The sequence below is a fragment of the Chitinophaga varians genome, assembly GCF_012641275.1.
Taxonomy (GTDB): Bacteria; Bacteroidota; Bacteroidia; order Chitinophagales; family Chitinophagaceae; genus Chitinophaga; species Chitinophaga varians_A.
This window is the reverse complement of the sequence record NZ_JABAIA010000001.1, coordinates 115,343-173,013: the sequence shown is the minus strand read 5'-3', so window position 1 is coordinate 173,013 and position 57,671 is coordinate 115,343. Positions and strand designations below refer to the sequence as shown.

Here is a 57,671-nt window from a genome sequence, read left to right as displayed (position 1 = left end):
CATTATAGATAAGGCGGGACGGATCGTGTTCCGGGAAACCGGCGCGGCAGACTATAGCAGTCACCGCATGGAAGAATATATTCAACAGTTACTGGCTGAAAAGCAATAGTTTTTTGTAAATTTTGGGTATGGTTACCGCTGAAACGGTATAGCTATCCTAAAATTGTTTACTTTTGAATAAATATTTCGTTTACAATATTTACTATGAAAACAGATTCATTAGCCAATAAAGTGTATGTAGAACTGCGTCGTAAGATCCTTTCCAATCAGCTGGTGCCGGGCATGCGCCTGAAAGAAGACGTGTGGGCCAAGAAGACGGAAGTGAGCCGCATGGCCGTGCGGGAGGCGTTGACAAGGCTGCTGGGCGAGAATCTGGTGGTATTCGGAGAGAAAGGCGGTTACTTTGTTAAGTCCATGACCGCTGAAGATATCCGGCAGATCCGGGAGCTACGCGAACTGCTGGAGCTGGGCGCCATCCGTGTGGCCATCCACAAGATCGGCAAGGCCGATATCACCGCACTGGAGAAAATCTGTGACGACTTTACCAGCATGGTGAAAAGCGGTTACATGGGCGGCGCCTGTGAAGCAGATATGAAGTTCCACGAAACCCTGATAGCTCTCGCCGGCAATGCCAAACTGATGGAGATATACCAGTCCAGCAATATCCCCCTGTTCCACATGAAGCTGGGCAAGATGCTGGTGCAAATGGACGATTATGAACAGACCGATGAAGAACACCGCGCTATCCTTCATGCGCTGAAAAATAAAGACCTCAAAAAGGCGGAAGACGCGCTGGTAAAGCATTTGCTGCGTGGAGAAGTAACCACCCTGGAAGTAGAATAACCCCTTCCTTTTTATTGGACGTCCCCGGATTTACCCCTTCCTACATTTTTTCTCAAATATTTTTTTGTTTACAAAATTTGAATATATTTGTAAACAGAGTGGCGAACAACTGACCGTTCCCGGCCGGTACTAAAGCTAACGTTATGTGAACTCGCGGGCAGTGCCAACGCATCGTGTAACCGTGCCCGTATTTATCAACCTGTAATGCCGACATGTGTTCTGTTATTTAGGACAGTGAACGGTTAATAAAATAAAACGCGAAAAACTCATCCTGCACTAAAATCTGTATCTGCGGATGACATGTCAACAGCAACCGGCGCATGGCTATCATACGCACGGGATTATCTAACCATTTTATCTAACCAGAATTATGAAAGGAACACACCTTTACCTATTTGCAACCCTGCTGTTACTCGCTGCAGGTCTTTGCAAGCCACAAAAGCTGATAGCACAGGAGGTCAGGGAGATTAAGGGGACGGTGCTGGACAGCGTTACCCAGGTCGCACTTCCGGGTGTTACGGTATTTATCAAAGGCACACAGACCGGCGCATCCACCAATGCGGAAGGACACTTTACCATCCGTGCTGCCAGTGGCGACGTGCTCTCCTTCTCCTACATTGGTTACGATAAAAAAGAAACTGCCATCGGCAACCGCAATAATATTTTTATTTCCCTGGCACAAAGTAAAACCACATTGAATGAGACAGTTGTCATCGGTTATGGTGCGGTAAAGAAAAGTTCTGTGACCGCCTCCGTGGCTAAAGTGGAAAACAAAATACTCGACCAGGTGCCTGCCGGTCGTCCGGAAGCTGCACTGGTAGGCCGTATGGCAGGGGTGAACATCTCCCAGTCACGCGGCCAGGCCGGATCTGCGCCCACCATCCGCATCCGCGGCATCGGTTCCATCAGCGCAGGCAATGACCCGCTGATAGTGATCGACGGTATCCCCGGCGGCAATCTCGGTATGATCAATATGAACGATGTACAGTCGGTGGAAGTGCTGAAAGACGCATCGTCCGCAGCGATCTACGGTTCACGTGCAGCCGGTGGCGTTATCCTCGTCACCATGAAAAAAGGCGTGGCCGGTAAACCGAAATTTAACTTCAACGGCTATGCAGGCCTGGGCAAAGCGATCGTACACAACGACTGGATCACCGGCGATGAATACTACAACTATGCAGTCAAATACCAGAACCGGGAATATGCCTGGGTAGGCGGTGACGTTAGCCTGCCGGTATGGGGCGATGCCAGAAGGCCCGCTGCCTACCAGGTAAGCGACGTGCTCAAAACCGGTCATACTGTATGGCAGGACGCTGTTATGCGCACGGCACCCATTCAGAGCTATAATATTTCCGCCAGCGGCGGCACAGATAAGGCCACCTACTACGTGGCTGCTACCTACAAAGACGAACAAGGCGCTATGGTCAACACCTGGTTTAAAACCTATGGCCTCAGGGCCAATGTGGACGTGCAGGCCAGCAAAGTGGTGAGCGTTGGCTTCATGCTCAACCCTACCTATTCCAAACGCCGTTATAACCCATCCGAGATACCTAACTATTCCAAATATCCTTCTTTTGTAGATGTGCAGCGCCCTAACGGTACCTACCCTACGGCGCGCGAATACTGGGGCGCTGTGGTGACCGGGCAGGTCAACCCGATGGCCACGCTGCAGGGCTCTGAATACTACGGCAGCAGCATCAGCAATATCGGTGAAGCCTATCTGAAACTGAACCTCGCCAAAGGACTGAGCTTCCGCTCTTCTGTAGGTACCACCATGGATTTCAGTAACCGCGACGAGTTCCAGGCCTCCTGGGCTACCAGCGCCGCCAAAAACTCAGGCACGGACATCACCAGCACCAATATCAATGTGCTCAATGAAAACGTACTGAGCTACAACACCACGTTTAAAGGCGGCCACGATCTCTCTGCCATCGCAGGCGCGTCCTACCAGCGTAACGACAGTAAGTCGGTGAACCTCTACGCGGTGGCCGGCAGTTATAATAACGATATTATACACACGATGGGCAACGCCACACTGGCGCCCAACAGCAATACGCTCAAAAGCAAATGGGGGCTTATTTCCTACTTCACGCGTGTGAACTATGGTTATAAAGATAAATACCTGCTGTCAGCCTCCATCCGTACAGATGCCAGCTCCCGTTTCGGCCCGGATAACCGTTGGGGTTATTTCCCCTCCGTGTCTGCCGCCTGGCGCGTGAAACAGGAAAGCTTCCTGAAAGACTTCAAACCTGTCAGCGACCTGAAAGTGAGGGCCAGCTGGGGCGTGACGGGCAACTTCAACATCGGCGACTTCCAATACCTCGGCCTGATGGGCAATACCTTCTATTCGCCCGGTAACGTGGTGACCAAAGGCCAGGCAGCCGTTAGCTACGGCAACAGCCAACTGGGCTGGGAAAAAACCAAAGGCATCGACCTGGGCGCTGAACTGTCTGTGCTGGATAACCGCATCAGCATCGGGTTTGATTACTACGACAAACGGACCACCGACCTGCTGTACAGCATGCCGGTGCCGGCCACGACAGGCTTCGGTACTACCATGACCAACATCGGAGAGATACGTAACCGCGGGATAGAATTTGAAGTGAACACCCGTAATATCGTCGGTAAATTCAACTGGCAGACATCTTTCAACTATTCCCGCAACCGCAACACTGTGGAGGACCTGGGTGGTGTCAACAACGTGATCATTGCTGATCCTTCTTCCAATATGAACTGGATACTCCGTGTGGGCGAACCGATGTTCTCCTACTATGGTTATAAAATCAACGGTATTTACAAAGATGCCGCTGATGTGGCGGCCAATCCGGGTATCGCGGGCTCCCGCCCCGGTAACCCAAAGTTTGAAGATACCGATGGCAATAAAAAGATTGATGCCAACGACAAACAGATACTGGGCAATTTCCAGCCCAAAGCCATCCTGGGAATGGTGAACAATTTCTCCTACAATAATTTTGACCTGAGCATTGCCATGCAGGCATCGCTCGGCGCTAAAATGTACAACTACGAAAATCAGTTCTACCAGGGCGCCCTGCTGGGCGCGATGCGCCGCTCCCTGGTGGAAAACCAGTGGTGGTCGCCCACTGACCCGGGCAACGGTAAAGTGCCGGCCAGCGCACTCAACACATTGGGATTCCAGACTATGTCTGACGCTTATATAGAAGACGCCTCCTTCCTCGCCATTCGTAACGTAAACCTCGGCTATACCCTGCCTGAAACACTGGTCCGCAAACTACGGGTGACCAACTTCCGGGTATACCTCTCTGCCAGCAACCTGTTCATCTTCACCAAAAAAGAATTCCATGGATATAACCCTGAAGGATACACGAAAGGAGAGGTGAACGGTGTTGCCAGCATGCCGGGCGCTAACTACGGGGCAGAACCAATCAGCCGCATTTACGCGCTGGGATTCAATTTTAACTTCTAACCGACAAAAGCGTATTCCATGAGAAAAAACAAACTTTATATACCAGTCCTGCTACTGGCGCTTGCCGGCAGCAGCTGTACCAACAGCCTGCTGAATATGACGCCCGATTCTTCCCTGACCACCAACAATTTTTATAAGACGTCCAATGATATGGACCAGGCAGTCATCGGTATCTACAGCGGTATGCAGGACCGTAAACCGAAGGACTATCTGCTGATGGAGATGCCCGGAGACAACCTGTATATGGGCACCGCCATGCCTGGCGTGAATGACCTGGATTATCTGACCGTTAACCCGGAAAACACTGCAGTGGCGGATTTCTGGGAGAAAAGTTTTTATGGTATCGGTCGTGCCAATGCCGTACTGGAAAATATAGACCGCCCTGTGGACTATGCCTCCGGCAAAAAGGAGCAGTTCACCGGCGAAGCCAGATTCATGCGTGCGCTCTTTTATTTTGACCTGGTGAGATTGTTTGGCGGTGTGCCGATGGTGACCAAAACACCCGGCATCAGCGAAGCGAAGAATATGCCGCGCGAATCGGCCGACAAGATATATGAGCTGATCATCTCCGACCTGAAAGCAGCCATTGACCTGTTGCCCGCACCCGGCGCCGCTGTCAGGGGACGTGCCAGCAAAGGCGCAGCCACCGGCCTACTTGGTAAGGTATATGTATACCGGAAAGACTGGGCCAATGCTAAGATTTACCTGGAAAAAGCCATCCGTGATTTTGGCTACCAGTTGGAGCCCGGCTTTGCTACATTGTGGAGCCTCGCTTCGGAAGACAACAAAGAGATCATCTTCACCATCAAATATACCGATGGTTCCAACGGCCACTCGCTGGGCATTGATTTTGCCCCTATCGGCGGCATTGCCGGTGTAGTAGGCTCCGGCAACCAGTACGCCTTCCCTTCCTGGAGCCTGAACAAAAAATATATCACCGGCGACAGCCGGAAAGCATCCACTATTTCGGATTACGTGGTGAAGGCCACCTCCCCGAATGATCCGCCGGCATGGGGCCCGTACGTAAAAAAGTACGCCACCAAATTCACCGGGGCCACTTCCGGTCAGGACCTGCCGGTGCTGCGATTGGCAGATGTTATCCTGCTGTACGCTGAAACCCTTTACAACAGCGGCGATAAAGGCAGTGCGCTGACACAGCTGAATACCATCAGGGAAAGGGCTTTCGGCGATGCGACCCATGATTACACTGCTGCCGATATTGCCACTCCCGATAGTTTCCTGGATATCCTGTTGCTCGAAAGACAACTGGAACTGGCCTACGAAAATGAACGCTGGCCTGACCTGGTGCGTACCGGCCGTTTCCTGACCGTCATGACCAGCGAAGAAAGAGACTATAATCCGGCTACCGGCGCGGCCACCAAAGTGGTGCTGTCGCCCAAAGCCACCATGGCGGTATTCCCGGTGCCACAACGCCAGATCGATCAGTACGCTCCTGGTGTGCTGAAACAAAATGAAGGATATTAATATCATCAACAACCAATCATAGTTCAACTGTACGGGATGTTATACCAACAAAGAATCGTAAGACGGATAATACTCATCAGCATGGTGATGCTCTGTGGTATAATGTCCCGTGCCCAGCATGTGACCGACGTGCGCGCTCATGGTGCCCTGGCGGATGGTAAAACAGACGACAGCAGAGCTTTTCAACGAGCAATTGTACAGGCCCAAAAGAACGGTACCCGAAAAATATTCGTTCCGAAAGGGCACTATCTGATCGCGCGGCCCATTAAACTGCCCTCTTACTTTACGCTGGAAGCCAGCCCGGACGCTTACATCGAGCTGAAGCCTTCCTGTAATCAGTACCTGCTGCAGAACGAAGACCTGGTTAACGGTAACGCACATATTAAAGTGACCGGCGGCAAATGGAACGGCAACGGCTGGACACAGACACGTACCATGCGCAGCACGGTAGACAGCTCCGATTTTTGTTTCGGTATGCTGTTCTATAAAGTGCGCCGGCTGGAAGTAGGAAATTTGCAAATAGACAGTACCCGCAGCTGGGGTATCGCCTATATGGAATGTGATACCGTGCATATACACGACATACGGTTTCAGCAAAATCCGTTCAGGGATACGCGGCAGAACAGCGCGTTGATGCAGAACGGCGACGGTGTCACCGGTGGCGGCAATCATGTGCTCATTGAAAACATCTCCGGTTTCACCAACGACGACCTGGTGGCCTTTGCGGCCGGCGGCGCGTCTTTCCAGGGGAAGATGTCGCCTTTCCCCGCAGTGGATTATCACGATGTGACTGTCAGGAACATCAACCCCGAAAATATTTACGATTCCATTCCTGCGCTAAAGGCAGTTGCTTTTTACACGTTTGAGAACAGGAAAGTAAGCAACATCATGATTGAGAAAGTACATGGTAATACGGCCATGGCGTCAGTGCTGTTTTACAGCCTTTTCGGCAAGACCGGTTATTTCTCCGGTGTAACGATCAGGGACGTGTCGGGCGCTAATGTGTACGGACGTTCCACACAACCGCAATTGCCCGTGGTATACGGCATTATCAGCGTAAAACAATCGGTGATGGACCGGCTGGACATCAGCCAGGTTAGCCGGGAGGAAGACCGCTACGCCAATCCCCAGTTTTTGTTTGACGAAAATACAGTTATCGATTCTCTCAATATCAACCAGGTAGACATCCGGCACCGGCATATACAGGGCAACCTGCTGTTACAGTCGGCCGGTGCGGTCATTAAAAACAGCCGTATCAACGGGGTGTCCATCCAGAACAGGGAATAGGTGAGATTTTACATAAAATTTTAACAGCATCGCTATTATGAACGCATGGCCCAAATCATCCTCGCTTTTAAAGAGCAATGAACAATGGATACCCGGAGGTGTGGTATCACTCAACCGTAAGTCGGACCCCAATATTTGTTTTGTCAGCGGACAAGGCAGCCGGGTCACTGACCTGGAAGGCAACGAATACATCGATTATCAGGCCGGCTTTGCCGCCTCGTTCCTGGGACATAACGACCCCGATGTCAACGGGGCGGTACGTGCCGCACTGGACAATGCCACGCTCCTGATGGGCGCGGGGCCCACCAACCTGGAAGGTGAGTTTGCACAGCTTTTCTGTGACAGCGTGCCTTCCGCTGAAAGCATCGAAATCACCACCACCGGTTCTGAAGCGACCTATCACGCTATTCGTATAGCCCGTGCCGTTACTGGAAAAAATCACATCATTGTGATGCAGGGCGGTTACAACGGCTGGCACAATGATGTGGCCTGCAACGTGATCAGCAGCCTGGCTGATGTGGGAGAGCGGGTGAGCCCCGGTGAATATCCGTTCGATTCCCTGTCGGCCGGTATCCCGGAAGGACATGCTGAACTGGTACATGTGATCAACTATAACGACCTCGCTTCTGTGGAGTATGTCCTGCAACGTTATCCTGTGGCGGGCATCCTGCTGGAGCCTATCTTGCAGAACATCGGCGTGGTGAAACCACAGCCCGGCTACCTGGAAGGATTGCGCCGGCTGGCAGATGAACATGGTTTCCTGCTGATATTCGATGAAGTGAAAACAGGTTTCCGCCATGCGCTGGGGGGGTATCAGCAGCTGTGCGGCGTTACGCCGGACCTGAGCACCTTCGGCAAAGCCGTGGCCAACGGTTATCCTGTAGGGGTGATCGCCGGAAAGAAAAAATACATGGATTATTTTATCCATCCCGATAAAAGCAAAAAGGTACTGATAGCGGGCACTTTTAATGCACATCCACTGACAACGGCAGCTGCCATTGCCACCGTGCGGAAGCTCGCCTCTCCCGGGTTTAAAGTGTATGATCATGTGAATGCGCTGGGGCAGATGCTGGAAGACGGTTTAAAGGATATTTTCAGCACCTCCGGCCGGCCTTTTCAGGTCGCCCGCCAAGGTTCCGCTTTTTGTGTGTATTTTATGGACCATCTTCCGGTGGATTATCATGACATATTGAAACACCATGATTTTGCGTTTGATAAAACATACCGTCTGAAGCTGATTGAAAAAGGAATCTTTAACTTCCCGTTACCGATCAAACAGGGCAGTATCTCTTACGCACATACGACCAAAGACATCGAAGAAACATTAGAGAAAACCAAATCAATATTGTCAGCGCTATGAAGATAACGGCCATAGAAACACAGGTTTGCCACGCGCGGATGCGTAACTGGATTTTCATCAAAATCATTACAGACCAGCCTGGCCTGTGGGGATGGGGCGAAGCCACACTGGAATGGCATACCAGGGCGGTTGTAGGTGCTGTGGAAGATATCAGCCAGTTGCTGATAGGAGAAGATCCGCGCCGCATAGAATACCTGTGGCAGATGATGTACCGCCAGCATTTCTGGCATGGCAACGGTATCGTTCGCGGCACGGCCATCAGCGGTATTGATATCGCACTTTGGGACATCCTCGGCAAAATACATGGTGTGCCCTGTCATGAACTGTGGGGCGGCCGTGTAAGGGATTATATCCGTCTGTACTGCCATCTGGGCGGTGGCAAGATGGAGGACTTTTACGAAACCCGTCCGGATGATGCCGCCCGCTTCGGTGAACTGGCATCGCGCGCGGTGGAAGATGGTTTTACCGCCTTTAAGTCGATGGCGGTACCGGAAACCATGCCACTGGAAGGACTGAAGCCCGTTCGTTATGCAGAAGCCTGTGTGCGCGCCATGCGGGATGCCGTTGGCGAAGACATTGACATTATGGTCGACTGTCACGCCCGTCCCAGCCCGCTGATGGGGCTACAGTTCGCGAAAGCGCTGGAGCCGTATGGTTTGTATTTCTTTGAAGAGCCGTGTTGGCCGGAAACGATGGAAGACATTGCGAGGATACAGCACGCGGTGAAAACGCCGATTGCCAGTGGTGAAAGACTGGTAGGCGTGCATGCTTTCCGGGACATGCTGGAGAAGCGTGCTGTCAGCGTAATCCAGCCGGACATTACCCATTGCGGCGGATTAAGCGAAGTACGGCGAATAGCGGCCCTGGCAGAAGCGTACCGTGTAGCGGTAGCGCCGCATAATCCGCAGGGGCCGGTGAGCACTGCGGCATCTATTGAACTGGGCTTTGCCACTCCTTCCTATGCTATCTGTGAGAGCGTACACAACGATGTGCCGTGGCGTGAGGAAGTGGTGAGTGAAGGATTTACTGTAGAGAAAAAAGGACGGACCGTAAAACCGAATCACCGTCCGGGTTTGGGCATAGAGATCAACGAAGATGCTGTGAAAAAACATCCTTTCCAACAGGAGGTGTTACAGCGGACGTTTTATAAAGATGGCAGTGTAGGTGACTGGTAAAACAGCAGTTATGGAAAAACTATTGGAGAAAAAAACAGTCCTGATCAGTGGCGCCCTTGGCGACATTGGCAGGGCTGTAGCCCTTGCGTTTGCAGCGCAGGGTGCCAGCGTGGCGCTGGGCGATATACAACCCGAAGCAGCAGCTGGACCATTAATGAAGGAGCTAACGTCAATGGGCACACGTTGTCACTATGCAGCGGTGGACGTATCTGATGCCGTGGCGGTGGACCGCTGGCTGCAGGCTGCGGAAGCGGCATTGGGACCGGTGAGTATGGTGGTCGCCAATGCTGCCACTGTCACGATATCGGGACTTTACCAGATCACGGCGGAGCAGTGGAGCAAAGAGCTGCGGGTGAACCTGGACGGTGCTTTTCATGTAGCGCGTACAGTGACGGCCCGTATGATGGAACAACGTATAACCGGCAGCGTGGTATTCGTAGGCAGTTGGGCGGCGGAAGTGGCCCATAGTCATATCCCTGCCTATTCCGTCTCCAAGGCCGGTCTGCGCATGTTGTCCAAATGTATGGCGCTGGAACTGGCGCCGCACGGCATTATGGTCAACGAGATCGCGCCGGGGTATGTAGATGCGGGGCTTAGCCGTGTCGTGTGGGAACAGGCGCCTGAGCAGAAAGAGCAGGCGCGTCTCAAGACACCGGTACGGCAACTCATCACACCGCAGGAGGTGGCCCGGGAAGTGGTGCGCCTATGCGATCCGGAAAACAGGCATATCACCGGCAGCGTACTGCTGATGGATGGTGGCCTGTCACTCTTGTAACAAACCCACGATATGACGAACTATCACGGAATCATAGGCATTGCCAGGGCTGACATTACGCCGCCGGTGGGCATCTTCGCCCGCAACTGGGGCGCTGCCACACACGATGTGGCGGCAGGTGTGCATATGCCGCTGACACTTACCTGTATTACTTTTCAGACGGATAAAAATACGCAGCCGCTGGTGCTCTTTTCCGCTGATCTGGGATGGTGGAAGAGCGCCGCGGACGAAAGAAATTTACGGCATGGCATCCTGAAAGCCTTGTCATTGCCGGAAGAACGGCTGATGTTCTGTCTGACACATACCCATGCAGGCCCCAGCACCTTCAGTGAAGATGCTGGCAAGCCGGGCGGCCACCTGATTATTCCTTTCCTGCAACAGCTGCAGGAAACAGCTACCCAGGCCGCCCGCGACGCAATGGCTGCGGCCCAGCCGGCCACCCTTACCTGGCAATACGGCCATTGCGCCCTGGCGGTGAACCGCGATTTTCCTGAACCCGGCGGAGACAGGCTGGTGGTAGGCTACAACCCTGCCGCTACTGCGGACGACACGGTGCTGGTGGGCCGTATCACGAACATGGCAGGTCAGATTACCGGCACCATCGTGAACTATGCGTGCCATCCCACTACGCTGGCGTGGGACAATCAGCTGCTGTCGCCCGACTATATCGGTGGCATGCGCAGCGTGGTGGAACCGGCTACCGGCGCTCCCTGTTTGTTTTTGCAGGGTGCTTCCGGTGAACTGTCGCCTGCCGAGCAATACAGCGGGGATACATCGCTGGCCGACGGCTACGGCCGCCAGTTGGGATTTGCGGTATTGTCCACGCTGGAAGGCATGTTACCTCCTGATACAGCGCTGGCCTTCACCGGGGTAGTGGAATCCGGCGCTTCACTCGCCATCTGGAAGAAATCACCTGCGCCTGCTGACACTACGCTGATGGCCGAGATGGCAACAGTGGAAATGGTATTGAAACCGATGCCTTCCCTCGCGGAGATAGAAACCGCCTGGGCCTCCTGTGAAGACCATGTGATGAAAGAGCGGCTATGGCGGCAACGCGGTATCCGCAAAACAGTGGGAGAGGGCGCGGTGGCCTATATGCCTTTATGGATATGGCGACTGGGCAACACGATACTGGCAGGCCAACCAAATGAAGCGTATTCCGGCTTCCAGCTGGAGCTGCGCCGTGAGCTGGCGCCGGCAGCGGTGGCCGTTATGAACATCGTCAACGGTTATGCCGGTTACCTGCCGCCGGCTGCATCGTTTAGCCATCAAAGTTATGCGGTATGGCAAACGCCTTTTGAGAAAGGCTCCCTGGAGCAGCTGATACGCTCCGCCACTACTATTTCACAACGAATGATCCGAACCGCATGAACCTGAACCTGACTTTGCTCGATGCTGTTATTTTTGGCGCTTATATCCTGGGTGTTATCGGTCTGGGTATTTATGCCTCCCGGAAAGCGCAGCAGACGAAACGCGATTATTTTCTCGCAGGCGATAAACTGCCCTGGTGGATGATCGGCGGCAGTATTATCGCTGCCAATATCAGCAGCCATCACCTGGTGGGCGCTATGGGCATGGCTTACAGCCGTGGCTTTGTGGCCATCGCCATGGAATGGGGCGCCATCCTGATGGGATTTAATGCATTACTGTGGATATTCCTGCCCTTTTATATCCGCAACGGTTTTTATACGGTGCCGGAGTTCCTGGAAAAACGTTTCGGTACGGCCGCAAGAGCTACCTATGCAGGCCTGATCCTGTTGACCTATGTGCTTGTGGAAATCAGTGCCGTATTATACCTGGGCGCGTTGTCGCTGCACTCACTGTTAGGCATATCCGTTATGACCTGTGTGGTGATACTGGCTGTCATCACCGGTATCTACACCATTGCAGGCGGATTGCGGGCGGTGATATACACGGAGATGTTGCAGCTGATCGTACTGGTGATGGGTGGCATTGCACTCACGATCGCTACCGTAAATGCGGCAGGCGGCATTAGTGCCGTTACTGACACCATGAAGGACTGGGACCTTATCCTGCCGGCCAACGACCCCGATTTCCCGTGGACGATGTACCTCGGCGGGGTGCTGTGTATCAGTGTATTTTATTGCGCTACGAACCAGTTTATCGTGCAGCGGGTACTGGCGGCGAAGAACGAATGGCATGCCCGCATGGGCGTGGTGTTTGGTGATTACCTGAAGTTCCTGGTGCCCTTGATCATTACAGTGCCGGCGTTGGTGGCGCCTAAACTTTTTCCTGACCTGGAAAAACCGGACCTGCTGTTTCCCACGCTGGTGGAGAAATTATTGCCTACAGGCCTTGTCGGACTGGTGATGGCAGGCCTCATTGCAGCGGTGATGTCACATCTTTCCGGCGCTATCAATTCGTGTACTACCATCCTGACGGTAGATATTTACCTGCCCTACTTCCGTAAAAAAGCCACAGAAGCGGAGGCGGTGCGGTTTGGCCGTTGGGCCGGCGCCGTGATCATCGTGATTGGTATCCTGTGTACCGGCTTGTTCCTGACACAATCCAAAAAGCCGGTCTTCCTGTACCTGATGAATGCCTACGGGTTGTTTACGCCCGGCATCGCGGCGATGTTCCTGCTGGGCATCCTGTGGAAACGTACCACGCATGCAGGTGCGCTGGCAGCAGGCATTCTCACTATCCCGATGTCCATTGCTATGGAGGTCATCTTCCCGGCGATGCCCTTCTTTAACCGCACCGGCATTGTTTTCTGGACTTGCGTGGTGCTGTGCATCATTGTGAGCCTGCTGACTAAACCGGTACCGGAAGCGCAATTGAAAGGACTTATATGGAACCGCGAAAGCCTGAAGCTGCCCGCCGACCTGTTGCAGCAGTCAAAAGGATTGCGTAGCCCAACGTTGTGGTGGGCATTGATAACGGGTGTGGTATTGTATTTCTATATCGTATACGCGTAACCGTGGACGCTACGGCTGGATATAAAAAGCATGGTTCTCTTTAGTGATAATATCAATAGGCATAAAATGCGTTTTCTCTACCGGTACTTTCATCACGAGGTGCTGGTAGAGCGCCATGATGCCACGATAGCCCTGCTCCTGTGGTTGTTGGCAGATGAGGAAATCGATATGCCCCTGATCAAGGCGTGATACATTTTCTTTGGTGAAGTCATAGCCAATGAGCAGGATGTCTTTATCGATACCTTTTTTTTCAAGGTAACGGGAAACGGCGGCCACCCTGGAGTTGGTGACGAAAATAGCGAGCACGTCTGCATGTTGCTGCAAAGCTTTCGAGAGTTCTTTTTCAACAGATGCCTGGTCTGTTTGACGGACATTTTTTTTTACAATCGGACGTTTGGTGTCCTGGAAGTAAGCCCGCAGCCCTTCCTCTTTGCGGAGCAGGTGGTGATGGTCTTCTATCTCATGGGAAATATTGAGTACCAGTACCTTTGCGTTGCGGGGCGTGCAATAATGGATTAGTTGTCCTGCCTGATAACCGCTGCGGAACAGGTCGGGGCCGATATAACAAAGGCTTTCCTGGTGCGGGATATCAGAATTGATAAAAACATACGGAATATTGAGTTCCTTACAGGAACGGATAAACGTAATGGATTCTTCGATAAAGGAAGGCGCCAGCAAGATTCCGTCCACTGGGTTTTTGAGCAACTGCCGGGTGACTTTGCCAAAAGACTTCCGGTCGTTGAGGTCAAAATAAAAAGGTTCTACTTTAACGCCGAACTGTTTGATTTCTTCTTCCGCTTTTTGGATGCCGGCTACCGGAAGTGTCCAGAAGTCAGTTTCCCGGGAGGACACTTTCGGCAGAACGGTCGCCAGCCGGAGCACATGGCGGGATGCCAGCCTTCTGGCCAGTATATTGGGCTGATAGTTCAGTTCCCGTATGATGGCTTCTATTTTACTTTTTGTTTTGGGGGAAACACCAGGCCTGTTATGGATAACCCTGTCCACGGTGGCGATGGCCACATTGGCCCTTCGTGCTATCTCTTTGACGCCGAGGGGCTGTTCGGCCGTTTTTTTCTTCATATCGGTTGATGATTATAATTTTTCCAAATATACTATAATGCCGGGTTATTGCTTTTTAGCCAGCGCCAGGGCCTGCGTGGTAGTGTAGTACTTGGCCAGCATATTAGGCACTTCCCAGGCGGGCATATTGTTGTTCCGTACATATTCGAGGAACTGTTGCATCACTTTGCCAAAAAGGGCTTCATGTTTTTTCGCCAGCGCTTCGGGTATGACTATCTCCCAGCCTTTGTCATTGGCTTTCAGCGCCAGGCCCGGATATTTTTGGGCAAGGGTGGCGATATGGGCTTCGACCGTTTTCGCATAGGCGGTATCGTTATGAAGGGCGGACTCAATGTACAGCACAGGCTTGTACTGCTGTTCCGCTCCCTGCCGGATCACCAGCGATGCCCTGGTGCCGCGGAGCAGTGAGTAGTGCGTGTCGCCGGTGCCTTCCGGCGCCTGGTAGTTCCAGGTAACGGATATGTTGGCGTGAACGCCTTTGATGGTATAGTCAAAGGCGCCGTTGGCGTATACATGCAACATGCTGTCTTTACCGACGTTTTTGGTCAGATAAGGAGGAAAGCCGGTTTGCCCGGTGATGTCTGCATATTGCTGTAAGCTCATAGTGGTGGCCCAGCGACGGGCGCTGTCTATGCGTATGTCATGGTGGAAGTCGATGGTTTGTTCCGGGAAGCAGGTCCACTGCACGAGGTCTACGAGGTGAGTCGTCACATCCACGATGCCATCTCCCTGTTGTGTTTCATCCATATACCATGCGGGGCGAACCATGGTTTTGCCGGCCACCAGTTTTTTGAAATGGTGAACACTGTTTTTTACCACGGCGGGATCGTCCAGAGTACCGGTTTCCAGCGTGCCGAAGACTTCCTGCAATTGTGCCAGCTCGCGTTGCAACGTGTTCCTGATTTCGTACCGTTCAGTCATGATATCATAGAGCTGTACTTTTTTCGCTGCTGCTTCACGGAAAGAAGCCTGCAATGAATCGAAGCCTGCTGCATCGATGGCCATGGGCTTATCGGCCAGCACATGTTGACCGGCACTGACGGAGCGGCGGATATAAGTGGCTTTAAGCCGGTTGTTGCCGGCGATGACCACTATATTTCCGGCTGGCTGTTGCAGCATCTTCTCCAGGTAGTCGGGGCCGGTATATACGTCAGCTGCCCAGTGTACGGACGGGCCGGACTGTTGGTTGAACCGTTCGATGCTGGCGAGGTATTGTTTTACTTCGGGCCCTTCGGGAGCAAACACTTGGATAGTGGAATCTATGCCGGGGTACATCTGTTGGTGTACCAGTGAAGCATGGAAGTGCCCGGGATCCAGCGCGATCAGATGCATAGATGATTGTTTTTGTCTGGTGGTGCCGCATGACAGCAATGCTGCTGTCATGCCGGCAAATATAATGTTTTGCTTCATGGTGTCAGGGTTGTCTTTCTTTGGTGATGGCGGTAACGCCGATGCTGTCGGCATGGTTGCCCCAGCTGTTACGGATATACGTAGTGATGGCGGCGATCTCTTCGTCTTTCAGGAAATTGAAGGCCGGCATCTGTTCGCCATAGGCGCTGTTCTTGTTTTTGGTGTCGCCGGTGCGGCCGCGCAGGATGGTCTGTACCAGTGGCGGGGCGCTGCCGGTGACAAGCGGGTTACCGGCGAGGGGAGGGAAGGAGGCGGGCACTCCTTTACCATCCGGCTTGTGGCAGGCTTCGCAGTAGTTTTTATACAGGGTGGCGCCGCTGGTAGTGGCAACCGGTGCCGGCGTCTGTTGAGCCGTTTCCCGTATAGCCGTGGCCGGTACCGACTGGCCCGGCTTCAGCGCCGCGATGCGCAGGATGCGATCGTCATGTGGTAACGGAAAGCCCTTGCCCGGGTTCCAGTCGCGGTTGCTGGTGGCGATATATACATCACCTTCCGGGGAAACGCAGAGATCACGCAGGCGCCCGTATTTTCCGGCGAACAGTATTTCTTCGGCTGTAACGGCGTCCTGTGCGCCGTTCAGGTGTAGCACATGCAGACTGGCCGCTTTGAGGGTACCCAGCAGCAGACAGTTTTTCCACTCAGGAATTTTATCGTAATGATAGTAGTCGATGCCCGCGGGCGCAATGGTAGGAGTCCATGCTTTGAGCGGCGCTATGAACGGGAAGGAATCTGCATGGGCTTTTTCGTCCGGCCGGTCCGCATATCCTTCGATGCGCGACCAGCCATAGTAACCGCCTTTCTCAATTCGGTTCAGTTCATCGTCGGTGGCATCGCCATGTTCGGAAGCGAAGAGTTGGCCTTTATCGGTGAACACCAGTCCCTGTATATTACGGTGGCCTCTGGACCACATATAGTTGCCGGGGTAGGGATTATCGGCAGGCACGGTACCGTCTGTGTTCAGGCGCAACACTTTACCGTTGAGCGATGCGGTGTCCGGCGCATTCTGGTCGCGGGCGGCGTCGCCGGTGGAGAGCAGCACTTTGCCGTCAGGGGAAATGGCCACCCTGGAGCCGTTATGACCGGTGTTGCCGGGAAGTTCGAGCAGCAATAAGGGATCTTTCAGCGTATCGGCCGTATAGGTGTACCGTACCAGCCGGGACACGATAGATGAGTCTTTGTTGAGATGGGTGTAATCCACAAACACATATGGTTTATTCTTATCGGGATGAATGGCCATGCCCAGCAGGCCGAGCGTGCGTTGGCGGTACACATCCGGGATTGTCAGCAGTAGTTTTTTGACACCGGTATGAGGATCTACCTTGCTGATGGTGCCGCTTTGTTCGGTGAACCAGATCTGGTTGTCCGGCCCCCAGGCTATTTCCCAGGGCACGTTAAGATCTGAGGCGATGGTGCTGATGCCCAGGGTGGTTTTGTCCAGTTGCAAAGTAGCTTCAACAGGCTGGTCAAAGTCAATGGTGGATGCAGGCCGCAGCAGCCAGTAAGTGCCGGCGGCCAATATCACGATAATCAAAAAGAGAATACCGGTACGTTTCATACGTGGTAACAGGTGGTTGGTTTAAGAAAAGAACAGCGTGATGGCGTTGCTGACAGCCAGCAGTAACATAACGATCAGCCCTATGGCGCCGGCGATATTGGTAAATGTATTGTTTTTCATCTTGCCCATAACGGCCGCATCATTCGCCACCAGGTACAGGGCGATACCGATAAAAGGCACAATGAAGATGGTGACTGCCTGCGCCAGCACAATTAGTTCCAGCGGCAGTTTACCAAAAGTGATGGCCACGCCTGCACCGATGAGCATGATCACGGCAATGAATGTACGTACCATGCGGGAGCTGAGCTGACCGCCATATCCCAGTGCATCTCCGAGCAATGTGCCGCCCAACGCCGCGTTGCCAAGCAGGGAGGAGAAGGAGGCGCCGAACAGGCCAATGAGGAAAAGCGCGGCGGCGGCGTTGCCGAACACTGGTTCCAGTGCAATGGCCATATCGGTGGCGGTAGTGATTTTAATGCCGGCAGGATGTAACACCGTGGCGGCACAGATCATCACGGTGGCACTCATGAAGCCGAGTATCAGCATACCGGGCAGCGTTTCTTTGCCCGTCTGCGCTACATCCGGCCGTAGGCGCTTACGCTCCTGCACAAGATACGATTGGTAGATGGCGCCCACTATCGAAAAGCAGGAAGCCATAAACGCGATGATCAGTTTCTGGGAGCCGGCAGGCACGGAGGGGGCAAAGCCGGAAGCGATGCCCGCCACAGGCGGATGGGAAAGTACCATGGTCACAATAAACGCAAAGAGCATCATGATGATGAGCGCAATCATGATTTTCTCCAGCATCTTATAAAAAGCACGGAAAAACAGGATACTGATACCGGCCACATTACAGGCGATGATCCAGATGGTTTTATTGGTATGGGTGGCTTCTGCCAGTGTAATACCGGCCCCGATGGAGTTGCCTGCCTGAAAGGAGGCCGTCACAAGGAACACGCCTACCCCGATAGCAATACGGGCGGGACGCCCCCACTTACGACTGATGGTGCTGAGCAGGGATTCGTTGGTGGCTATGCCTACGCGGGCTGCCATGGTAGTGAAAATGATCATGAAGAAAATGGCCACTGCCACGATCCATAGCAGGGAAAAACCATAGCTGGCGCCCATGATAGAGGCGATGGTCACCTTGCTGGGACCGAATACCAGTGCGGCCGTGATCAACCCCGGGCCGAGTGACTGTAGCCATGCCTTGTATTGACTGCTTTTTGTTGCGCTGCCTTTTTCGGTAACAGGCGCTTTTTCCATTGTTGGTCCGGTAGATGACATCAGGTTGATTTTTACGATTTTCGGATGTGTTGCTGATATTGGCTGTAAGAGGTATGTAATCCCCTGTAGTGTTGATTTTGGATGAAGACCGGCTATTTTCCGGGTACGTTACCGAAAGATAGGTACAATCTTCGGGAAAGAAAAGAATTTTTTCGTGTGAGTAGCAAAAAAAGCAGGGAAAGTGATATTTTTACGCGTAACCCTTCAGTGAAGGCATGACGTAACACAGATTGCCCGCTGATTTAATCTATATATAAAATGAAAAATGTTCTGTACCTTTTGTTGTGTGTTTTTATGTTATCATGTCAACAGAATAATTTTGATTTGTCAACCCTCTCCTTACCGGCTGATACCAGTATGATCAGTAAATATCATTTGAAAAAAGATATGGAGATAAAGGAATGTGTCTGGTATACGTCAAAGCAGCCGGACCTGCTGCATTTATACGGACAGTCTTTCTCCGGTAGCATGGGGCCGGAGAGCGAAGACAGCAAAGGCTTCTCCAACTATGTAACCTTTTTCCTGACCCCGGAGAACAATAAAATGGGCGCCTATGCGCTTCATACGGAAACAAAAGACAAAACCGCCGCTTTAGACAAGCTCGTGAATGAGAAAATGGGTAAAACAGACTATCACTACCGGAGCAAGGAATTTACCCACCAGGTGTGGCATAAAGACGGTGCCTATTATCTTCTTACCACCAATAGTTCTGTGGTGAATTTAGGTGAGAAAACCATCACCGGTGATTTGACCGTCATCAGCGAACAAAGCCCGGTTTTCCTGGCATGGTTTACTTCCGGCGGTGGATTCTCTTACTACGGCGAGTATCTGAAAGAAAAGCAGAAGCCTGAGCATCAGGGGAAAAATTATTCCTATAAAGATTTTATAGAAGAAGAAAAGGCGAAAGGTACTTTCATGGGGACTACCTATTTTGATGACTACGTTCAATAAACTGATCTGCTGATGCCTTGGCGGGAGCCAGGAAGCTTTATTTACTTTCAACGGGGGGCCATTTGTGTCCCCCGTTTGCATTCCTGAAAATCTCACGCTCATAAAAAAACATTGTGTGTTGTCAAAAAAAGAACTATTTTTCGGGTACGTACCCGGAAAATGAAATTTAACACTTCCGGCGGCGCAGCGATCAACTGAAATTTTCGATAACAGGCCAACTGTTAATTCTATATATAAGGACATTCATCAGCTCGTCCATACCAATTAAAAAGCAACCGTAAAAAATCTTACATGAAAAGCAGTCGCCGCATTTTTATCCGTAATACCGCGCTGGCAGGCATAGGAGCAGGACTACTGGGAAACCTCCGGCCCCTCTATGGCAGGAGCCCGATACAACAAACGAACGGGATACGCATTGGCATCATCGGACTGGACACTTCCCATGCAATCGCGTTCACCAAAAGTTTCAATAATCCGGTGACGGTGCCCGGACTGGAAAATATGCGGGTAGTGGCGGCCTTTCCGCAAACGAGCCCTGATATCGAACTAAATAAAAAAAGACTGCCGGGTTATATAGAACAGGTGAAAGCCATGGGCGTGGAGATAGTTGACTCCATGCAGGCGCTGCTCGATAAGTCGGATGTGATACTGGTGGAATCCAACGATGGCCGGCCGCACCTGGCACAGGCCCTGCCGGCAATAAAGGCCGGCAAAAAGGTGTTTATCGACAAACCATTGGCCGCCTCGCTGGCAGACGGCATCGCCATCGTTAAAGCGGCGAAAAAATATAACGTGCCGGTGTTCTCCTCTTCCGCATTACGTTTCATGGACAGCGTGAAGCAGGTGAAACAGGGCGCTATCGGGAAAGTAACCGGTGCAGACACTTTTAGTCCGGCTGCATTGGAAAAAACACATCCCGACCTTTTCTGGTACGGCATCCACGGAGTGGAAACCCTCTTTGCGGTAATGGGCGGCGGTTGTAAAACGGTCACACGTTTTAACACGCCCGGCAGCGATGTGGTAGTAGGACAGTGGGCAGATGACCGCATCGGCACTTTCAGAGGCACCCGCAACAGTCCGGATGATTTCGGTGGCCGTGTATTCGGCGAAAAAGGAAACCTGCTGCTCGGCCCTTTTAAAGGCTATGAAGCGTTGCTGCAGGAGATTGCGTCTTTTTTCCGCACAGGCGTGGCGCCGGTGAAACCGGAAGAAACGCTGGAGATACTGGCCTTTATGGAAGCGGCGGAAGAAAGCAAACGCAAAGGCGGTAAAACCATCGCATTACCGAACATATCCAATATATAAACCTGTAATTCCAATACCAAAAATCTGATAGCTTATGAAGGCGTCCCGTAGAGACTTCCTGAAGAAAACAACCAAAGGCACCGCTGCGATCATGCTGGGCAGTATGTTGCCCGGTATCAGCGCCGCCAGTTACGCCCGTATCCTGGGAGCCAATGACAGGGTGAGGGTAGGCATGATGGGCGTGAACTCCCGCGGGCTGGCGCTGGCCAACAACTATGCCCGTCAGCAGAACTGTGAAGTGGTATCTGTATCGGACGTGGATACCCGCGCGGCGGCAAAGTGTATTGAAAGTGTATTTAAGATCACGCAGAAGAAACCAAAGGATGTTCCGGATTTCCGCAAAGCGCTGGAAAATAAAAACATGGACGCCCTCATCGTGGCGGCGCCGGACCACTGGCATGCACCGGCGGCTATCCTCGCGGCCAAGGCCGGTAAACATGTATACCTCGAAAAGCCCTGCAGCCACAATCCTCACGAAGGTGAACTGCTGGTAAAAGTAGCGGATAAATATAAAAGCGTTATCCAGATGGGCAACCAACGCCGCTCCTGGCCTAATGTGGAAGCGGCTATCCGCGAAGTGCACCAGGGCACTATCGGCCGCGCGTATTTCGCCAAAGGATGGTATACCAATAACCGTGAATCTATCGGCCGGGGAAAGGAAATAGCAGTGCCGGAATGGCTTAATTATGACCTGTGGCAGGGGCCTGCTCCCCGCCGCGCGCTGAAAGATAACCTGATACATTATAACTGGCACTGGTTCTGGAACTGGGGCACCGGAGAAGCACTGAACAACGGCACTCATATGATAGACCTGATGCGCTGGGGCCTTGGCGTAAATTATCCCAGCCGCGTTACTTCTGCGGGGGGCCGTTACCGTTACTCCGACGACTGGGAAACACCAGACACCCAGGTGATCACGCTGGAATTTCCCAACAATACCAGTATGACCTGGGAAGGCCGCAGCTGCAACGGCCGCACAGTGGAAGGCAACTCCGTCGGCGTTATCTTCTACGGTGAAAAAGGTTCACTGCTGATTGACGGTAACGCCTATACGATTTTTGACCTGGACAACAAAGTGGTGAAAGAAGTGAAGAACCAGGCGATCATTGACCCCCGTAATCTGATGAACCCTGCGGAAAGCCTCGATGCGCTGCATATCCAGAACTTCTTCGAAGGCATCCGTAACGGTACTAAACTCAATGCGGACATCCTGAGCGGATACCAAAGTACACTGTTATGCCAGCTGGGCAATATCTCGCTCCGTTCCGGCAACGCGTTGCATATCGATACCAGCAATGGGCATATCCTGAACGACGCTAAAGCCCAACAATACTGGAAACGTGAGTATGAGAAAGGGTGGGAGCCGACTTTGTAATCAATTACAAATTACGAATTACGAATTACGAATGAAGAGTTCTCTAACAGAACGATTCTATCAGTAAGCGCCAATTCGTAATTCGTAATTCGTAATTCGTAATTCGTAATTTATGAAAAACACTAACCGGGTTGACCCGGGACAACTGAGCCGCAGAGATACGTTTATCTCCATCCTGATCATCGGGATGCTGTTTTTTATCTTCGGCTTTGTCACCTGGGTCAACGCTATTCTGATACCGTACTTTAAGATTGCCTGCGAGCTGACGAACTTCCAGTCTTATCTTGTAGCCTTCGCTTTTTACATTTCTTACTTTATTATGTCGGTGCCTTCGTCCTACCTGCTGAAAGCAGTGGGTTTTAAGAAAGGCATCATGATTGGGTTCTGGACGATGGCGCTGGGAGCGGCCATTTTTATCCCTGCGGCCTACACGCGCACGTATGAAGTATTTCTGCTGGGGCTGTTCACCATAGGACTGGGACTGGCAGTGCTGCAAACCGCCGCCAATCCATATATCACTATTTTAGGGCCAAAGGAAAGTGCTGCCCAACGTATCAGTATCATGGGCATCTGCAACAAGGGCGCTGGTATTATTGCTCCGTTGATTTTTGCGGCGGTGATCCTGAAACCGACCGACAGCACGCTGTTTGCGGAATTGCAGCATATGACCGGCGCCGTGAAGGAAGCCGCACTGGACGAATTGATCCGCCGCGTGATTACGCCCTACAGTATTGTGGCCGTCGTATTGTTTTTGTTAGGACTACTGGTGCGTTATTCCCCGCTGCCGGATATCGACACGGAGAAGGAGGAAGGTGACGTAGCGGTTGCCAATGCCGGTAAAAAGAATATCTTCGGTTTTCCGCACCTGATACTTGGCGCGGTGGCTATTTTTCTTCATGTGGGCACGCAGGTGGTAGCGATCGATACCATTATCGGATATGCGACTTCCATGCATATTCCGTTGATGGAAGCGAAGACGTTTCCGTCCTATACTTTGTTTGTGACCATCTGCGGCTATCTGCTGGGGATCGTTACTATTCCGAAGTTACTCAGCCAGGTGAATGCGTTGCGTATCTGTACCTTATTAGGCGCGTTGTTCACCATCGGTATTATTTATATGCGGGGCGAAGTGAGGCTGTTAGGCCATACCACTGACGTGTCTATCTGGTTTGTGGTGTTACTGGGATTTGCCAATTCGCTGGTATGGGCAGGTATCTGGCCGCTGGCGCTGGACGGGCTGGGACGGTTCACCAAACTGGGTGGTTCACTGATGATCATGGGACTGAGCGGTAACGCCATGCTGCCACCTTTATACGGTTATTTCGCTGACCACTATGATGTGCGTCATGCTTACTGGGTGTTATTCCCTTGTTACCTGTACCTGATATTTTACGCTTTCTACGGGCATAAGATCAGGCACTGGACGCCTGTTGCGCGTTCGTTGAAAGTACACCCTGAAAAAGAATTACATGGAACAGAAAAAGTATAAGATTGTCAACGGGCATATTATCACGCCTTACCGGGTTATCCGTAATGGCACCCTGATCACGGAAGGCGGGCGTATCCTCGCTGTCAGTGAACGGGACGTGGACATGCCCGATGCTGTTGTGATAGATGCCGGAGGTCAATATGTGTCACCGGGTTTTGTGGACCTGCACGTGCATGGCGGCGGTGGCCATGATTTTATGGATGGCACCGTGGAGGCTTTTCTGGCAGTGGCCAGCAAACACCGTGAGTTTGGCACTACTTCCATGGTGCCGACCACGCTGAGCAGCGACAAGGCCAGTCTGTTGAGAGCAATAGCAGTATATGAAGCGGCGGACAAACAGAATGCCACAGGCGCGCGTTTCGCTGGGCTTCACCTGGAAGGGCCGTATGTGGCCATGAACCAGCGGGGCGCACAGGACCCGAAGTACATCCGTAACCCGGACGCAGCGGAGTATATGGAAGTACTGGCATCGTCCAATGTGGTGACACGCTGGAGCGCGGCGCCGGAACTGCCCGGGGCATTGCCTTTCGGCCGTTACCTGCGATCTAAGGGAATTCTTGCTGCCGCCGCACATACCGACGCGATTTACGAAGAAATGCTGGAAGCATACGAGAACGGCTATACGCATATTACGCATATGTATTCCGCCATGTCGGGCGTCACACGGCGCAATGCTTTCCGTTACGCCGGCGCTGTTGAAGCGGCCTACCTGATCGATGAAATGACCGTGGAGATTATTGCCGACGGCGTACATCTGCCGGCGCCTTTGTTGAAGCTGGTGTATAAAATCAAAGGGCCGGGCAAAACCGCCCTCATCACCGATGCTATGCGCGCCGCCGGCATGGGGCCTGGAGAAAGCATCCTCGGAGGGCTGGACAACGGTATTCCGGTGATTGTGGAAGATGGGGTAGCCAAACTGCCCGACCGCAGCTCTTTTGCCGGCAGCGTGGCCACGGCCGACCAACTGGTGCGCACCATGGTCAATATGGCGGAGGTGCCGCTGGTAGAGGCGGTACGCATGGCCACCGCCACACCTGCTGCTATCGCCGGCATCGCAAGCCATACCGGCTCGCTGGTAGAAGGAAAAGATGCTGACATCATTTTCTTCGACGAACAAATCAGGGTAAGCACGGTTTTCCTCAAAGGGACGCAGGCAGCGAAGGAGCAATGAACCAACAATAATCACATCTTAAAAAATACAGGGCTTAGTAGCAAATGACTTTGCTGCTTAGCGCCTTTGCGTGAACATGATTCAATTTTTTGCAGATAAGTTACAAGTGCAGGTACACCCCACGCGCGTGATCATGGGTGCGGCCGCGGCTGAACAAGCCGCAGCGGCCATTGTCCGCTTGCTGGCAGTGCAGCCTGTGGTCAACATTATTTTTGCCGCAGCGCCTTCGCAGCAGGAGTTCCTGGAAACGCTGGCGGTACAACCGGGCATCGACTGGCAACGGGTAAATGCTTTCCATATGGACGAATATGCAGGCCTGCCGGCCGATGCCCCACAGGGTTTTGGTAATTTTCTGCGGGACCGTATTTTTTCGAAAGTCCCGTTCCGGGAAGTGTTTTATCTTAACGGACAAGCGGCAGACCCGGTGGCCGAATGCCGCCGCTACGCCGCCTTGCTGGAGCAATATCCGACAGACATAGTGAACATGGGCATCGGCGAAAACGCCCATATCGCCTTCAATGACCCGCATGTGGCTGATTTTAATGATCCGGTGCTGGTCAAGATGGTGGACCTGGATGAGGCCTGCCGCCGGCAACAGGTCAATGACGGCTGTTTTGCGACGATAGCCGAGGTACCGCGTTTTGCCCTCACGCTCACCGTTCCTGCGTTGATGCGTGGCCGTTATCTCTTCTGCATGGTGCCCGGTGAAAAGAAAGCTACGGCCGTGCAACACACCCTGCAAGGCGCTGTCCGGGAAGCATGCCCTTCTTCTGTTTTGCGGACACATCCCGCGGCCGTCCTCTATCTCGACAGGGACAGTGCCGCGCACACCGATCTATCATCTTTCAACATAAAACCAACCATATGACAGGTAACATACAGGAAACAGTAGCAGCGTTACTGCAGCCATCAGACGAACTGGTAGCGGCCATGGCGGCCCTGGAAGGCGATATCCTCCTGCTGGGCGTTGGCGGCAAAATCGGTCCCAGCCTGGCGAAACTGGCCAAACAGGCCATCGACAAGTCCGGCGTGCCCCGCAGGGTCATCGGCGTGTCGCGTCTGACGGAACCGGGTTTAAAAGAACAGCTGGAACAGGACGGTATCGAAACCATTGCCGCCGATCTGTTGAATGAAGACGACCTCGCCGCACTGCCGGACGTAAAAAACGTGTTGTACCTCGCCGGTACCAAATTCGGCACCACCGGGAAAGAAGCCTTTACCTGGGCCATGAATGCCTACCTGCCCGGAAGAGTGGCGGAGAAATACCGTCACTCCCGTATCGTGGTGTATTCTACCGGTAACGTATACCCGCTGACACCGGTGCTGGACGGTGGTGCGGATGAATCCATGGCGCCCGCGCCGGTAGGGGAGTACGGCCAGTCGTGCCTCGGCAGGGAACGGGTGTTCCAGCATTTCTCCAACAAATACAATACGCCTGTGCTGGTGTACCGGCTCAACTATGCCAACGACCTGCAATACGGCGTCCTGCTGGAAATAGCCAAATCGGTACGCGACGAAAAACCGATCGATCTGCGCATGGGCCATGTGAACGTGATCTGGCAGGGCGATGCCAATGAAATGGCTTTACGCGCGTTCGCGTATTGCGCCGCGCCCGCGAAACTGCTGAACATCACCGGCCCGGAAACAGCGCCGGTACGCTGGATAGCCAAAGAGTTCGGTAAACTGCTCGGCAAAGAACCCATCCTGGTGAATGAAGAGCAACCTACCGCTTTGCTGAGCAACGCCGCAGAGAGCTTCCGGCTGTTCGGCTATCCGAAAGTATCGCTGAAAGAAATGATCGGCCTCACCGCGGCATGGCTGCAACAGGGCGGCCGCACCATCTCCAAGGCTACACACTTCCAGGAAAGGGAAGGCCAGTTTTAATCTTCATCATCTTTTACAATCAATCCATCATGATACCGGATTTATTATACAGCGGTACTGTTATCCCGGCGCACCCGCTGGCGCTGGACCCGCACAGGCAGCTCGACGAACGCCGTCAGCGCCGGCTTACCCGTTATTATATCGCCAGTGGTGTTGGCGGTGTGGCGGTGGGCGTACATACGACCCAGTTTGCCATCCGCGATCCCAAAATAGGTTTGTATGAGACCGTGCTGCGACTGGCGGCAGAAGAAATAGACGCCGCGCAGCTGGCACGCCCTTTTATCAAAGTGGCCGGTCTTTGCGGCCCTACGGCACAAGCGGCCGATGAAGCCCGTACGGCACTGAAATATGGTTACCATCTGGGTTTATTAAGTTTGGGCGGTTTAAACCATCTGTCGGAAGGAGAGCTGATAGCCCATGTGCGGACGGTATCGGAAATCATCCCGGTTTTTGGCTTCTACCTGCAGCCCTCTGTGGGCGGCCGTATCCTGAGTTATCGTTTCTGGGAGCAGCTGGTGGAGATCCCCGGCGTGAAGGCCATTAAAACGGCGCCGTTCAACCGGTATCAAACCCTCGACGTGGTGAGGGCGGTCTGTCATTCCTCCCGTTGCGATGATATTGCGCTGTATACCGGCAACGATGATAATATTGTGGCAGACCTGTTGACGGCCTATCGCTTTACAGTCAACGGCCGCGAGGTGACTAAACGTTTTGCGGGCGGACTGCTGGGCCACTGGTCGGTTTGGACCAGCCAGGTAGTACCGCTCTTCGATCGCATAAAAAAGTGTATCATTGAGGATTATTCGGGCGCAGGAAAACTGTTGACAGAAGGGATAGCAGTCACCGACATGAATGCGGCGCTGTTTGACCCATCCAACGCTTTCCACGGTTCCATCGCCGGTATCCACGAGGTATTGCGGCGACAGGGCCTGCTGGAAGGCATCTGGTGCCTGGATGAAAGGGAGACTTTATCCCCGGGACAGCTGGAAGAAATTGACCGTGTGGCGGCCGCTTATCCGCAGCTGACAGACGACGGTTTCGTGAAAGCTTTCCTTGAAAAGGAAAAAAATATCGTCAATGCTTAAAGAAAAAATCCGGCAGCTGGCCGGCCATATCCAGGAAGAAACGATCGCCAACCGGCGCTATCTGCATGCGCACCCGGAACTGTCCTACAGGGAGGTGAACACGGCTGCCTTTATTGCCGGCAAACTGAAGGAGCTGGACATTTCCTTTGAACCAATGGCCAATACCGGTCTGGTGGCCCTGTTACAAGGCAATAAGCCCGGAAATGGCCAGGTGGTGGCGCTGCGGGCGGATATCGACGCCCTGCCCATCCGGGAACTGAACGATGTGCCCTATAAGTCCAAACATGACGGTGTAATGCATGCCTGCGGGCACGACGTACATACGTCATCGTTACTGGGCACCGCCACTATCCTCAGCAGGATGAAAGACGATTTTGCGGGCACCGTGAAACTCATCTTCCAGCCGGCGGAAGAGCTGATCCCCGGCGGCGCCAGCATGATGATCAAAGAAGGCGTATTGGAAAACCCGCGCCCGCATCATGTACTGGGGCAACATACCATGCCTGAACTGCCTGCCGGCAAAGTGGGCTTCAGAGGCGGCCGTTATATGGCCAGCAATGACGAGATTTTTATTACAGTGAAAGGCAAAGGCGGTCATGGCGCGATGCCGCACCTGGGGATAGACCCGGTGGTGGTGGCCTGTCATATCGTGATAGCCCTGCAGCAGATCGTGAGCCGCCGTGTGAACCCGTTGCTGCCGTCTGTGCTTTCTTTTGGCAAGATGCTGGCCAACGGGGCCACCAATGTGATCCCGGACGAAGTGCGGCTGGAAGGTACTTTCCGTTCTCTTGATGAGAAGTGGAGAAGGGAAGCGCATGCCAAAATAAAAAAGATGGCCGTCTCTATCGCCGAAGGCATGGAGGCAGCCTGCGATATTGAAATACATCAGGGATACCCGGTGCTGATCAACAATGAAAAATTAACCGACATTACCCGCACCTATGCGGAAGAGTTCCTCGGCGCGGATAATGTGGTGGACCTTGATATCTGGATGGCGGCGGAAGATTTTGCCTATTACTCCCAGCAGGCGGATGCCTGTTTCTACCGCCTCGGCGTGCGCAACGAGGCCCGCGGCATTGTGTCCGGCCTGCACACCGCCACTTTTGATGCCGATGAGCAGGCGCTGGAAACCGGCGCGGGCCTGATGGCTTACCTCGCCCTGAAAACACTGGGCAATTAAGAAATTATAACTGCAATGTTTCCGTGACGCCCGTTTCTTCCAGGAAGCGGGCGTCGTGCGATACCACGACCAGCGTGCCCTGGTACGCGGCGAATATCTGTGTCAGCATCTGGATGTTGGTCAGGTCCAGGTTGTTGGTCGGTTCGTCCAGGATGATCATGTCGGGCGACTGGCTCCGGAGCGTCATACAGCACAGCGCCAGCCTGAGTGTTTCCCCGCCGCTTAGCGCGCTGCAGGGTTTGTCCCAGTCATCGGGGCCAAAGAGAAACCGTACCAGCATGGTATTGAGTTTACCTTCGTCCACTTTGATGTCATTGTTGGCGGCGGCTTGCTGCCGTACGGTTTTACTGCGGTCTATACTGCTGTAGTCCTGGTCCAGCACCAGGCTGCTGAACGGTGCTACGTATAGGCGTCCCTGTTGGGGCGGCAGCTGGCCGGTAATGAGTTTGATGAGCGTAGATTTACCGCTGCCGTTGTTGCCTGAAATGGACAGCCGGTCGCCGCTTTTGATGATGAAATCGAGTGGTTGCGGCCATAGTGGCGCGCCATCGGCCCAGGCATAATTAAGTGCTTCCGCCTGCACCAGTATTTTGCCTTTATGGCCGGGAGGCGTGGCAAAATGCCCTTTCATGATACGTGCCACCTGGTCGTTGGCAGAAGCCGCGTCCAGCGTGGCTTGCAGGCCTGCTACTTTTTCTGCGTGCACCTCCTGGGTGCGGGCAGTGGTTTTGGCAGCCTGGTCCCTGCGGCCGTTCATCAGGATTTTGGGAATATTCCCTTCGGCGCGGCTTTTCTGCCCGCGCGCATTTTCGCGCTGCTGCCTTTCAGCAGCCTGCTGTTGTGCTGCCCGCGCCTCTTTCAGGGATTTCTCCGCATGGGCGATTTGTTGTTGCAGGGCGGCTGTTTCTTCCGCTTTTTTCTTTTCATAAAAAGCGTAGTTGCCGCCATACACCTGCAGGCGTGCATTGGACAGCTCCCAGATAGGGTTGCACAGTTCCAGCAGTTGCCGGTCGTGACTTACCACGAGCAGGGATTTGCTGCTGCGGGCCACCCATTCGTATAGCTGTGACCGTGCGGTTTTGTCAAGGTGATTGGTGGGCTCGTCCAGCAGGATGGCCGCAGGTGCGGTCAGATCGCTGCCGGCGAGGAAGGCCCTTGTTTTTTCTCCACCACTGAGCTGCGAGAAGGGCGCTGTCAGCGGAATATGGGCGATGTCCCAGCGGGCGAACAATTGTTCGCAACGTTCCATGATGTCCCAGTCGTCGCCCAGGGCGTCGAAATGGGCTTCCTGCGTATCACCGGCCAGGATGGCCTGGAGCGCGTGAATTTTGGCGTCAATGCCCAGTACCTGGGCCACGGTGCGGTCGTTGAACTGTCCGAAATGCTGCGGCACATAATACAGGGGCGCGCTCCGCACAATCGTTCCGCTTTGCGGCGCCAGCTGGCCTGCCAGTATTTTCAGCAGGGTGGATTTACCGGCGCCGTTGTCGCCGGTGATGGCGGCATGTTCGTTTTTGTCCAGTGTGAAATGCAGGTCGTCAAATAATACCCTGTTGGGCGGCAGTTGAAAATGGAGGTGTTGTGCGGTGAGTAGCATGCGTTTTGTTTGTCGTGTAAACATTAAGGTTCCGGGCGGCTGTGTGTGCTACTTGTTTCATGGGTTTAAATTTAGATGTACGAATAATCACCGGGCATGCCGTGCGATTTGTTTAAGCCAGAAAATAAAAAAATATGATGAAATGCTCGCTAGGCGCAAGGTTCCGGAGCGGAACAGAAGATTATATGTGCGTGGGTAATTCTCACATGATGGGGCAAAGATACAATTTTCCCGGATCAGGCCAAAGGAAATGACAGAAAAAACGAACAGCCCTTGTCCGGATTGTTCTGGAACCATATGCGGCCATGTTGGGCCGCGGTGTATTCGCTGCAGAGATAAAGGCCCAGCCCGATGCCTTTTTCGTTGCCGGTGCCGAAGGTGGAGCGGGCTTTCAGCGAAAAGATTTCCGGTACCCGCTTAGGGTCTATGCCGGTGCCGGTGTCACGGATGGTGATCAGGCAATGCTGGTTTTCCTGACGGGCGTCCAGCGTGATCTGTCCACCGGGCGCAGTGAATTTGATGGCGTTGCCCACGAGGTTGCGGACGATGAGCTGCAGCATATTGAGGTCGGCCATGGCCATGATATTTTTATCAATATCAGTGGTGAGGTGCAGCCGCTTGTTGGTGATAAATGTGGCGTGTATGTCCAGCACCGGCATCACGGCTTTGTGAACGTTCACCGGCGCCAGGTGCACAGTGAGTCCCTGCAACTGGCTCTTGGACCACAATAGCATGTTGTACAGCATGTCCTGCGTATTATTGACCATCATCAGCAGCTCTGCTTCCAGCTGCAACTTCTGCTCAGGTGGCAGCTGTATGTCTTTCATCAGTTCAAGATAAGATTGTATGGAGGCCATCGGGCTGCGCAGGTCGTGGGAGATGATGGAAAACAGTTTGTTCTTCTCTGTGTTCAGCACTTCCAGCACCCTTGTTTTTTCTTCTCTTTGTTGTTTTTCGCTGTTATACGCATTTTTCAGGTAGATGGTACCGAAAAATATCACCAGCACACTGGTGATATAAGTAGCAGAGAGGTCCACTATCTTCGATTCCCGGTCCGGGTACATATTAGGCACCAGTTCAGGATGGTAGTACTCGATAAGAATAACGGCCGTCACCAGCAACAGGTTGAAGGTCAGCCATAGCACGTATTGCCCGCGGGGCGCTACGATCATCACCAGAAAGAAGGTGAGCGTGAAGGTCATCAGGCTGGCCCCGGAGATGCCGGAGCTCACAAAATAAATCCAGGCAAACAACAAATTGACCAGTACAACGGAAATGGCTATACTGAGCGCGGAACGGTCTTTAAAACGCGAGAGGTAATACAGGCCTGCCAATGCCACTAACAGCAGTCCGAAAATATATCCGGTCATTTTGAGGCCGGTGAAATAATTGAACGGCATCTGTACAACGCTTACTGCCATTGCGATCAGGCACATAGAGTTGAAAATGCGATTTTCCAGGGTTACTTGTTCCGGTGGGCCAACAAGGTATAATAGTTTCTCTTGCAGTTGCTTTTTAAAGTCAATTCTCATAGATGGTGGCATGTGGCAAAGCTAAAAATAAATAGCAGGAAAGAATTGGTCTACCTCAAATCTCCAAACTGGACTAATTAAAAATAGCAGCTTAATGTGAAATTTACTTACTAAAAAGCGTACCATATTTTAAAAAAGGGTTCAGCGAATCATTTAAAGAAACCAAGAAAGGAGAATGTTAGCAAAGATTACGCAGACCTACCGGTCTTCATTTAGTGGACTGAGCAGGGAAACCTGGCTACTGAGCCTGGTGATATTGATTAACCGTACGGGTACCATGGTGGCGCCGTTTCTGAGCATCTATCTGACGAAGAACCTGCACCGCGACATTGCCGACGCGGGCCTTATTATAACCTTATTTGGGGTCGGTGCTGTACTGGGATCGCTGGCAAGCGGCTACTTTATTGATAAACTGGGTTTCCGGGCCGTTCAGATTTTTACCTCCATTGCCGGTGGCCTGTTGTTCATCACCTTTGGTTATATCACCCATTTTTCTGTCCTCTGTGTGATGACGGTCGTACTGAGCTTTGTGGCGGAAGCCTTCAGACCTGCCAATGGGGCAGCCATTGCCGCCTATTCCAAACCGGAGAACCTGACCCGTTCCTATTCGCTCAACCGCTTTGCGATGAACCTTGGCTGGGCGTTGGGCAGCTCTATCGGTGGTATCCTGGCGGCCATCAACTATCACCTGTTGTTCTGGGTAGAAGGGGGCGTATATATTTTAGTGGGACTGTTGATCACCTTTTTATTGCCGGCCTACAAAGGAGCGCCGCGCACCGCCACTGTCAGTCATGTTACCGGCGAGCTTCCCATCTGGAAAGATCCTTTCCTGTTCCGTTTTCTGATCTGGGTCACCATCTATACCGCCTCTTTCGGGCTTATTTTCCGGCTTGTGCCGATCTACTGGAAAAACGACTGGCATATGAACGAATCGTTGATAGGGCTGTTGCTGGGGGTGAACGGCGTGATCATCGCGTTGTTTGAAATGGTGCTGGTAAGACGCTGGGAGAGCCGTAAATCATCGCTGTACTATATTGTGGGCGGTGTGGTGGTAACAGCGGTTGGTTACCTGTTTTTCCTGGTGCCGCCCGTGGTGCCGGTCATATTTGCTTTTCTGGGGGTAGTGTTTTTTACTGTCGGGGAGATGATGGCGTTTCCTTTTATCAACGCGGTGATCATGGGCCGCTCCAATGACACGAACAGAGGGCGTTATGCAGCGGCATATGCGCTGACCTGGTCAGTGGCCCAGGTGATAGGACCGGGTGGCGGCGCGCTGGTAGCGGAACGTTGGGGCTTTGTTATGTTGTGGTCCATACTGATCGTTGTTTGTATCATCTGTGCGGTAGGACTATGGCGCCTGTCCCTGAAAAAGGCCGTGGCGGCTTGATCCGTAACCATTTCGTGTTAGCCGGAACGTTTAAATCCTTATATTTATAGCGGATTTAAATGAAAATATCGCTGATGGCCATTGTTGATACAGTTAATGCAGACAGGTATCCCTTTCTTGCCGGTGGTGGTGAAACCGGCGCCCTCATCAGAAACTATCCCTGGGAGCAAACTTCGATAGGCGCGGTAGACGGATGGCCTCAAAGCTTGAAAACCTGTTTAAGGATCATCCTCACTTCCAGTCAACCCATGTTTGTATGGTGGGGACCTGAACTGCTCAATTTTTATAATGATGCTTACCGTGCTATTGTCGGCGGCAAACATCCGGCCAGCCTCGGCCAGCCGGCCCGTATGGTATGGTCGGAGATCTGGGACCAGATCAAACCCCGTGTGGAACAGTGCATGCGCGACAATGAAGGCACCTACGATGAAGCCCTGCTGCTGATCATGGAGCGCAACGGCTATCCGGAAGAGACCTATTATACGTTTTCATACAGCCCGATTCCCGGCGACGATGGCGAGCCCGGAGGTATCCTGTGCGCCAACACCGACGATACAGAGCGTATCATATCTGCCCGTCAGATGCGCACGCTGAAGGACCTCGCACGGTTCAATCTGAACAATAAACAGGTACGGGACGTATATACCAACAGCCTCCTGGCTTTAAAGGAAAATGAATACGATTTCCCTTTTGCTTGTTTTTATGTGCTCGATAATGAGCCGGAGTATCTCAATCGTTATACAGCCAATGACCTGCCGGAAAATTTTTTCCCGGCAGAAACGGGCGTACACAACCACACATTGGTCTGGCCGCTGGCCGAGGTGCTGCAAAGCCATAAGCCGGTGTTGACAGACCAGCTCCGGAGTAAAACAGGGCCACTGCCGTCCGGCGCCTGGAAATTATCGCCCGACAAAGCACTGGTAATACCCGTGCTGGACAGCAATTCGGGTGCGCCTTATGGTGTATTGATCATTGGTCTGAACCCACACCGGCAACCTGATGAAAAATACCTGGCATTTTTCCGGATGGTGGCCGATCAGATCGGGAGCGCCATTGCAGCCACCAGGGCGTATGAAGAAGAACAGCAGCGGGTCAATGCCTTGCTGGAGATAGACCGGGCCAAAACTATTTTCTTCAGTAATATCAGCCATGAATTCAGAACGCCGTTGTCCCTGATGTTAGGCCCGCTGGAAGATATGCTGAACCGGGGAGACCAGTTGCCTGACGGTATGGTGGAAGAACTGCAACTGGCGCAACGCAACACAAGGCGCCTGTTGAAACTGGTGAATTCCCTGCTGGATTTTTCCAGTATCGAAGCCGGCAAAATACACGCAAATTATTGCCCTGTTGACATGGCCTCGTTTGTCCGTGACCTGGTGAGCAATTTCGAGCCGGCCATCCGTAAAGCCGGTGTCACGCTGGTGACAGACTACGACCACTTTTCACAACCAGTGTATGTGGACAGGGACATGTGGGAGAAAATAGTACTGAACCTTGTTTCCAATGCATTTAAATATACGCTGGAAGGACAGATTACCATCAGCCTCCGGGAGCATACCGATTGTATGGTGCTGACGGTGGAAGATACCGGCGTAGGTATCCCGTTTGCTGAACTGCCCAATCTTTTCCAACGTTTCCACCGCGTATATAACAAAAATGGCCGAAGCCAGGAAGGGACCGGCATTGGCCTGTCACTGGTGAATGAGCTGGTGCGGCTGCACGGAGGCCATATCACCGTCAGCAGCCAGGAAGGCACAGGGTCCATCTTCTCCGTCAGTATACCGCTGGGGTATGCCCATCTTCCGGCAGACAAGGTAAAACATGACGCAACGGGCCATGGAGGTTTTGACAGCCGGCATGCCTTTGTGGAAGAAGCTTCCCGGTGGGATGGCACCACCTCCTTTAAGCCGGCAGGTAACGAAGAAGGCAAGCCATATATCCTGCTGGCCGATGACAATGCGGATATGCGGGAGTATATTAAAAAACTGCTGGGCGACCGTTATGAAGTAGTAGCCGTAGGCGACGGAGCCGCCGCGCTGGAAGCCATTGCCCGCCGTCCTGCCGACCTGGTGATCAGCGATGTGATGATGCCGCTGATAGATGGTTTTGCACTGGTGAAACTACTGAAACAAAACCCGGCCACCATGCACCTGCCGGTACTGCTGTTGTCTGCCAGGGCCGGCGAAGAAGCGACGGTGGAAGGCCTGGACGCCGGTGCCGACGATTACCTGGCCAAACCCTTTTCTTCCCGTGAACTGATGTCGAGGGTAGATGCGAATATCAATACGGCAAAAGCCCGCAACTATGTGGCCCGCCAATTGCGCGACCTGTTCCGGCAGGCGCCCGTAGCCATTCTGCTGTTGCAGGGGCCGGACCATATCGTGGAACTGGCCAACAACCGTTATCTTGAAACAGTAGGCATGGAAGAAACTGAATTGGTGGGCAGGTCATTGCTGGACATCGTGCCAGCGCTGAACACCAACGGGTACCGTGAAATACTGGACAAAGTGCTGCATACCGCTGAACCCTATGAAGGCAAAGCACAGGAATTAACGTTTATCCGTCAGCGTAGTCGCGTCAAACAATATTTTAATTATGTGCTGCACCCCGTGCAGGATTATAACGGAGGCATTACCGGCATCATGATGGTGGCGGTAGACGTGACGGAAACAGTAGACGCCCTGCGGCGGGTGGAAAGCAGCGAACGGTACTACCGTCATCTGCTGCAAGGCTTGCCGGCAGCGATATATACCTGCGATGCGGACGGCCGCATACTATGGTACAATGAAGCCGCCGTGGTATTATGGGGCCGTGCACCTTTTGTCGGAAAAGACATGTGGTGCGGTTCCTGGAAAATTTTTGATATCGATGGCATTACGCCGGTGCCACTGGACACTTGTCCGATGGCCCGGGTATTGCAGACAGGAGAGGCTATCCGCGGGGCAGAAATCATCGTGGAAAGACCTGACGGCACCCGCAGACATGTGCAGCCCTATCCTGATCCCGTTTTCGATGAGCAGGGATGTATAACCGGCGCCGTTAATATGCTGATCGATATCACCGACCTGAGGGCCGCAGAAATACATATGGCCCGCCTGGCCGCCATCGTGGAAGGCTCCGACGACGCCATCGTCAGTAAAACGCTTGATGGCATCATTACCAGCTGGAACCCCGGCGCAGAAAAACTTTTTGGTTATACCAGCCGGGAGGCCATCGGACAATCGATCATGATCCTGATACCGGAAGACCGTGCGCAGGAAGAAACAGAAATTATTAACCGGCTCAGGAGAGGACTGGTTGTTGACCACTTCGAAACCAAACGCAAAACAAAAGATGGCCGCCTGCTGGACATCTCCCTGACGGTATCTCCCCTGAAAGACGCACAGGGACGTATTGTAGGGGCATCTAAAATAGCGCGGGATATCACCGAACAGCGAAAACTTTTCTCCGCCCTCCGGGAAAGCGAAGCGCGTTACATGCAGGTGGCGCAGGAAATGGAGGCGATCGTGGCCCAGCGTACGCTCGAACTCACAGAAGCCAACTATTATCTTGAAAAATCCAATAAGGAGCTGGAGCAGTTTGCGTTTGTGACCAGTCATGATCTGCAGGAGCCGCTGCGGAAAATTCATACGTTCGCCGGTCTGCTCAGTGATTCCACACAGGGCATGTTAAGCGATGCCGGCAAATTGTACGTGGAAAAGATGATGATCAGCGCCCGGCGTATGTCACAGCTGATACATGACCTGCTGAATTTCTCCCGTCTCAACCGCACGGATGATCCTTTTGTGCTCACCGACCTTCATGAGGTGATGACACATGTGATCAATGATTTTGAAGTGACGATAGGGCAGAAAAACGCTACAGTGACGATTGACCCGCTGCCCGTTATAACCGCGGTGCCGTTACAGATGAACCAGCTGCTGTACAACCTGCTCGGTAATGCATTAAAGTTCACCGCAGAAGACCGTGCCCCGGAAATACGCGTCAGCGCACGATTGCTGACGCCGGAGGACTTTGCCGTTTATCCTGAACTGGACAGCAGCCGCAGTTATTATGAGATCTCTGTAAAAGACAATGGTATTGGTTTTAACCAGGTGTATGAAGACAAGATCTTTCAGATTTTCCAGCGCCTGAACAACCGTGCCGCTTATGAAGGCACCGGTATCGGGCTGGCGTTGTGCAACAAGATCGCCCTTAACCACAAGGGGTGTATCCGCGCATTTGGCATTCCGGCCGAGGGCGCCGTTTTTAACGTTGTTTTGCCTGCCATGTAAATATTAACCCGGCCTCCTTCGATTGGTACTTTTTTTGATCGATGCAGCTGTCCGCCTATTTATCTCTTTTATCGTTGACCAGGTTAATTGCGAATACATGATTATAAAAGAGCTGCATGTGGTGATTGAAACACCCAAAGGGAGCAGTGAAAAATATGATTTTGATCCGGTGTCACGCTTCTTTGTTTTAAGCGAGGCATTGCCCGCCGGCATGATGTTCCCGTTTGACATGGGCTTCATCCCCGGCACCAGGGCAGAAGATGGAAACCCGCTGAACGTGATGGTATTGTCCGAATTCAAAACTTTTACCGGATGTATGATTAAATGCCGGTTAATCGGCGCCATTAAGGCCGTTGTATATGAGCCTGACGGGGCACAGGTACGGATGGACCGGTATATTGCCGTGCCGTTTTTGTCAAGGGTCTACAAGGAAGTGGACGTGGTGCCGGATAAACTGGTGCGGGAATTGGAGAGCTTTTTTGTGGCCTACCACGGACTGGAAGGCAGGCTGTTTAAACCGGCCGGCTATCTGGACGCGGCCCCGGCCTATGAGCAAATAAAATTCGTTTGATATGGATATCGCTGTTGTCTTATGGGGCGACGGAGAGAAACTGGACCTTTTGCAGATGTCTGTCCGTGCCGTCTGTATGTTTTTCATCGCCTTCCTCCTGATCCGGCTGGGAGGCATGCGGATCTTTGGCAAACGTTCTCCGTTTGATACGATCATTATCATTATGATGGGCGCTATTCTCGCCAGGGGAGTCATTGGGGCATCACCTTTCTGGTCCACGGTGGCGGCATCCACCACCATGGTCATCATCAATCGTATCATGGCATGGTCATGCGCCGCCAATGACGCCGTTAACGATGTAATAAAAGGAAAACGCCTGCTGCTGTATGAGAATGGCCAGATGCACTGGGACAATATGAAAGTAGCAGCGTTAAGTAAATCGGACCTGATGGAAAGTCTCAGACTGGAGACGAAACAAGACTCACTGGAAAAGATAGAGAAGGCGTATATGGAAACGAACGGAAGAATCAGTTTCCTGCTGAAGAAGTTTACTTAAAACACTTGTGCCATTTTTCTTCCAGCACATCTTTTAAAATACGACAGAGGGCATCAAAAGAATCCGGCTTGGTGACGAACAGGCGGGCGCCCAGCGCCATGGATTCCTGTACGTCTTCTACCATATCGGAAGTACTAAGGACCACTACTTTGGTAATGCTTCGGTGAATGAGTTTCCCCAGTTCCCGCAAACACTCCTTGCCGTTCATCATCGGCATGTTCATGTCCAGGAATATATAATCCGGATCAACGATTTTTCTTGTAAAGAGCATGTCAATGGCCTGGATACCGCTTTCGCAGTAGTGGGTCTCCACATCGGGCGAGACTTTTTTGATGGCTTCACTGAAGAAAATCCTGTCATCAGCGTCATCATCGATGACCAGGAGGGTGTGTGGCTTCATGTTATATGGTTAAATCAGGTTTACAAATGAAAAATTCCAATCTAAATTTCTCAGTTTGATATTTTCATAGGGTTATAAATATCGGTCATTAAATAGATAAAATCAAATAATAATATACGTAATATATTGTTGTGACAGCTAAAGCCGATTGGAGTTTTATTTGCATGGATAATCAGGAATCCTGTAAATAGTTACCTTATGAAGGTCACTCACCGTTTGTTGTTGTGGTCGTTGTTATGGACGGCCTGTCACGCGTCAAAGCTTAATCCGGGTTCTTATGGCGGCTCAGCGACTACCAAAGGTTATCGGGCCGATTCACTCCCGGCGCCCTATGCCACGCCTTCTGCGATGAACTACAGCAGGGTGATCGGGTGGACCAACGGCCAAACACCCGTGGCCCCGGCCGGTTTCACGGTAACCCGTTTCGCTGACGGCCTCGACCATCCCCGATGGCTATACGTAGCAGACAATGGTGATGTGTTCGTAGCGGAGTCCAACAAAATACTCAAAGGGATCAAAAAAGCAGGCGCTAAAATCTCCCGTAAAATTAAAACACAGCATTACGGTGAAAGCGCCAATCGCATCACCCTGTTGCGTGACACGAATAAAGACGGTTACGCAGAACAACATTACCTGCTCAGGAAAGACCTCAATCAGCCTTTTGGCATGTTGGTGTCCGGGGACCATTTTTACGTGGGAAATACGGACGCTTTAATGCGTTTTTCTTATCACACCGGCGATACCATTATCCGTGACACCGGCGTAAAGCTGTTGTCCCTGCCGGCAGGTGAGCACAACCAGCACTGGACACGGTCGTTGTTACAGGACCCGTCCGGAAGGAAATTATATATCGGCGTGGGGGCGGGCACCAATGTCGCGGAAAAGGGGCTGGACAATGAGGTCGGCAGGGCCTGCATACTGGAAGTGAATATGGACGGCAGCGGGGAACATGTATATGCATCGGGACTGCGCAACCCTGTGGGGATGGACTGGGCGCCGGGCACACACCAGCTGTGGGCGGCCGTCAACGAGCGCGACGAGCTGGGCGATGAACTGGTACCGGATTACCTTACGGCCGTGCAGCCTGGCGGATTTTACGGCTGGCCTTTTTATTACTACGGGTCGCACCCGGAACCGCGCATGGAAAAGGAAATGGCGATGGCGCCCAGGCAGCCGGTGATAACGCCGGATGTGCCGCTGGGCTCTCATACCGCCTCGCTGGGTCTGCTGTTTTACCGGGGCAAATCATTTCCGTCAAAATACCATCATGGCGCGTTTATTACGCAGCATGGTTCCTGGAACCGCTCTGTTATCTCCGGTTATAAAGTAGTCTTTGTTCCTTTCCAAAACGGCCGTCCTGCGGGGCCCCCGGAAGATTTTCTGACCGGTTTTGTGGCAAATCAGACCCAAAGTGAGGTACACGGCCGCCCGGTAGGGATTGCCATGCTGCCCGATGGCGATTTACTGATTACGGATGATGTCAGCAATGTGATCTGGCGGATACACCACCATTGATATTTAGGGTTTTTTGATTTGCGATTTTTTGAATTTGCGAATAAAAGCGAAGACCAAAGCAAGTAATTACTTGCTTTGGTCTTCGCTTTTTTTATCATCCGGAAAATCAAAAAATCCTTAAATGGACTTATTGTTCTTTCACAATCCTTTTAACCGCTATATTATTGTCCTGTACCAGTTTGATAATATACACACCACCGGGTTGACGGCCGCCATGGAAAACGGCCTGGTGGGTGCCGGCGGACTGCTGCCCGTTGACCAGTACCGCTACCGGCTGACCGGCGAGGTTGTATACAATCAGGCTGGCGATGCCGGCTTTATCGAGCGTATAGGTAACATGCAGGTCTTCCCGGAAAGGAACAGGGTAGGCGTCCACGTTAAGTTTGCCGGCTTTTGACGGCGCATCGTTCACGGGGTTGAAGATAGCCGCAGAAGTGGCTGCCAGTGCGGCCTGCGTTTTAACTTTCACTTCGGTGTAACTGTTCCATGCGTTGACATCATTGCCATGTCCTGTAATTCGTACATACTTGGCCGTTACTGCGGTGAAATTAAAGGATTCGAAGGCAGTGGAGGTGCCGCTGCTGACTTTGTTGGCCGCTACGGTGGTCCAGCTGGTGCCGTTGCTGCTGACGAGGATATCGAATTTCGCTTTTCGGCTGTCGCCTTTATAGAAGGCGATGTCTACGCCGGTAACGGTTTGTGCGGTGCCGAGGCAGAATTGTATATATTGTTCACCACTGGCAGACCAGCGGGTGTTAAAATCATTGTCTAGTACATTGGCGGCCACGTTGCCATCGTCGCCGCTGGCTTCTACCGGGTTGCAACCGGGCGTGGCGGCCACGGTGATGTTAACGGTGGAAGAGGTGGTGCTGTTGTTGCCGTTATCGGTGGCTTTGGCGGTAAGGGCATAGCTACCGGCGGCCACATTGTTCCAGGTGTAAGAGTAGGGGCTGGTGGTGTCTTCGCCCAGTTTGGTGCTGCCGTTGAAGAACTCCACTTTTTTCACGGTGCCGTCGCTGTCGGCAGCATCAGCGTTGATGGTTACACTGGCCGGCGCCGTATAGGCGGTATTGTTAGCCGGTGCGGTGATGCTCACGGTAGGCGGTTGGTTAACAGGGCCGGAGTTGCCGGGTATCCACCAGTTGCCGGAGATGAAGAGCTGGCAAAGCAGTCCGTAAGAGTCACTGTAATAGCCGCTTTTGGCGGATTTTAACCAGTTCCAGCCGGCGTTGAGGAAAGCCTGGTTGTTGCTGCTCACCACGGAAGCGGCCACAAAAGGCCCGATGAATACGGCTTCCTGGCCGGAACCACGGTTGCTGCCGTTCAGTTTATAACCGTCTACGATAGCAGTGGGATTGTTGTTGGTTTTTGTTTTCACCCAGTTCACCATTTTGTTGGTGATGGTCAGTGCGTTGCTGTTGCCGTACATGGCGTAGTCCATCACAATGCGGAGGGGTACGCGGCAGGCGTTGTAGTTGTATTCGTTGGTTTCCGGGTACTCGTCCAGGAAATTCTGAGGGGCCGGTTCCGGTGGATTTTTTACCACGAAGTCAGAGATAAGGCCGGTGGTGGAGGAATAAGTGGCGGAGAATTGGGAGTATACGCTATAGAGGTTGTTGATCACGGAAGTCCAGGTGGCGTCGCCTGTTTCCTGGTAGAAGGCCCGCATGTGGTCCATCATCCAGTCAGACGGACGGGTGTCGTACGTGGATTTGGAATCGGAATCGCTGAGACTGAGGCGTTTGTTGGTCGTCACATAACTTACTTTCAGTCCGTTGTTGATCATGTCTTTGGCTTCTGCGAGGTAGTTAATGGCGCCGTTGGAGCCCCACTGGTAGTGTGCCAGGATCAGTGCGTAGGCAATATCGATGTCGCCATCGGTGGCGGAGCCGAAATGTCCCTGCGCGCTGGCGGCATCGGCCACCACCCAGCCCATCAGCTTAGGGTTTTCCGAGCTGTGAAATGCCCGTGCGGTCTTGAACAGGCCATTAAAAATCGTTTGTGCGTTGGGGTCATGGCCGGCCATCAGGGCCACGATCACCATGCCATAGCCTTGTCCTTCTGAGGAGCCCAGTGCTTTGTAGCCGTCCGGGTTACCGGTGATTTCGCCTTTTACATAGTAGCCACCCGGCAATGAAGTAAGATTGTTCTTCAGATAGGTGGCTTTCCAGTAATCGTAATAGCTGGCCACGCTGGCGTTCATGGCAGCCTGGGTAACGTTGTTGGGCTTGATACAGTTAGGATAGCTGATGGCTTGCGGGAAAGGCTTGTTTTGTGCCTGCGCGCAAAAACCGGCTACGTTCAACAGACCGGCCAACAAAAACAATAAATGTTTGGTCATAAGGGTTTGTTTTAGGGGTGAGTGATTAAAGAAAAGATTTTGGTATGCTACATAGTTTGTTTCCGTTAAAAGTGTCCGGGCACAGTGGTTTCCGTCCGGCTACAGGTTTCCATTACATCATCTCCGTTTCGGTACAGTGGGGCATCGCCTGGTTGCAGGCGTTGTCTCCGTTTTCATTATTGTATATTTTTCAGGTGATTACAGGCGATATCTCAGTACTGTGTTTCCGTCTTGTCATAGTTTCCGCGCTGGTACAGTGTTTTATATCGTTGTAGGTGGCTGTATTACCTGATATTTTTGTTTGAGTTTCGTTGTTGCTACAAGAGGGTCTTCGTCGGGTTTTGCCGGGCTGCTGCTGTGTTCTCCTTTTTGTGCTTACAGTGCTGCTATAATGCAATCGTTTTCATAAATGGTTATCTTTTTCCGTATAATAGTCCCGCCTATAGTCAGTTTACTTCAATCAATCGATTGCACTATAATGTTAAGATAAATGATTTTTTTTGAATTTGTCAAGTGAGAGACTGAAATAATAAGCCCTCCGGATGGATGGGATTGATAATGACAGGGTTAGGGAGAAAAAAAATTACGTGGCCTGCCGGCATAAAACAGGGCTGACCAAAAATAGTCAGCCCGTATCCTCAAGACAATTGTAAACAGGGCATCAGGGCGTATAGGTTACGCTGCTGCCATAAAGGATGTTGGACACACCGGAGAAATACACATGTTTATCGGTACTGGTGAGATTGTACCACAGGTACACGCCATAACCATTGTTTTTGGTTTGTGTGGCCAGCGAATTAGCTGTACTTTGACTGGTAGCCTGAATATCTACCGCAGCAGGACCGAGGTTGGACTTGGGCAGTCCGGCCACATTAGGCACGGAATACGAGCCATAGATGGCGTTCCAGCTGTAGTTAACAAAATCACCTGCCTTTTTCCCGCCCCAGGAAAGACGGGAAGCTGCCGGGCCATAGTAATAAAACGAGATGATCTTGGTCGGCATCAGTTTCCGCAGCTCATCGAGGAGCATTACAAAAGAACTGTCATTGGGTTGCGGCAGGCCATTGTTGCCATAGTCGGCATATTCATCGTCGAAATCAATACCATCCAGGCCGTAGTAGTTGGCGGTATCGGCCAACTGCTGGGCGAATGCTTTGGCAGCTGCACGGCTGGTGAAGTTACAGAAGCCGGCGCCCTGATGGTTTCCAAGGATAGATAATAATACTTTCATGCCTTTGTTTTGCAGCGGAACGATCTGTGTGGCTTTGTTGACCAGTACATTGGTCACGTTCGGGTTGTTGTACAGTACGGCCTTGCCGGTGGTGGTGTTGTAATTGATGTTCGCTGCAAAAATGATGGCAATGTCAAACAGTTGCTGTCCGCCGGTGGTAAGGGTATACTTACCGGTATTGAGCAGGCTGTTGCTGTTGACTTCTACATAGCAGACAGATTTACCACCTGCTTTAGTGACGGTTTCCACCGTGGGTCCAGTTTTGGTTTGCTGATTGTCGGGTACGGCCCCGTCTTTTTTACAGGATGCCATGAACAGAAGGGTTGAACAGGAGGTCAGCATCAGCATGGATGACCATACGCGGAATTGTTTTTTCATACGTAAATTTTAACGGTGATTGATATGATGATAACTGATGCTCCTGATGAGCAGTGAGCTGCGCGGATCATTTACGGGGATGGCGCGGAACAAGCCGGGCGCTAAGCAGAAAATGCTTTTTTGTATGACTGCGCTTTGCTCATCAGGAGCATCAAATTTTTAGAGTGTACGATGATGATTACATCATGACCAAACTACACTGTTATCCTGCGATATCATTACCACGTCGCTATCACGTCATCGTTTGTCCCACCAGAGCGGGGTGCCGCCGTTATCTTCCGGCTTGCTGAGTAAACCGATGGCTTTGGTGACAGCTGCATTGTTGGTGTTATATTCATTCTGCGGGAAGGGGAGTCTTCTCACCTGCAGGGTGGAGCTGATGGTGCCACCGCTGTTGTTGTTGGCTACCGGGAACAGTTTGGGATACCCTGTACGGCGGAACTCTGTCCACGCTTCCTGGCCTTCAGGGAACATGGCCAGCCATTTCTGGGTGCTGATACGTTCCTGCTTTTCTGCCGGGGTAGCGGTTTCCACCCACTTCACGGTAATGTGCGTAGGCGTGTCGATGTTGTTCAGCGCATTTTTCGGGTCTATGTATTTGTCCGGTGTGTTCACGCTGTTGTTGATGTAATTGGCATCGGCTGCATGCCACTGATCGAGGGAGGTGTTGATGCCCTGTTCATACAGCGTTTGCACGGTACCGCCGGCATTGGCGAAATTGTTCAGCGCTGCCTCTGCCCGGAGGAAATACACTTCCGCAGCGGTCATCAGCTGTACCGGGGTATTGAGGGTAAACGCATCGTCGCCCGTATAGTTGATGGCTGAGTAGCCCACATAATCACTCTTGGCGTTAGCGCTGGTGACGCTGCCCAGGCGGATACCGATGTATTGTGTAGGGATAGCGGCGTCGGTAGACTTCGACATGTACTTGCTGAGGCGCGGGTCTTTGTAGCCAGTCAGGTAACATTGTAAAGACGCGTTGATCTGGATATCGTTCCAGTTCTTGGCAATAAATATCAGCGGGTTCGTATAGCCGGCACCGGGAATCCTTACTGTCATGTTACCGTCGTTGCTGGTGATAACGCCGCCTTTGGCAGGGTCCAGGGCTTTCTCTGCTTCAGCTTTGGCGAGCGCCGGGTCAGCCTTGATAACATGCATGGCTAAACGTAAGCGAAGCGAATTGCTGAACTGCAGCCATTTGGTAAAGTTGGCATTGTATACCAGGTCAAAGTCACCGAATTTAAAGGGCAGCGTTTTACCGCTGGCAATAAAATCGCGGAGCGTGGTATTGGCAGTGTCCAGCTCTTTGAAGAAGCGGGCGTATACGTCCTGCTGGCTGTCATACTCAATGCTGGTTTTACTGGTGCCGGCCTTGCTGTAGGGAATAGGGCCATACACGTCAGTTACGCGGCTCATGGCGGTCACCTGCACGATCTGTGCCACGGCCCATACAGCCGGGAAATCTTTCGGGATATTAGACTGGCGCAGTTTGGCCAGTTGCCCCATCACGCTCAGGTATCCGGCTTTAAAGGTTTCACCGTTCCAGCCGGTCATCATAAAATAACTCAGGTTGTTCCTGCCGCCATTGAAAGGCGTGGCAGAGGCCATGTAGCCGGAGAAGCAGTCGGCGTTCAGGTTTTGTTGTAACTGGAAAGAGTTGGGATCGCCACCGCCGGAGAAGTTGTAGATAGCCATGGTGGCAGTCTTCAGGTAACTGAGGTTATAGAAGTCTGCTTCCAGCATACCGTTAGGAATGCCGGTGTTGTCCGTATTGTACAGTTCAAAGTTTTTGGTGCAGGCGCTCATCGCCAGCAGCAGTCCTGCTGCGATGGCCGGGAGGCGGTATTTGCCGGAAAATATATTGATACGTTTCATGTTTTCAGTTTTACGGTGGAAGCATAGATTAGAAAGTGGCGTTCAGCGTCAGGCCGTAGTTGCGGGTGGCCGGTGGCATGAAGATGTCTACACCGGACAGGCCGTTGGCGGTAGACATGGTCATTTCCGGATCGTATGGTGCTTTTTTGTAGAAGTAGATCAGGTTACGGCCGGTGAGGGAGAAACGCAGCGCTTTCATCCAGCTGTTTTTTACGGGAACGGTGTAGCCGAGCGACAGCTCACGCAGGCGTACCACGGTGGCGCTGTACATGTATTCGCCGGACACGGCTTCGCGGCCGCCGATGGTGCTGTACCATTTCTGGGGATCTACGCTGGTAACGGCTTTCTGGTCAGGGCCAACGCCATTCACCGCTACGCCTCCTGCATCGCGTGCATCGCCGGTGGCTTTGGACACGCCGTACTGGTCCATCACTGACTGTGTCACAGACATGACCTGGCCGCCGAATTTACCATCTATCAGGAAAGACAGGGTGAAATCGCCGTAAGAGAGATTGTTGTTCCAGCCCAGCTGCCATTTCGGATTGGCATTGCCCAGGTATACAAAATCGCCGCCTTGTTTGATCGGCGAACCTTTATCATCGATTTTGATACGTCCTTGTTCATCGCGTTGTAACACGGTGCCATAAATATCGCCGAAGGAACCACCTACTTTGAACTTGGACACGAAGTTGGCGCCGGAAGCGCCGCTCAGCACAAACTCCGGATTGGTTTCTGCCAGTTCCACAATGCGGTTGTCATTGACAGAGTAGTTGATACCGGTATTCCACTGGAATTTACCACCACGGAACACATCATAGCGGAATACTGCCTCGATGCCTTTGTTCTGGATATTGCCGGCATTGAAGTAAAAGGTCTGGTTGCCTGAAGCCCATGGCGCCTCGATGCTTAATGTCTGGTTATGGCTGTTGGTTTTGTAATAGGTAACATCTGCAGTCAGCCTGTTATCGAAGAACCGCCATTCCATACCAAATTCCAGCGATTTGGTTTTCTCCGGTCTCAGGTCTGTGAAAGGTGTTTGTACATTGGCGGAAGCACTACCCACGCCAAAGATGTTATCAGCAGGATGGCTTTTGTAGGGGTCGGGTGAGCTGCCTACTTCTGCATAAGAACCCCTTACTTTCAGGAAGCTGATCGCTTTAGGCATCTCCATCATCTGGCTCAGGATCAGGTTGAGGCCAACGGAAGGATAGAAGTAGTTGTTGCTGGGGGTATAAGACAGATTGGAGGCCCAGTCGTTACGGGCGGTGAAATCCAGGTAGGCCATTTCTTTAAAGGAGAGGTTTGCGCTACCGAAGAGAGACTGATATTGTCCGTGGTTTTCCGGCAGTGTTCCGGAATTGAGCGGATTCAGTGTGTTGAAGTTTTGTATGACGAATACATTGGCGATTTTCAGGCCGTCTTGGGCGGAGTTAAATTTCACGCCGGAAGTTTTCAGGTCCCGTAGCGCACCCCCTACCAAACCGGTAAGGCGGAAGTCTTTATTGATCGGAACATTAAAATTCAGTAACAGGTCTCCATATTGCTGGGTAGTAGTGGCGTTATTGTAGTTGTACACGCCATTGGCGGGAGACAACACTTTGTAAGTGCCGGCGTACATTTTCTGTTCATATACGTCGTTGATACGATCAATGCTACCGCGGGCCTGCACGCTGAGCCAGGAATTGATTTCATATTTCACATTGGCATTGAGCAGCAGGCGGTTCCTGTTCAGTGAGTTGGGGTTGCGGTTGGTGATCCACCAGGGGTTCTGCTGGATATCTTCCAGGTAGGTCCAATTCTGTACAGGGAGGAAGTTGCGGGAGGGGTCGGGTATCGCAAACTGGTCTTTGAAAGGCCGGATGTCCTGACCGCGGGGAAAGAGATATAAACCGGTCAGCGGATTTAAGTAAAAGCCTGAGAGTGGTGTGTTGTCAATCTTTTGAGTGACATAATTCACGTCCGCTTCAACAGTGAGTTTATTGTTCAGGAAGTGACCTGTTTCTTTGAAGTTGATGTTATTGCGGCCCAGTTTATTGCCGGGCTCAATACCGGTGGCGGCTGTATTGGCAAAAGAGAAATAAGTCTGAAGTTGTTCCGTGCCGGCAGACAGGCTGATGGAATTGGTGTAGGTCTGACCTGTTTGGAAGAAGGATGACATATTGTTGGCTGCGGGACTGTTGAGTTTGGCGCCCCAGCTTTGCGGAGAGGCGGCATTAGCAGGTCCATAGTTGTTCTGGAATTCCGGTTTGTAGGCCGCCTGTGCGAGGTTTACGCCGGAAGAGAAATTGATCTGCACCTTACCGGATTTACCGCTTTTGGTGGTGATCATGATTACGCCGTTGGCGCCCTGGCTACCGTAAAGTGCAGCTGCTGAAGCGCCTTTCAGCACGGAGATGCTTTCGATGTCTTCCGGGTTCATATTAGAGATCGGGTCGCCGCCATCGTAGGCATTGCTGCCGCCATAAACGCTGGTAGGCTGATTGGTGAGGCTGTTGTTCATGGGCACCCCGTCAATCACATACAGTGCCTGATTGCTGCCGATACCGGATTTGCTGCCGCGCAGCACCACTTTAGCGGAACCACCTACGCCGGAGGCGCTTGGGGAGATGGAAAGACCGGCCACTTTACCGTTGAGGGTATTGATGAGGTTAGGGTCTTTGGCTTTGGTGAGCTCTCCGCCGCTTATCTGCTGCATGGCATAGGTAATGGCTTTCTCGGAGCGTTTGATGCCGAGGGCCGTTACCATGACGCCGGTCAGCTGGGTATTGGAGGCGCTGAGCACTACTGACAGGCTGGTGTTGCTGCCTACGGTGATTTCTTTTGTTTCATAGCCGATGGAACTGAATACCAGCACATCTTTCGGTCCTGCCTGGATGGAGAACCCGCCCTGTTCATTGGTGATGGCGCCGCGGGTGGTGCCTTTCACCTGTATGCTGATGTTGAACAGCGGTTTACCGTCAGCGCCGGTAACAGTGCCTTTGATGGGCGCTGTCTGCAACACTGTTTCAGGTGCGGGTTTGGGGCTGATGACGATGATCTTGTTTACTATCGCGTATTCCAGCGGTTTGCCTTTCAGGCATTTGTCGAGCACGTCTGTGAGCGGGGCGTTGCTGACGTTCATATTGACAGGGCCGGAGCCTTGCAGTAGCTTTTCATCATAGACAAACTCGTAGCCGGTTTGTTTGCTGATGTTATTGAACACGTCGTACAGGGCAAGTCTTTTACCTTTCAGGGTGACCGTTTGGGAAAACGATTTAGCACTGAGGTGAAGGGTGACAGCCAATAGAAGGGTGGCAGTTAATTTCATAACCAACAGAAATTTTCGGAGCAAAGGCCGGGCTGACCGGCAGGCTTTGCCAGTAGTTAGTTGTTGCATACTTTTGTGTTCGTGGCTTTTAAATAATCAGTTTCTAATTGTCTCGTGAAATTGGTAGCCATTTTTGCCGGGCCCTGACTGCAATCGGGGTCCGGTTTTTTTCTACCATGATGGTTGATAGTTAATTAAGTGTCCATAACATGAAAATCTTTTAAACGTTACATAATTGTTACAGGTATAAGTGCTAGTGTGGCGTCACCGGTTTGGCGGTGATGGTACGCCCGTCCACTGTAAATTTTATGCGTTGGGTGGTTTCGAGGGCTTTGAGCAGGGCATCGGCATCTTCCCGGCGGGAGATCACGCCCGTGAGGTCAATGTCAGACACGTTGCCGTCATAAGCTACCTCTATATCGTACCAGCGGGCAAGCTGCCGCATGATGGTGCGGATGTTGGTGTTACGGAAGCGGAATTTACCTTCTTTCCAGGCGAGGGCCTGTTCAACATCAGCGGTACTGGTGGTAAAAGTGCCGCCATCAGGTTCAATACTGGCCTGATAGCCGGGTTTGAGCAGGCTTTGTTGGGTGCCGCGGGCCACCTTCACTGCGCCGTCCACGAGAGTGGTGCGGACCGCTTGTTCATCGGCGTAGGCCATTACGTTAAAACTGGTGCCCAGTACGGTGATGCTCATTTCTTCCATGCCGGGCGTGGTGACTTTTACCCGGAACGGTTTGTCAGCCTGTTGGGCCACTTCAAAATACACTTCTCCCGTAATCTCTACCAGTCGCTCGTTTCCGGTGAATGCCGCCGGGAAACGGATACTGCTGGCGGCGTTGAGCCATATTTTGCTGCCATCGGCCAGCGTAAGCTGGTATTGGCCGCCGCGTGGCGTGGCCACGGTATTGTACAAGGGCTGTTTATTGTCACCGTTGCCTTTATAGGTCAGCGCGCCGTTGGTGTTGCTGATCTGTGTATTGCCCTGTACGGCCAACGCGCCGGTGTTATTGCTGTCCAGCGTAATAGTGCTGTTGTCGGCCAGTATGAGCATGGCTTTGTTGCTGCCCGGCGCCAGTGGATTGGATTTCACCGCCGCGGCCATGGGCGCTTTCGTGGCAGGGCGGCGCATGAGGAACGCCACGCTGGTAATAATGCCGGCTGCCAGTACCGCTGCTGCGGCATAGGTCCAGCGTTTCCGGGCATAGGGGCCACGTACAGGCTGCAAGGGTGAAGTTTGCAGTACCTGTTGCAATAAAGCGGCCTTTTCTGCTTCCGGCCATTCCACTTCAGGGGCTGACTGCGCATGCAGGGTATGCAGGATATCAGCCTTGATTTCCTCCTCAAAAGCACCGCTGGCCACTGCCTGTTGCAGTTGTGCCAGCTCATCCGGGCTCAGCGGCTGATGCTTGTATTTTTCCAGTAATTGCCTGATTTCAGCGACGGTCATTATTGCGACTTTAGAAATGGTGACAGGGATAAAGACGAACGATGGAAACAAAAGGAGTATCCATCGTTAAAAAAAAATTAAATTTTTTGATTTACGATTCTGGATTTGGAGGATGCCTGGCAGCAACTTCCCCAAATCAAAAAATCCGAAAATCAAAAAATCCAGAAATGATTGAGCTGCTGTTTGATAATAGACCGTAAAGACCGCAGGGCCAGTTGTAATTGTTTTTTAACGGTGTGTACGGAGATATTAAGCTGATGGGAGATTTCTTCGTTGCTCAGCCCCTGTTTGCGGGCGAGATATATCTTTTTGCGCGCCGGCGGCAGCGAGTCGATGGCGTTATGCAGTATTTGCTGGTATTGGTGTTCCTGCACCACATGGTCCGTATCATTGGCATAGCCCGGGTCCTGCATCCCGAGATAGGCCATGGCCTTCTCTTTTACCAGCTGCCTGCGAAAGCTGTCATAGATATGGTTACGGGTCAGTATAAACAGATAGTCGGAAAAATCATCGACAGTGTCCAGCATCTCCCGTTTTAACCATACCCTCATAAAGATCTCCTGCACTACTTCGCTGGCGGCGGTGTGGTCTTTCAGATATAGCATAGCAGCGTTGAACACCTGTTGGCTGTAGGCGTTAAACATGCGCGTGTAGGCGGCCTCGTTACCTGCTGCTATCGCTGTCAGTTGCTCTCTTTCATCCGGGATAGATGACCTTGACAATATGTATCAGATTTTTTCTTCCGCCTAAATATAGGAAACAATTCGGAATCGGGGCCTTCCGGCCAAAAGCGGCCGCTAAACTATTTACCACTGCCGGCTGTTCTTAAAACAGTCACTGTATTCATCACATTTTAAATGATTTTGTATGAAGACACTGAAGGCATTCCGGCTCCTTTTGCTGCTGTTTGCACTTCCTGCACTATATGTGGCGGCACAGGACGAAGAGACCATCCTGAAAGCGGAAAGGGTGAAAAAGGAGAACCTGCCCCCGGAAATACTGGCAGATTTCCAGAAACGTTTTCCTAATGTCAGTCTGAACCAGATCATGAAGATACCGACAGGGTTATATAAGCGGGACTGGCAGGTGGACGAGGAGAATAAACCCAGTCTCCAGGACGAATATTACACCCTCAGCATGACCGGCGACAAGCTGGACATTGAAGCGTTGTATGATCGCAGCGGGCACCTGATCAGGGCCCGGGAAAGAGCGATAGACGCGAAACTGCCGGAAAGCATCGGCATGTACCTGGCCGATCACTATCCCGGCTACAAGGTGGTAAAAGATAAAGTCCACCAGTTGATCTCCCCCAAAAAAATAAAAGCGGAATGGGAAGTGATGGTGGTAAAAGACAATGATTTCAGACGCCTCTTTTTCGATAAAGACGGCAAATTCGTTAAAGAAAGAAAATGAGCGCTTTATTCAGAATTCTCATCAGGGACAGCAGCTGGCTGCTGATCATAGTCATCCAACTGCTGCCCCTCAGGGCCCAGGCACAAGGAGACCCGCTGCCTTCCTGGAACAGCGGCGCGGTAAAACAATCCATTATCCGGTTTGTATCAACCATCACCAATGAACAATCTACTCAATATGTCCCGCCGGAAGACCGTATTGCCACTTTCGACAATGACGGCACCCTCTGGGCGGAAAAACCGGTCATACAGGAACAGTTCGTAGTATACCGCATTATCCAGCTGATAAAACAAACTCCGGCGCTGCGCAACAAACAACCCTATAAAGCCGTGCTCGAGAAAAACAGGGCGTATTTTAAGACCATTGGCCGTAAAGGGCTGCTGGACCTGATGGACCTTACACATACAGGCATGACGGAAACCGATTTCCACGATGCCGTGGTGAAATTCTTCGCTGTGGTAAAACACCCCGTATTAGGCGTGCCGGTAGCGCAACTGGTGTATCAGCCGCAACTGGAGCTGCTGAACTACCTGCGCGATAACCAGTTTAAGGTCTATATCTGTTCCGGAGGAACGGTAGAGTTTATCCGGGCCATCTCCCAAAAATATTATGGTATCCCGCCGGAGCAGGTGATCGGCACCACGTTTCATTACACCTATGTGGACAGTGCCGGTGTGAATGACATCATGCGGCTGAAAGGCCTCAATCCATTAAACGATAAAAAGGAAAAGCCGGTCAATATACAGTATTACATCGGCAAACGCCCTATCCTGGCCTGCGGCAATGTGGGCGGCGGTGGGGATGTCAGCATGCTCCGTTTCTGCCAGGGCAACAAATACCCGTCCCTGCAACTGCTGGTGCATCATGATGATATAGAAAGGGAATTTGCCTATGAAGAAGATGACAACGAATCGTTGAACAATGCGCACCGCTATGGTTGGGGAGTTATCAGCATGAAGAACGACTGGCAGCATATATTTGTTGGTCCCACGCCCTGAAATGCCGCACCATACCTGATTCTGAAAAAAATGAGCTAATTTGGGCCGTCCTTACAACAGGATGGAAACAGTTATGTCAGGTATAAACAATCATCAATATTCACTCAGGACCGTACAGGTAACCCGCTACGTGACCCCTCTGCGGGAAGGCGGTTCCCTGCCTGCACTTACAGAAGCCGATGACGGTTTCCTGTATGTGCTGAAGTTCAGAGGCGCCGGTCAGGGCGTAAAAGCACTCATCGCAGAGCTGATAGGCGGGGAAGTGGCCCGGGCGCTGGGCCTTAAAGTGCCGGAAATCGTATTTGCCTCGCTGGACCAGGACTATGGCCGCAACGAAGGTGACGAGGAAATACAGGACCTGTTAAAGTCCAGCGTAGGACTGAACCTTGCGCTGCACTACCTCTCCGGCGCTATTACTTTCGATCCGGTGGTGACTACCATCGACGAAACCCTCGCCTCTAAAATAGTATGGCTCGACTGTCTGCTCACCAATGTGGACCGCACCGTCCGCAATACCAATATGCTGATGTGGAACCGGGAACTGTGGCTGATAGACCACGGCGCTTCGCTGTATTTCCATCATTCCTGGGACAACTGGGAAGAGCAGGCCACCCGGCCTTTCGCTAAAGTGAAAGACCATGTGTTGCTGCCACAGGCCACCCGGATCGCCGAGGTGGACAGCGCTTTCCGGGCCATTCTTACACCGGAGCGTATCCGTACCATTGTAGACCTGGTGCCGGAAGAGTGGCTGACCGGTCAGGAAGGTGTTTCCGCAGCGGAAAGACGCGAAGTATATGCACAGTTTTTAACCAGGAGGGTAGCCTCTTCCGAAATTTTTGTAAAAGAAGCAGTATATGCAAGATCAACACTTATATGAGTACGCCGTTATACGCGTAGTGCCACGGGTAGAGCGGGAAGAGTTTCTCAATGTAGGTGTCATGCTCTACTGTAAAAAACAGAAATTCCTGCAGATGCGTTATACGCTGGATGAATCCAGGCTGCGTGCCTTATGTCCGGCTATTGACATTGCCGAACTGGCGGGATATCTGTGCGCCATCGAAAAAATATGTGCCGGCGGCCCGCAGGGCGGCCCTATCGGTATGCTGGACCTGGCCTCCCGTTTCCGCTGGCTGACTGCCACCCGTAGCACTATTGTGCAAACGTCAAGGACCCATGGCGGCTTGTGCACAGATGCGGCCGCTACGTTACAGCGCCTGTATGAACAACTGGTGCTGTTATAATAATTACGAATTACGAATTACGAATTACGAATTACGAATTTGGGGCTTACTTACAGAGCGGTTATTTAACAACCTTTCCAAAAGCGGACTCTCAATTCGTAATTCGTAATTCGCAATTCGTAATTGGATTAATTATTGATGCCGTCTTGTTAAACCCAGTACGATGGCAGCAACCAGAACGGTTACAGCGCCTTCCCGTAAAAAGGCCGTCAAACCCACTGCGATAAAGAAAAAACCGGCCGCGAAAAAGGCGGCCGCGAAAAAGAAAGTGCCTGTTGCCGGCAGTTACAACGCATGGAAACAGTTTGAAGGACAGCAATATACCGGCATGAAAATCGGCCGGAGCCATAAATGGAACTACGATGCCGGAGTATGGCGTGAAACCAAGATCACGCCCGATTTATGGGAAATCTCCTACGATGTTGTCAAACGCCGCGCCGGCCATGCCCCGGAAGGGTCCGGGGTACCGGTGGGGACTGGTTATCACTGGTACATCGTCGCCAACCAGCAAGTAGACAAAATTAACGCCGACGACTATACGACAAAAATGTCCGGTTTTAAATTCAAGTTAGCTCATAAGCGCGCTTCCAAAAATAAGTGGAGCGCTTCTCTCGCCAACCAGCGTAAACGCATGATCAGTTTTCTGCAAGATATGATCACCCAGCTGAAAGCCGCTTCCACAAGACTGGAATTTTCCTATAAGGGCACTGACTATGAAGGAGAGGCCATCCCGGTGATGGAAACCTGTAAGGAAGGGGATTGTGTGGAGTGGGACATCTACCTGAACGAGGAAAGCAAGGGTATTATCCGGAAGATGAAAAGCGGCTGGAAAATGAATGGGGTAACAGACAAGGGACTGATCAAAGCTATTGCCGGCATATTGGAATCAGAAGGAGGCTGATTCCACCAGTTCCAGTTGCAGCTTCAGTTTAGCGGCAATTTCAGGACCTTCAAAACCGATGTTGCTGAAACGGATATTGCCTTTGGCATCTATGATGTAGGTAGCCGGGATAATATTGAAACGGAATTTCTCTCCCACATCGGGATCGGTGTTGTAATATACCGGGAAGGTATATTTTTTATGGCCGTACCAGCCCTGTGCATCAGCGAGGGTATTGCGTGCGCCGCTGTTGACCACCATAAACACCACTTTGGGATTGTCTTTGTAAGCCTCGTACAACTGTTGCAGGTAGGGCATTTCCTGCATACAGGGGCCGCACCAGGTGGCCCAGAAATCAATCAGTATAATTTTATCTTTCAGCGCGGCGGGTGATACCGGCTGGCCTTTCATGTCCACGAAAGCCTGCAGGGAAGGGGCCGGGCGGCTGATCAGCTGGCGCCGTGCTTTATCGAGCAGTATTTTCTCCCGCAGCTGTTGCACGGTTTTCAGCTTTTCCTGGTTGCCGGTTTGGGTGTAGAAAAGCGTGGCGTTGTTGAGCGTTTCATTGTCCGGAGAGATGATCAGGGCGCTGTCTGTCAGCTGTGCGCCTTCGTGCAGGCGTGCCTGTTGGAGGTCTATTAAGCCCTGCAGGGAAAGGAGATTGGCTTGTGCCTTCCGGGTTACGGCCTGGCGGGTGCTGTCATCGACAAACGGGTAGATGTAGCCTGTTTCCGGGAAGTACCGGATGATGCCGGCCGGAAAACTGTCGGCCTGTGCCAGCGCCAGCTTTGCATAGTAACGGGCGGTATCGGGCGCCAGCCGGTTGCTTTGCAGCGTGGTGGCCAGTTCTTTCAGCGTTTGTGCTGTCCAGGGATTGCGGCGTTGACTGGCTACCTTACGGGCATGGTACAACGTTTTTTCGGTCTGTCGTTGTGCGGCATACAGTTGGAACAGTTGTTCATGAATGCCCGTATAGGCGTTGGCGTTTTGCGGTGTTTCTTTTTGCAGGGCCTGTTCCAGCAGTTTTATCCGGGTGGCGGTATCTTTCTCTTTGCGGATATTGGAGGCCAGTTGTTCTATGCCGGGTTCGCTGCCGGGGAAGCGTTTCATCACTACCTGGCGGATGGAGTCTACCCGGGTGTTTTCACCGATAATGAGATAGCCCATGGTCACCTTGTTGAGGTTACCGGGGTTGGAGGGGGCGTTGTTAAATTTTTGTGCGATCACCTGTAATGCCTGCTGGCGGAATATTTCCCTGGTTTTGGCATCAGGGGCGTGCTGCATGTTGTATTGCAGCAGGCGTACTTTCGCTTCGTAGTTACCGGGGTACAGGTCCAGCTCCTGTTGATACAGGGAGGCCTGTGCGGCGGCGAGCCCGGGTGACTTGCCTTTCTGTGCAGACAGACTATAGGCTTTGTACAGCAGCCCGTTTTCCACCGGCTGATGGCCGGCGTATACGGTGACTGCGTAGTGGCTATCTGCTGCGGGCTTGTCGATGAGCTCACCGCTTTCCAGGTAAAAGGTAGCATAGGTGGCAAAACCTGCCAGGCGGAAGGAGGTCGTCCACTTGTGGCCCTGTCGGTGCATGGGTATTCTGGTGGCTACATCATAAAAATTAGAGTAGGAGAATACCAGCGTGACACCGGATACGCTGTCAGGGATAACAGCTGTCGGTGACTGTGGGTCGTATGTGACCGTGACAAC

44 protein-coding genes (2 of these 44 running past the window's edge) are annotated in these 57,671 nt (G+C 52.3%); 30 read left to right on the top strand and 14 right to left on the bottom strand.

All coding sequences use genetic code 11. The features are described from left to right. The 10 genes from HGH92_RS00650 to HGH92_RS00605 all read left to right on the top strand — a co-directional run. Positions 1–109, top strand: the final stretch of a protein-coding gene (locus tag HGH92_RS00650) for a TlpA family protein disulfide reductase (protein WP_168868847.1). Its footprint begins 470 nt before the window's first position; the window shows 109 of its 579 coding nt (coding positions 471–579); its start codon lies beyond the left edge, outside the window; it ends in the stop codon at positions 107–109. Between the two features lie 95 nt (positions 110–204). Further along, complete coding sequence (locus tag HGH92_RS00645) at positions 205–843, top strand: GntR family transcriptional regulator (protein WP_168868846.1); 639 nt, start codon at positions 205–207, stop codon at positions 841–843. Positions 844–1,213: 370 nt separating this feature from the next. Continuing rightward, positions 1,214–4,288, top strand: coding sequence for a SusC/RagA family TonB-linked outer membrane protein (locus tag HGH92_RS00640; RefSeq protein ID WP_168868845.1), 3,075 nt, complete (start codon positions 1,214–1,216; stop codon positions 4,286–4,288). A gap of 18 nt (positions 4,289–4,306) precedes the next feature. Then, positions 4,307–5,773 (top strand): RagB/SusD family nutrient uptake outer membrane protein, encoded by a 1,467-nt coding sequence (locus HGH92_RS00635; protein WP_168868844.1) that lies wholly within the window; start codon positions 4,307–4,309, stop codon positions 5,771–5,773. 36 nt (positions 5,774–5,809) lie between these two features. After that, a complete protein-coding gene (locus HGH92_RS00630; RefSeq protein WP_168868843.1) occupies positions 5,810–7,060 on the top strand; it encodes a glycosyl hydrolase family 28-related protein in 1,251 nt (416 codons plus the stop codon). Between the two features lie 37 nt (positions 7,061–7,097). Beyond that, positions 7,098–8,420, top strand: coding sequence for an aspartate aminotransferase family protein (locus tag HGH92_RS00625; protein ID WP_168868842.1), 1,323 nt, complete (start codon positions 7,098–7,100; stop codon positions 8,418–8,420). Then, positions 8,417–9,595, top strand: a complete 1,179-nt coding sequence (gene dgoD / locus HGH92_RS00620) for a galactonate dehydratase (protein ID WP_168868841.1) — start codon at positions 8,417–8,419, stop codon at positions 9,593–9,595. The genes HGH92_RS00625 and dgoD overlap by 4 nt, the downstream gene beginning before the upstream one ends. Before the next feature lie 10 nt (positions 9,596–9,605). Next, positions 9,606–10,370 carry an SDR family NAD(P)-dependent oxidoreductase gene (locus HGH92_RS00615; RefSeq protein WP_168868840.1) on the top strand — a complete coding sequence of 255 codons (765 nt, stop codon included), beginning with the start codon at positions 9,606–9,608 and terminating at the stop codon, positions 10,368–10,370. Between the two features lie 12 nt (positions 10,371–10,382). Beyond that, positions 10,383–11,741: a hypothetical protein gene (locus tag HGH92_RS00610; RefSeq protein WP_168868839.1), complete on the top strand. Its 1,359-nt coding sequence runs from the start codon at positions 10,383–10,385 to the stop codon at positions 11,739–11,741. Then, positions 11,738–13,309, top strand: a complete 1,572-nt coding sequence (locus HGH92_RS00605) for an SLC5 family protein (RefSeq protein WP_247654800.1) — start codon at positions 11,738–11,740, stop codon at positions 13,307–13,309. Before HGH92_RS00610 ends, HGH92_RS00605 begins: the two co-directional genes overlap by 4 nt. Positions 13,310–13,318: 9 nt before the next feature. Here HGH92_RS00605 and HGH92_RS00600 read toward each other — a convergent pair whose 3' ends face one another. Genes HGH92_RS00600 through HGH92_RS00585 form a run of 4 tightly spaced genes read right to left on the bottom strand, consistent with a single transcriptional unit; the run spans position 13,319 to position 18,641 of the window. Then, entirely contained in the window at positions 13,319–14,389 is a 1,071-nt protein-coding gene (locus HGH92_RS00600; RefSeq protein ID WP_168868838.1) for a LacI family DNA-binding transcriptional regulator, read from the bottom strand. Between the two features lie 45 nt (positions 14,390–14,434). Continuing rightward, complete coding sequence (locus HGH92_RS00595; RefSeq protein WP_168868837.1) at positions 14,435–15,799, bottom strand: putative oxidoreductase C-terminal domain-containing protein; 1,365 nt, start codon at positions 15,797–15,799, stop codon at positions 14,435–14,437. Between the two features lie 4 nt (positions 15,800–15,803). Further along, the gene (locus HGH92_RS00590; protein ID WP_168868836.1) at positions 15,804–17,354 is read right to left on the bottom strand and encodes a PQQ-dependent sugar dehydrogenase; all 1,551 of its coding nucleotides are present in this window, start codon (positions 17,352–17,354) and stop codon (positions 15,804–15,806) included. A gap of 21 nt (positions 17,355–17,375) precedes the next feature. Further along, positions 17,376–18,641 carry an Nramp family divalent metal transporter gene (locus HGH92_RS00585; RefSeq protein WP_247654799.1) on the bottom strand — a complete coding sequence of 422 codons (1,266 nt, stop codon included), beginning with the start codon at positions 18,639–18,641 and terminating at the stop codon, positions 17,376–17,378. Between the two features lie 387 nt (positions 18,642–19,028). Here HGH92_RS00585 and HGH92_RS00580 point away from each other — a divergent pair, with 387 nt between their 5' ends. The 9 genes from HGH92_RS00580 (at position 19,029) to HGH92_RS00540 (ending at position 29,081) form a co-directional block, all read left to right on the top strand. Next, positions 19,029–19,592, top strand: coding sequence for a hypothetical protein (locus HGH92_RS00580; protein WP_168868835.1), 564 nt, complete (start codon positions 19,029–19,031; stop codon positions 19,590–19,592). A gap of 291 nt (positions 19,593–19,883) precedes the next feature. Further along, positions 19,884–20,897, top strand: coding sequence for a Gfo/Idh/MocA family protein (locus tag HGH92_RS00575; RefSeq protein ID WP_168868834.1), 1,014 nt, complete (start codon positions 19,884–19,886; stop codon positions 20,895–20,897). A 34-nt stretch (positions 20,898–20,931) separates the two neighbouring features. Beyond that, entirely contained in the window at positions 20,932–22,272 is a 1,341-nt protein-coding gene (locus tag HGH92_RS00570) for a Gfo/Idh/MocA family oxidoreductase (RefSeq protein ID WP_168868833.1), read from the top strand. A 112-nt stretch (positions 22,273–22,384) separates the two neighbouring features. Next, a complete protein-coding gene (locus HGH92_RS00565; RefSeq protein ID WP_168868832.1) occupies positions 22,385–23,761 on the top strand; it encodes a sugar MFS transporter in 1,377 nt (458 codons plus the stop codon). Beyond that, a complete protein-coding gene (gene nagA / locus HGH92_RS00560; protein WP_168868831.1) occupies positions 23,742–24,932 on the top strand; it encodes an N-acetylglucosamine-6-phosphate deacetylase in 1,191 nt (396 codons plus the stop codon). Before HGH92_RS00565 ends, nagA begins: the two co-directional genes overlap by 20 nt. Positions 24,933–25,008: 76 nt before the next feature. After that, positions 25,009–25,800: a glucosamine-6-phosphate deaminase gene (locus HGH92_RS00555; RefSeq protein ID WP_168868830.1), complete on the top strand. Its 792-nt coding sequence runs from the start codon at positions 25,009–25,011 to the stop codon at positions 25,798–25,800. Beyond that, the gene (locus tag HGH92_RS00550) at positions 25,797–26,816 is read left to right on the top strand and encodes an NAD-dependent epimerase/dehydratase family protein (RefSeq protein WP_168868829.1); all 1,020 of its coding nucleotides are present in this window, start codon (positions 25,797–25,799) and stop codon (positions 26,814–26,816) included. The genes HGH92_RS00555 and HGH92_RS00550 overlap by 4 nt, the downstream gene beginning before the upstream one ends. 29 nt (positions 26,817–26,845) lie before the next feature. Beyond that, the gene (locus HGH92_RS00545; RefSeq protein ID WP_168868828.1) at positions 26,846–27,901 is read left to right on the top strand and encodes a dihydrodipicolinate synthase family protein; all 1,056 of its coding nucleotides are present in this window, start codon (positions 26,846–26,848) and stop codon (positions 27,899–27,901) included. Beyond that, positions 27,894–29,081, top strand: coding sequence for a M20 family metallopeptidase (locus tag HGH92_RS00540; RefSeq protein WP_168868827.1), 1,188 nt, complete (start codon positions 27,894–27,896; stop codon positions 29,079–29,081). Before HGH92_RS00545 ends, HGH92_RS00540 begins: the two co-directional genes overlap by 8 nt. A gap of 4 nt (positions 29,082–29,085) precedes the next feature. On the opposite strand, the gene HGH92_RS00535 is transcribed toward HGH92_RS00540, so the two are convergent. Continuing rightward, positions 29,086–30,678 (bottom strand): ABC-F family ATP-binding cassette domain-containing protein, encoded by a 1,593-nt coding sequence (locus HGH92_RS00535; RefSeq protein WP_168868826.1) that lies wholly within the window; start codon positions 30,676–30,678, stop codon positions 29,086–29,088. 236 nt (positions 30,679–30,914) lie between these two features. Beyond that, complete coding sequence (locus tag HGH92_RS00530; protein WP_168868825.1) at positions 30,915–32,114, bottom strand: sensor histidine kinase; 1,200 nt, start codon at positions 32,112–32,114, stop codon at positions 30,915–30,917. A 271-nt stretch (positions 32,115–32,385) separates the two neighbouring features. Between HGH92_RS00530 and HGH92_RS00525 the strand changes: the two genes are divergently transcribed. The 4 genes from HGH92_RS00525 to HGH92_RS00510 all read left to right on the top strand — a co-directional run bounded on the left by HGH92_RS00525 (position 32,386) and on the right by HGH92_RS00510 (position 38,938). After that, on the top strand, positions 32,386–33,597 hold the full coding sequence (locus HGH92_RS00525) for an MFS transporter (protein WP_168868824.1): 1,212 nt from the start codon (positions 32,386–32,388) through the stop codon (positions 33,595–33,597). Between the two features lie 59 nt (positions 33,598–33,656). Next, entirely contained in the window at positions 33,657–37,871 is a 4,215-nt protein-coding gene (locus tag HGH92_RS00520; protein WP_168868823.1) for a PAS domain S-box protein, read from the top strand. A gap of 97 nt (positions 37,872–37,968) precedes the next feature. Continuing rightward, complete coding sequence (locus HGH92_RS00515; RefSeq protein WP_168868822.1) at positions 37,969–38,442, top strand: inorganic diphosphatase; 474 nt, start codon at positions 37,969–37,971, stop codon at positions 38,440–38,442. Position 38,443: 1 nt separating this feature from the next. Then, entirely contained in the window at positions 38,444–38,938 is a 495-nt protein-coding gene (locus HGH92_RS00510; protein WP_168868821.1) for a DUF421 domain-containing protein, read from the top strand. On the opposite strand, the gene HGH92_RS00505 is transcribed toward HGH92_RS00510, so the two are convergent. Continuing rightward, positions 38,931–39,338 (bottom strand): response regulator, encoded by a 408-nt coding sequence (locus tag HGH92_RS00505; RefSeq protein WP_168868820.1) that lies wholly within the window; start codon positions 39,336–39,338, stop codon positions 38,931–38,933. The two genes, HGH92_RS00510 and HGH92_RS00505, sit on opposite strands and share 8 nt — an antisense overlap. A gap of 198 nt (positions 39,339–39,536) precedes the next feature. Here HGH92_RS00505 and HGH92_RS00500 point away from each other — a divergent pair, with 198 nt between their 5' ends. Continuing rightward, positions 39,537–40,853, top strand: a complete 1,317-nt coding sequence (locus HGH92_RS00500; protein WP_168868819.1) for a PQQ-dependent sugar dehydrogenase — start codon at positions 39,537–39,539, stop codon at positions 40,851–40,853. 127 nt (positions 40,854–40,980) lie between these two features. On the opposite strand, the gene HGH92_RS00495 is transcribed toward HGH92_RS00500, so the two are convergent. Further along, a complete protein-coding gene (locus HGH92_RS00495; protein WP_168868818.1) occupies positions 40,981–43,194 on the bottom strand; it encodes a glycosyl hydrolase family 8 in 2,214 nt (737 codons plus the stop codon). Positions 43,195–43,238: 44 nt separating this feature from the next. Here HGH92_RS00495 and HGH92_RS00490 point away from each other — a divergent pair, with 44 nt between their 5' ends. Further along, the gene (locus tag HGH92_RS00490) at positions 43,239–43,469 is read left to right on the top strand and encodes a hypothetical protein (protein WP_168868817.1); all 231 of its coding nucleotides are present in this window, start codon (positions 43,239–43,241) and stop codon (positions 43,467–43,469) included. Between the two features lie 386 nt (positions 43,470–43,855). Here the strand turns inward: HGH92_RS00490 and HGH92_RS00485 are convergent, their stop codons facing one another. The 5 genes from HGH92_RS00485 to HGH92_RS00465 form a co-directional block, all read right to left on the bottom strand. Next, entirely contained in the window at positions 43,856–44,803 is a 948-nt protein-coding gene (locus HGH92_RS00485) for an endo-beta-N-acetylglucosaminidase H (RefSeq protein ID WP_211092500.1), read from the bottom strand. A 237-nt stretch (positions 44,804–45,040) separates the two neighbouring features. Next, positions 45,041–46,678: a SusD/RagB family nutrient-binding outer membrane lipoprotein gene (locus tag HGH92_RS00480; protein WP_168868816.1), complete on the bottom strand. Its 1,638-nt coding sequence runs from the start codon at positions 46,676–46,678 to the stop codon at positions 45,041–45,043. Positions 46,679–46,706: 28 nt separating this feature from the next. Further along, positions 46,707–49,985: a SusC/RagA family TonB-linked outer membrane protein gene (locus HGH92_RS00475; protein ID WP_168868815.1), complete on the bottom strand. Its 3,279-nt coding sequence runs from the start codon at positions 49,983–49,985 to the stop codon at positions 46,707–46,709. Between the two features lie 253 nt (positions 49,986–50,238). After that, entirely contained in the window at positions 50,239–51,435 is a 1,197-nt protein-coding gene (locus HGH92_RS00470; protein WP_168868814.1) for a FecR family protein, read from the bottom strand. A gap of 152 nt (positions 51,436–51,587) precedes the next feature. Next, a complete protein-coding gene (locus HGH92_RS00465) occupies positions 51,588–52,157 on the bottom strand; it encodes an RNA polymerase sigma factor (RefSeq protein ID WP_168868813.1) in 570 nt (189 codons plus the stop codon). A 145-nt stretch (positions 52,158–52,302) separates the two neighbouring features. Here HGH92_RS00465 and HGH92_RS00460 point away from each other — a divergent pair, with 145 nt between their 5' ends. From HGH92_RS00460 to HGH92_RS00440, 5 genes are all read left to right on the top strand, one after another. After that, complete coding sequence (locus tag HGH92_RS00460; protein ID WP_168868812.1) at positions 52,303–52,848, top strand: hypothetical protein; 546 nt, start codon at positions 52,303–52,305, stop codon at positions 52,846–52,848. Then, positions 52,845–53,846 (top strand): HAD family hydrolase, encoded by a 1,002-nt coding sequence (locus HGH92_RS00455; protein WP_168868811.1) that lies wholly within the window; start codon positions 52,845–52,847, stop codon positions 53,844–53,846. The genes HGH92_RS00460 and HGH92_RS00455 overlap by 4 nt, the downstream gene beginning before the upstream one ends. 73 nt (positions 53,847–53,919) lie before the next feature. After that, a complete protein-coding gene (locus HGH92_RS00450; RefSeq protein WP_168868810.1) occupies positions 53,920–54,723 on the top strand; it encodes a HipA family kinase in 804 nt (267 codons plus the stop codon). After that, on the top strand, positions 54,701–55,087 hold the full coding sequence (locus HGH92_RS00445; protein ID WP_168868809.1) for a DUF3037 domain-containing protein: 387 nt from the start codon (positions 54,701–54,703) through the stop codon (positions 55,085–55,087). The genes HGH92_RS00450 and HGH92_RS00445 overlap by 23 nt, the downstream gene beginning before the upstream one ends. Before the next feature lie 163 nt (positions 55,088–55,250). Beyond that, positions 55,251–55,988 (top strand): hypothetical protein, encoded by a 738-nt coding sequence (locus HGH92_RS00440; RefSeq protein WP_211092499.1) that lies wholly within the window; start codon positions 55,251–55,253, stop codon positions 55,986–55,988. Here the strand turns inward: HGH92_RS00440 and HGH92_RS00435 are convergent. Then, positions 55,974–57,671, bottom strand: the 3' portion of a protein-coding gene (locus HGH92_RS00435; RefSeq protein ID WP_168868808.1) for a redoxin domain-containing protein. The gene runs 117 nt beyond the window's last position; the window shows 1,698 of its 1,815 coding nt (coding positions 118–1,815); its start codon lies off the right edge, out of view; its stop codon occupies positions 55,974–55,976. The genes HGH92_RS00440 and HGH92_RS00435 overlap by 15 nt on opposite strands.

What these genes read in the sequence shown, in the direction of transcription:
- HGH92_RS00600 (WP_168868838.1), bottom strand. Translation starts at nt 14,389, where the DNA reads ATGAAGAAAAAAACGGCCGAACAGCCCCTCGGCGTCAAAGAGATAGCA.
- HGH92_RS00485 (WP_211092500.1), bottom strand. Translation starts at nt 44,803, where the DNA reads ATGAAAAAACAATTCCGCGTATGGTCATCCATGCTGATGCTGACCTCC.
- HGH92_RS00500 (WP_168868819.1), top strand. Translation starts at nt 39,537, where the DNA reads ATGAAGGTCACTCACCGTTTGTTGTTGTGGTCGTTGTTATGGACGGCC.
- HGH92_RS00585 (WP_247654799.1), bottom strand. Translation starts at nt 18,641, where the DNA reads ATGTCATCTACCGGACCAACAATGGAAAAAGCGCCTGTTACCGAAAAA.
- dgoD (WP_168868841.1), top strand. Translation starts at nt 8,417, where the DNA reads ATGAAGATAACGGCCATAGAAACACAGGTTTGCCACGCGCGGATGCGT.
- HGH92_RS00505 (WP_168868820.1), bottom strand. Translation starts at nt 39,338, where the DNA reads ATGAAGCCACACACCCTCCTGGTCATCGATGATGACGCTGATGACAGG.
- HGH92_RS00605 (WP_247654800.1), top strand. Translation starts at nt 11,738, where the DNA reads ATGAACCTGAACCTGACTTTGCTCGATGCTGTTATTTTTGGCGCTTAT.
- HGH92_RS00555 (WP_168868830.1), top strand. Translation starts at nt 25,009, where the DNA reads ATGATTCAATTTTTTGCAGATAAGTTACAAGTGCAGGTACACCCCACG.
- HGH92_RS00475 (WP_168868815.1), bottom strand. Translation starts at nt 49,985, where the DNA reads ATGAAATTAACTGCCACCCTTCTATTGGCTGTCACCCTTCACCTCAGT.
- HGH92_RS00545 (WP_168868828.1), top strand. Translation starts at nt 26,846, where the DNA reads ATGATACCGGATTTATTATACAGCGGTACTGTTATCCCGGCGCACCCG.
- HGH92_RS00510 (WP_168868821.1), top strand. Translation starts at nt 38,444, where the DNA reads ATGGATATCGCTGTTGTCTTATGGGGCGACGGAGAGAAACTGGACCTT.
- HGH92_RS00520 (WP_168868823.1), top strand. Translation starts at nt 33,657, where the DNA reads ATGAAAATATCGCTGATGGCCATTGTTGATACAGTTAATGCAGACAGG.
- HGH92_RS00550 (WP_168868829.1), top strand. Translation starts at nt 25,797, where the DNA reads ATGACAGGTAACATACAGGAAACAGTAGCAGCGTTACTGCAGCCATCA.
- HGH92_RS00595 (WP_168868837.1), bottom strand. Translation starts at nt 15,799, where the DNA reads ATGAAGCAAAACATTATATTTGCCGGCATGACAGCAGCATTGCTGTCA.
- HGH92_RS00635 (WP_168868844.1), top strand. Translation starts at nt 4,307, where the DNA reads ATGAGAAAAAACAAACTTTATATACCAGTCCTGCTACTGGCGCTTGCC.
- HGH92_RS00630 (WP_168868843.1), top strand. Translation starts at nt 5,810, where the DNA reads ATGTTATACCAACAAAGAATCGTAAGACGGATAATACTCATCAGCATG.
- HGH92_RS00530 (WP_168868825.1), bottom strand. Translation starts at nt 32,114, where the DNA reads ATGTGCCTGATCGCAATGGCAGTAAGCGTTGTACAGATGCCGTTCAAT.
- HGH92_RS00440 (WP_211092499.1), top strand. Translation starts at nt 55,251, where the DNA reads ATGGCAGCAACCAGAACGGTTACAGCGCCTTCCCGTAAAAAGGCCGTC.
- HGH92_RS00535 (WP_168868826.1), bottom strand. Translation starts at nt 30,678, where the DNA reads ATGCTACTCACCGCACAACACCTCCATTTTCAACTGCCGCCCAACAGG.
- HGH92_RS00515 (WP_168868822.1), top strand. Translation starts at nt 37,969, where the DNA reads ATGATTATAAAAGAGCTGCATGTGGTGATTGAAACACCCAAAGGGAGC.
- HGH92_RS00645 (WP_168868846.1), top strand. Translation starts at nt 205, where the DNA reads ATGAAAACAGATTCATTAGCCAATAAAGTGTATGTAGAACTGCGTCGT.
- HGH92_RS00640 (WP_168868845.1), top strand. Translation starts at nt 1,214, where the DNA reads ATGAAAGGAACACACCTTTACCTATTTGCAACCCTGCTGTTACTCGCT.
- HGH92_RS00615 (WP_168868840.1), top strand. Translation starts at nt 9,606, where the DNA reads ATGGAAAAACTATTGGAGAAAAAAACAGTCCTGATCAGTGGCGCCCTT.
- HGH92_RS00480 (WP_168868816.1), bottom strand. Translation starts at nt 46,678, where the DNA reads ATGAAACGTATCAATATATTTTCCGGCAAATACCGCCTCCCGGCCATC.
- HGH92_RS00610 (WP_168868839.1), top strand. Translation starts at nt 10,383, where the DNA reads ATGACGAACTATCACGGAATCATAGGCATTGCCAGGGCTGACATTACG.
- HGH92_RS00455 (WP_168868811.1), top strand. Translation starts at nt 52,845, where the DNA reads ATGAGCGCTTTATTCAGAATTCTCATCAGGGACAGCAGCTGGCTGCTG.
- nagA (WP_168868831.1), top strand. Translation starts at nt 23,742, where the DNA reads ATGGAACAGAAAAAGTATAAGATTGTCAACGGGCATATTATCACGCCT.
- HGH92_RS00470 (WP_168868814.1), bottom strand. Translation starts at nt 51,435, where the DNA reads ATGACCGTCGCTGAAATCAGGCAATTACTGGAAAAATACAAGCATCAG.
- HGH92_RS00445 (WP_168868809.1), top strand. Translation starts at nt 54,701, where the DNA reads ATGCAAGATCAACACTTATATGAGTACGCCGTTATACGCGTAGTGCCA.
- HGH92_RS00460 (WP_168868812.1), top strand. Translation starts at nt 52,303, where the DNA reads ATGAAGACACTGAAGGCATTCCGGCTCCTTTTGCTGCTGTTTGCACTT.
- HGH92_RS00580 (WP_168868835.1), top strand. Translation starts at nt 19,029, where the DNA reads ATGGAGATAAAGGAATGTGTCTGGTATACGTCAAAGCAGCCGGACCTG.
- HGH92_RS00490 (WP_168868817.1), top strand. Translation starts at nt 43,239, where the DNA reads ATGCTACATAGTTTGTTTCCGTTAAAAGTGTCCGGGCACAGTGGTTTC.
- HGH92_RS00565 (WP_168868832.1), top strand. Translation starts at nt 22,385, where the DNA reads ATGAAAAACACTAACCGGGTTGACCCGGGACAACTGAGCCGCAGAGAT.
- HGH92_RS00540 (WP_168868827.1), top strand. Translation starts at nt 27,894, where the DNA reads ATGCTTAAAGAAAAAATCCGGCAGCTGGCCGGCCATATCCAGGAAGAA.
- HGH92_RS00450 (WP_168868810.1), top strand. Translation starts at nt 53,920, where the DNA reads ATGTCAGGTATAAACAATCATCAATATTCACTCAGGACCGTACAGGTA.
- HGH92_RS00625 (WP_168868842.1), top strand. Translation starts at nt 7,098, where the DNA reads ATGAACGCATGGCCCAAATCATCCTCGCTTTTAAAGAGCAATGAACAA.
- HGH92_RS00575 (WP_168868834.1), top strand. Translation starts at nt 19,884, where the DNA reads ATGAAAAGCAGTCGCCGCATTTTTATCCGTAATACCGCGCTGGCAGGC.
- HGH92_RS00495 (WP_168868818.1), bottom strand. Translation starts at nt 43,194, where the DNA reads ATGACCAAACATTTATTGTTTTTGTTGGCCGGTCTGTTGAACGTAGCC.
- HGH92_RS00570 (WP_168868833.1), top strand. Translation starts at nt 20,932, where the DNA reads ATGAAGGCGTCCCGTAGAGACTTCCTGAAGAAAACAACCAAAGGCACC.
- HGH92_RS00525 (WP_168868824.1), top strand. Translation starts at nt 32,386, where the DNA reads ATGTTAGCAAAGATTACGCAGACCTACCGGTCTTCATTTAGTGGACTG.
- HGH92_RS00590 (WP_168868836.1), bottom strand. Translation starts at nt 17,354, where the DNA reads ATGAAACGTACCGGTATTCTCTTTTTGATTATCGTGATATTGGCCGCC.